The 57671-nt window shown below is 46.1% G+C and carries 51 protein-coding genes and 1 pseudogene (2 of these 52 only partly in view); 38 read left to right on the top strand and 14 right to left on the bottom strand.

The window, feature by feature from the left end:
- Window positions 1-1437, bottom strand: the 5' portion of a protein-coding gene (gene pta / locus J4N39_RS10020) for a phosphate acetyltransferase (RefSeq protein ID WP_252018726.1). The gene continues 714 nt to the left of window position 1, outside the view; only the first 1437 of its 2151 coding nucleotides appear in the window; the start codon lies at window positions 1435-1437; its stop codon lies beyond the left edge, outside the window.
- Window positions 1438-1541: 104 nt separating this feature from the next.
- Entirely contained in the window at window positions 1542-2738 is a 1197-nt protein-coding gene (locus tag J4N39_RS10015) for an acetate kinase (RefSeq protein ID WP_252018724.1), read from the bottom strand.
- A 346-nt stretch (window positions 2739-3084) separates the two neighbouring features.
- On the opposite strand from J4N39_RS10015, the gene yfbV reads away from it, so the two are divergent.
- The 6 genes from yfbV to J4N39_RS09985 all read left to right on the top strand — a co-directional run bounded on the left by yfbV (window position 3085) and on the right by J4N39_RS09985 (window position 10368).
- Window positions 3085-3537 (top strand): terminus macrodomain insulation protein YfbV, encoded by a 453-nt coding sequence (gene yfbV / locus J4N39_RS10010; protein WP_252018722.1) that lies wholly within the window; start codon window positions 3085-3087, stop codon window positions 3535-3537.
- A 471-nt stretch (window positions 3538-4008) separates the two neighbouring features.
- Entirely contained in the window at window positions 4009-4905 is an 897-nt protein-coding gene (locus tag J4N39_RS10005; RefSeq protein ID WP_503063921.1) for an ABC transporter substrate-binding protein, read from the top strand.
- Between the two features lie 190 nt (window positions 4906-5095).
- On the top strand, window positions 5096-6022 hold the full coding sequence (locus J4N39_RS10000) for an ABC transporter permease (RefSeq protein WP_252018718.1): 927 nt from the start codon (window positions 5096-5098) through the stop codon (window positions 6020-6022).
- Complete coding sequence (locus J4N39_RS09995) at window positions 6019-6813, top strand: ABC transporter ATP-binding protein (protein ID WP_252018716.1); 795 nt, start codon at window positions 6019-6021, stop codon at window positions 6811-6813. Before J4N39_RS10000 ends, J4N39_RS09995 begins: the two co-directional genes overlap by 4 nt.
- 110 nt (window positions 6814-6923) lie before the next feature.
- The gene (gene malZ, locus J4N39_RS09990) at window positions 6924-8780 is read left to right on the top strand and encodes a maltodextrin glucosidase (RefSeq protein WP_252018714.1); all 1857 of its coding nucleotides are present in this window, start codon (window positions 6924-6926) and stop codon (window positions 8778-8780) included.
- A gap of 130 nt (window positions 8781-8910) precedes the next feature.
- Complete coding sequence (locus tag J4N39_RS09985) at window positions 8911-10368, top strand: GGDEF domain-containing protein (protein ID WP_252018712.1); 1458 nt, start codon at window positions 8911-8913, stop codon at window positions 10366-10368.
- On the opposite strand, the gene dusC is transcribed toward J4N39_RS09985, so the two are convergent.
- A complete protein-coding gene (gene dusC, locus J4N39_RS09980) occupies window positions 10357-11313 on the bottom strand; it encodes a tRNA dihydrouridine(16) synthase DusC (protein ID WP_252018701.1) in 957 nt (318 codons plus the stop codon). The two genes, J4N39_RS09985 and dusC, sit on opposite strands and share 12 nt — an antisense overlap.
- A gap of 127 nt (window positions 11314-11440) precedes the next feature.
- Between dusC and J4N39_RS09975 the strand changes: the two genes are divergently transcribed.
- Window positions 11441-12046, top strand: a complete 606-nt coding sequence (locus J4N39_RS09975) for a YecA/YgfB family protein (RefSeq protein WP_252018698.1) — start codon at window positions 11441-11443, stop codon at window positions 12044-12046.
- 67 nt (window positions 12047-12113) lie between these two features.
- On the opposite strand, the gene dsbB is transcribed toward J4N39_RS09975, so the two are convergent.
- Both dsbB and nhaB read right to left on the bottom strand, forming a co-directional pair.
- Window positions 12114-12635, bottom strand: a complete 522-nt coding sequence (dsbB, locus tag J4N39_RS09970; protein WP_252018696.1) for a disulfide bond formation protein DsbB — start codon at window positions 12633-12635, stop codon at window positions 12114-12116.
- A 78-nt stretch (window positions 12636-12713) separates the two neighbouring features.
- The gene (gene nhaB / locus J4N39_RS09965; protein ID WP_252018694.1) at window positions 12714-14306 is read right to left on the bottom strand and encodes a Na(+)/H(+) antiporter NhaB; all 1593 of its coding nucleotides are present in this window, start codon (window positions 14304-14306) and stop codon (window positions 12714-12716) included.
- A 640-nt stretch (window positions 14307-14946) separates the two neighbouring features.
- Here nhaB and fadR point away from each other — a divergent pair.
- Window positions 14947-15786 carry a fatty acid metabolism transcriptional regulator FadR gene (fadR, locus tag J4N39_RS09960; protein ID WP_252023698.1) on the top strand — a complete coding sequence of 280 codons (840 nt, stop codon included), beginning with the start codon at window positions 14947-14949 and terminating at the stop codon, window positions 15784-15786.
- A gap of 204 nt (window positions 15787-15990) precedes the next feature.
- Here fadR and J4N39_RS09955 read toward each other — a convergent pair whose 3' ends face one another.
- Both J4N39_RS09955 and metG read right to left on the bottom strand, forming a co-directional pair.
- The gene (locus J4N39_RS09955) at window positions 15991-16797 is read right to left on the bottom strand and encodes a hypothetical protein (protein ID WP_252018692.1); all 807 of its coding nucleotides are present in this window, start codon (window positions 16795-16797) and stop codon (window positions 15991-15993) included.
- A gap of 242 nt (window positions 16798-17039) precedes the next feature.
- A complete protein-coding gene (metG, locus tag J4N39_RS09950) occupies window positions 17040-19100 on the bottom strand; it encodes a methionine--tRNA ligase (protein WP_252018690.1) in 2061 nt (686 codons plus the stop codon).
- Window positions 19101-19264: 164 nt separating this feature from the next.
- Here metG and apbC point away from each other — a divergent pair, with 164 nt between their 5' ends.
- The 6 genes and pseudogenes from apbC (at window position 19265) to J4N39_RS09920 (ending at window position 24873) form a co-directional block, all read left to right on the top strand.
- Complete coding sequence (apbC, locus tag J4N39_RS09945) at window positions 19265-20338, top strand: iron-sulfur cluster carrier protein ApbC (RefSeq protein ID WP_252018688.1); 1074 nt, start codon at window positions 19265-19267, stop codon at window positions 20336-20338.
- A 173-nt stretch (window positions 20339-20511) separates the two neighbouring features.
- Window positions 20512-21153: a uridine kinase gene (gene udk, locus J4N39_RS09940; protein WP_252018685.1), complete on the top strand. Its 642-nt coding sequence runs from the start codon at window positions 20512-20514 to the stop codon at window positions 21151-21153.
- Window positions 21154-21265: 112 nt separating this feature from the next.
- Entirely contained in the window at window positions 21266-23398 is a 2133-nt protein-coding gene (locus J4N39_RS09935; protein ID WP_252018683.1) for an AsmA family protein, read from the top strand.
- Between the two features lie 49 nt (window positions 23399-23447).
- The gene (locus J4N39_RS09930; RefSeq protein ID WP_252018681.1) at window positions 23448-24041 is read left to right on the top strand and encodes a DJ-1/PfpI family protein; all 594 of its coding nucleotides are present in this window, start codon (window positions 23448-23450) and stop codon (window positions 24039-24041) included.
- A pseudogene (locus J4N39_RS09925) lies at window positions 23956-24414 on the top strand (GNAT family N-acetyltransferase); the annotation flags it as partial. The gene J4N39_RS09930 and the pseudogene J4N39_RS09925, both read left to right, overlap by 86 nt.
- Window positions 24415-24507: 93 nt before the next feature.
- Complete coding sequence (locus tag J4N39_RS09920; RefSeq protein WP_252023696.1) at window positions 24508-24873, top strand: nuclear transport factor 2 family protein; 366 nt, start codon at window positions 24508-24510, stop codon at window positions 24871-24873.
- Between the two features lie 84 nt (window positions 24874-24957).
- On the opposite strand, the gene cobO is transcribed toward J4N39_RS09920, so the two are convergent.
- On the bottom strand, window positions 24958-25575 hold the full coding sequence (cobO, locus tag J4N39_RS09915) for a cob(I)yrinic acid a,c-diamide adenosyltransferase (RefSeq protein ID WP_252018679.1): 618 nt from the start codon (window positions 25573-25575) through the stop codon (window positions 24958-24960).
- 78 nt (window positions 25576-25653) lie between these two features.
- Here cobO and J4N39_RS09910 point away from each other — a divergent pair, with 78 nt between their 5' ends.
- Window positions 25654-26106: a low molecular weight protein-tyrosine-phosphatase gene (locus J4N39_RS09910; protein ID WP_252018677.1), complete on the top strand. Its 453-nt coding sequence runs from the start codon at window positions 25654-25656 to the stop codon at window positions 26104-26106.
- A gap of 59 nt (window positions 26107-26165) precedes the next feature.
- Here the strand turns inward: J4N39_RS09910 and J4N39_RS09905 are convergent, their stop codons facing one another.
- Complete coding sequence (locus J4N39_RS09905) at window positions 26166-27725, bottom strand: SulP family inorganic anion transporter (protein ID WP_252018675.1); 1560 nt, start codon at window positions 27723-27725, stop codon at window positions 26166-26168.
- 349 nt (window positions 27726-28074) lie between these two features.
- Window positions 28075-31059, bottom strand: coding sequence for a ribonuclease E (gene rne, locus J4N39_RS09900; protein ID WP_252018673.1), 2985 nt, complete (start codon window positions 31057-31059; stop codon window positions 28075-28077).
- Window positions 31060-31680: 621 nt separating this feature from the next.
- Between rne and rluC the strand changes: the two genes are divergently transcribed.
- A complete protein-coding gene (gene rluC / locus J4N39_RS09895) occupies window positions 31681-32643 on the top strand; it encodes a 23S rRNA pseudouridine(955/2504/2580) synthase RluC (protein ID WP_252018671.1) in 963 nt (320 codons plus the stop codon).
- Between the two features lie 84 nt (window positions 32644-32727).
- Here the strand turns inward: rluC and J4N39_RS09890 are convergent, their stop codons facing one another.
- On the bottom strand, window positions 32728-33309 hold the full coding sequence (locus J4N39_RS09890) for a Maf family protein (RefSeq protein ID WP_252018669.1): 582 nt from the start codon (window positions 33307-33309) through the stop codon (window positions 32728-32730).
- Between the two features lie 140 nt (window positions 33310-33449).
- On the opposite strand from J4N39_RS09890, the gene yceD reads away from it, so the two are divergent.
- The 17 genes from yceD (at window position 33450) to J4N39_RS09805 (ending at window position 47796) form a co-directional block, all read left to right on the top strand.
- Window positions 33450-33977: a 23S rRNA accumulation protein YceD gene (yceD, locus tag J4N39_RS09885; RefSeq protein ID WP_252018667.1), complete on the top strand. Its 528-nt coding sequence runs from the start codon at window positions 33450-33452 to the stop codon at window positions 33975-33977.
- A gap of 33 nt (window positions 33978-34010) precedes the next feature.
- Window positions 34011-34181 carry a 50S ribosomal protein L32 gene (gene rpmF, locus J4N39_RS09880; protein WP_017051312.1) on the top strand — a complete coding sequence of 57 codons (171 nt, stop codon included), beginning with the start codon at window positions 34011-34013 and terminating at the stop codon, window positions 34179-34181.
- Between the two features lie 10 nt (window positions 34182-34191).
- Window positions 34192-35217 (top strand): phosphate acyltransferase PlsX, encoded by a 1026-nt coding sequence (gene plsX, locus J4N39_RS09875; RefSeq protein ID WP_252018665.1) that lies wholly within the window; start codon window positions 34192-34194, stop codon window positions 35215-35217.
- A gap of 5 nt (window positions 35218-35222) precedes the next feature.
- Entirely contained in the window at window positions 35223-36176 is a 954-nt protein-coding gene (locus J4N39_RS09870) for a beta-ketoacyl-ACP synthase III (RefSeq protein ID WP_252018662.1), read from the top strand.
- Between the two features lie 81 nt (window positions 36177-36257).
- Window positions 36258-37181: an ACP S-malonyltransferase gene (gene fabD, locus J4N39_RS09865; protein ID WP_252018660.1), complete on the top strand. Its 924-nt coding sequence runs from the start codon at window positions 36258-36260 to the stop codon at window positions 37179-37181.
- Window positions 37182-37202: 21 nt separating this feature from the next.
- A complete protein-coding gene (gene fabG, locus J4N39_RS09860; protein ID WP_252023694.1) occupies window positions 37203-37937 on the top strand; it encodes a 3-oxoacyl-ACP reductase FabG in 735 nt (244 codons plus the stop codon).
- A 168-nt stretch (window positions 37938-38105) separates the two neighbouring features.
- Window positions 38106-38339, top strand: a complete 234-nt coding sequence (acpP, locus tag J4N39_RS09855; RefSeq protein ID WP_004406112.1) for an acyl carrier protein — start codon at window positions 38106-38108, stop codon at window positions 38337-38339.
- A gap of 90 nt (window positions 38340-38429) precedes the next feature.
- A complete protein-coding gene (gene fabF, locus J4N39_RS09850; protein ID WP_252018657.1) occupies window positions 38430-39674 on the top strand; it encodes a beta-ketoacyl-ACP synthase II in 1245 nt (414 codons plus the stop codon).
- Between the two features lie 68 nt (window positions 39675-39742).
- The gene (gene pabC, locus J4N39_RS09845) at window positions 39743-40552 is read left to right on the top strand and encodes an aminodeoxychorismate lyase (RefSeq protein WP_252018655.1); all 810 of its coding nucleotides are present in this window, start codon (window positions 39743-39745) and stop codon (window positions 40550-40552) included.
- The gene (mltG, locus tag J4N39_RS09840; protein ID WP_252018653.1) at window positions 40546-41562 is read left to right on the top strand and encodes an endolytic transglycosylase MltG; all 1017 of its coding nucleotides are present in this window, start codon (window positions 40546-40548) and stop codon (window positions 41560-41562) included. The genes pabC and mltG overlap by 7 nt, the downstream gene beginning before the upstream one ends.
- Window positions 41559-42194, top strand: coding sequence for a dTMP kinase (gene tmk, locus J4N39_RS09835; RefSeq protein WP_252018651.1), 636 nt, complete (start codon window positions 41559-41561; stop codon window positions 42192-42194). Before mltG ends, tmk begins: the two co-directional genes overlap by 4 nt.
- A 5-nt stretch (window positions 42195-42199) precedes the next feature.
- The gene (holB, locus tag J4N39_RS09830; RefSeq protein ID WP_252018649.1) at window positions 42200-43156 is read left to right on the top strand and encodes a DNA polymerase III subunit delta'; all 957 of its coding nucleotides are present in this window, start codon (window positions 42200-42202) and stop codon (window positions 43154-43156) included.
- A complete protein-coding gene (locus tag J4N39_RS09825) occupies window positions 43146-43913 on the top strand; it encodes a TatD family hydrolase (protein WP_252018647.1) in 768 nt (255 codons plus the stop codon). Before holB ends, J4N39_RS09825 begins: the two co-directional genes overlap by 11 nt.
- 489 nt (window positions 43914-44402) lie before the next feature.
- The gene (gene ptsG, locus J4N39_RS09820; protein WP_252018645.1) at window positions 44403-45836 is read left to right on the top strand and encodes a PTS glucose transporter subunit IIBC; all 1434 of its coding nucleotides are present in this window, start codon (window positions 44403-44405) and stop codon (window positions 45834-45836) included.
- Window positions 45837-45986: 150 nt separating this feature from the next.
- Window positions 45987-46394 (top strand): hypothetical protein, encoded by a 408-nt coding sequence (locus tag J4N39_RS09815; RefSeq protein WP_252018643.1) that lies wholly within the window; start codon window positions 45987-45989, stop codon window positions 46392-46394.
- A 142-nt stretch (window positions 46395-46536) separates the two neighbouring features.
- Window positions 46537-46629, top strand: coding sequence for a cytochrome bd-I oxidase subunit CydH (gene cydH / locus J4N39_RS09810; RefSeq protein ID WP_252018641.1), 93 nt, complete (start codon window positions 46537-46539; stop codon window positions 46627-46629).
- Window positions 46630-46641: 12 nt separating this feature from the next.
- Window positions 46642-47796: a patatin-like phospholipase family protein gene (locus J4N39_RS09805; RefSeq protein ID WP_252018639.1), complete on the top strand. Its 1155-nt coding sequence runs from the start codon at window positions 46642-46644 to the stop codon at window positions 47794-47796.
- A gap of 3 nt (window positions 47797-47799) precedes the next feature.
- Here J4N39_RS09805 and pyk read toward each other — a convergent pair whose 3' ends face one another.
- Window positions 47800-49245 carry a pyruvate kinase gene (pyk, locus tag J4N39_RS09800; RefSeq protein WP_252018637.1) on the bottom strand — a complete coding sequence of 482 codons (1446 nt, stop codon included), beginning with the start codon at window positions 49243-49245 and terminating at the stop codon, window positions 47800-47802.
- A 327-nt stretch (window positions 49246-49572) separates the two neighbouring features.
- On the opposite strand from pyk, the gene mlc reads away from it, so the two are divergent.
- Together mlc and J4N39_RS09790 are read left to right on the top strand one after the other, a co-directional pair.
- On the top strand, window positions 49573-50787 hold the full coding sequence (gene mlc / locus J4N39_RS09795) for a sugar metabolism global transcriptional regulator Mlc (protein ID WP_252018635.1): 1215 nt from the start codon (window positions 49573-49575) through the stop codon (window positions 50785-50787).
- 131 nt (window positions 50788-50918) lie between these two features.
- Window positions 50919-51860 carry a chemotaxis protein CheV gene (locus J4N39_RS09790; RefSeq protein WP_252018633.1) on the top strand — a complete coding sequence of 314 codons (942 nt, stop codon included), beginning with the start codon at window positions 50919-50921 and terminating at the stop codon, window positions 51858-51860.
- 51 nt (window positions 51861-51911) lie between these two features.
- On the opposite strand, the gene J4N39_RS09785 is transcribed toward J4N39_RS09790, so the two are convergent.
- Window positions 51912-52730, bottom strand: coding sequence for a YciK family oxidoreductase (locus tag J4N39_RS09785; protein WP_503062904.1), 819 nt, complete (start codon window positions 52728-52730; stop codon window positions 51912-51914).
- A 93-nt stretch (window positions 52731-52823) separates the two neighbouring features.
- Between J4N39_RS09785 and sohB the strand changes: the two genes are divergently transcribed.
- Window positions 52824-53879 (top strand): protease SohB, encoded by a 1056-nt coding sequence (gene sohB, locus J4N39_RS09780; RefSeq protein WP_252018631.1) that lies wholly within the window; start codon window positions 52824-52826, stop codon window positions 53877-53879.
- 86 nt (window positions 53880-53965) lie between these two features.
- On the opposite strand, the gene J4N39_RS09775 is transcribed toward sohB, so the two are convergent.
- Window positions 53966-55006, bottom strand: a complete 1041-nt coding sequence (locus J4N39_RS09775) for a polysaccharide lyase family 7 protein (protein ID WP_252018629.1) — start codon at window positions 55004-55006, stop codon at window positions 53966-53968.
- A 276-nt stretch (window positions 55007-55282) separates the two neighbouring features.
- Here J4N39_RS09775 and cmk point away from each other — a divergent pair, with 276 nt between their 5' ends.
- Complete coding sequence (cmk, locus tag J4N39_RS09770) at window positions 55283-55960, top strand: (d)CMP kinase (protein ID WP_252018627.1); 678 nt, start codon at window positions 55283-55285, stop codon at window positions 55958-55960.
- 102 nt (window positions 55961-56062) lie between these two features.
- Window positions 56063-57671 carry the 5' portion of a 30S ribosomal protein S1 gene (gene rpsA, locus J4N39_RS09765; RefSeq protein ID WP_252018625.1) on the top strand. 62 nt of this gene lie beyond the right edge of the window, so the window shows 1609 of its 1671 coding nt (coding positions 1-1609); it begins with the start codon at window positions 56063-56065; the stop codon falls past the right edge of the window.

Here is a 57671-nt window from a genome sequence, read left to right as displayed (position 1 = left end):
CATGCCTTTAGCGCCACGTAGTTCAACTAGGCGAGCTACGTAGTTCTCACGAACTGCATCAGCGTCGATGATCTCAACGCCAGCACCTAGCTCAACACCTTGCTGTGCAGCAACGCGTTGGATTTCTTCTGGGTTACCAAGAAGTACACAAGTTGCGATACCGCGCTCAGCACAGATAGCTGCTGCTTTAACAGTACGTGGCTCATCACCCTCAGGAAGAACAACACGCTTAGCCGCACGACGAGCAAATTCTGTTAGCTGGTAACGGAATGCTGGTGGGCTTAGGCGGCGAACACCTTCAGTGCCTTCAGTTAGAGAGTCAATCCATGGGCCATCAATGTGGCTAGCAACGTGATCGTTTACGAACTCGATACGCTCTTTATCGTCTGCAGGAACTTCGATTGAGAAGCTCTGTAGGTTAAGAGACGTCTGCCAAGTGTTACCTTGTGCTTTGAAGATTGGTAGGCCAGTGTCGAATGCTGGCTTACATAGATCCATGATTTCTGCTGGGATGTCGTAGCCACCAGTTAGAAGGATCGCACCGATCTCAACGCCGTTTTTCGCCGCAAGTGCAGCAGCAACGATTACGTCAGGACGGTCAGCCGAAGTTACTAGTAGTGAACCTGGCTTGAAGTGCTCGATCATGTGAGGAAGAGAGCGTGCACAGAAAGTGATGCTCTTAATACGGCGAGTTTCGATTTCGCCTTCGTTAATGATCTCAGCGTTTAGGTGCTTCGCCATGTCTACTGCACGAGTAGCAATTAGGTCGATGCTCCAAGGCACACAACCAAGAACGCGAATTGGAGAAGTGTTGAAGATTTCCATCACTTTCAGTTCGTTTTGCTTAGCGTTGTCTGCGTCGTCAAAGATTTCAGATAGGTCAGGGCGAGTACGGCCTGCTTCATCTACTGGTGCGTTCAGCTTGTTGATGATAACGCCAGAGATTTTTTTGTTCTTAGTGCCACCGAAGTTAGAACATGCAACCTCAATACGTTCTTTAAGCTGAGTTGGGTTGTCAGTGCCCGGAGTCGCTACTAGCACGATTTCAGCGCCAAGCGTTTTTGCAATTTCTGCGTTCACCTGGTTAGCGAATGGGTGCTTACGAGTTGGTACTAGACCTTCGATCAGTGTTACGTCCGCATCGTTGATTTGGTTGTAACGCTCAACAACAGTCTCAAGCAGTACGTCCATTTTGTCAGTACCGATAAGAGTCTCAGTTTCTGACATTGGCATTGGTTCAGCAAGTTTGATGTCGCTGCTCTGGCCGATGATAGTAGACGTTAGGTCTGGTTGGTCGTTACCGCTACGAGGTTGTGCGATTGGCTTGTAGAACGATACTTTAACGCCCTTACGCTCCATAGCGCGTAGGACACCCATGCTTGCGCTTGTTAGGCCAACGCCTGCGCTAGTAGGGATAAGCATAATAGTACGGGACATGTGAGGAGTTCCTTGACTATCTAAAGACGGCCCAAGTTGTTGTTATAGTGGACTTGAGCGATGCATAAAAAACTGGCTAACCTAGGTTAGCCAGTTTTTATCAATTAAAGACCTGCTAGTTCTGCAGTGTCTTCAGCGATTACTAGCTCTTCGTTAGTAGAGATAACCATCGCTGGGATACGGCTGTCAGCAGTAGTGATAGTGCCTTCGCCGCCGAAACGTGCTTTAAGGTTCGCTTCGCCATCAACTTCGATGCCGAATACGCCTAGACGGTTAAGAACCATCTCACGGATTGGGCCAGAGTTCTCACCGATACCGCCAGTGAATACGATAGCGTCTAGACGACCTTCTAGAGTTGCAGTGTAACCAGCAACGTACTTAGCTAGACGGTGACAGAACACGTCCATTGCGCGAGTTGCTTCTTCTTTCTCACCGTAGTTGTCTTCAACGAAACGACAGTCAGAAGTCACTTCAGTAAGACCTGCAAGACCAGACTCTTTAGTTAGCATGTTGTTGATTTTCTCAACAGAGTAGCCTAGAGCGTCGTGCATGTGGAAGATGATCGCAGGATCGATGTCACCACAACGAGTACCCATTACTAGACCTTCAAGAGGAGTAAGACCCATAGAAGTGTCTACAGATTTACCGTTCTTGATTGCACATACAGATGCGCCGTTACCTAGGTGACAGTTGATGATGTTTAGTTCTTCAACTGGCTTCTCAAGGATGTTTGCACACTCACGAGTGATGAATAGGTGAGAAGTACCGTGCATGCCGTAACGACGGATGCCGTGCTCTTTGTACAGGCTGTACGGTAGAGCGTATAGGTAAGACTCTTGAGGCATAGTCTGGTGGAAAGCCGTGTCGAATACAGCAACGTTCTTAAGTGCTGGGAATGCTTTCTGTGCAGCTTTGATACCGATGATGTGAGCTGGGTTGTGAAGAGGTGCTAGAGTTGCACAGTCTTCGATACCTTGTAGTACGTCATCAGTGATAAGAGCAGACTTAGTGAACTTCTCGCCGCCGTGTACAACACGGTGACCGATAGCTGCTAGGTTTTCAGCTAGTTCTGGCTTAGATGCGATGATAGATTCTACCATGAACGCTAGAGCTTCTTCGTGAGCTGCGCCTTCACCAAGTTGTGCTTCGTGCTTGCCATCAAGTTTCCACTTGATACGTGCTTCAGGAAGGTGCAGACATTCTGCAAGACCTGTTAGGTGCTCGTCACCGTTTTCTGCATCAACGATTGCGAACTTAAGAGAAGAACTACCGCAGTTCAAAACTAAAACTAGCTTAGACATGAGTGATTACCTGTTAGTGGTCTAATCTATCCAAGTGATAGATCAGTTATTAATAAATACCAATCACAGAACAGGCGGAATATTGCTACTCCGCCTATCCTGACAAAAATGTACTTCCATATATAGAGGCATACCTTATATGACAAAGGTATGTTTGCTGTCCTAGCAAGTTGGCTCAATAAGTTGCTTAAATTGTAAATAAGAGCAACAATGAGATTGAGGCTTTGCTAATGATAGCGATAATGGCTCAATATAACAAAAAATTGCGTAAGCATTTTAACTAGAATCAATTTTTTTGCAGCTTTTTTTTAATCGTTGCGTATTTATTTTAGTGAGAGAGGTCGATATGAATGATAAAGTCGGTTTGATTCACAGCCTGAAAGATGGGCAGAAATACATGGATAACTGGCCGATGCGTAAGGAGCTTGCTCCTCTCTTTCCCGAGCAACGGATCATCAAGGCCACCAAGTTCGGTATCAAAGTGATGCCAGCGGTGGCAGCTATCAGCGTTCTGATGCAAATGTCTTTCAACAACTACCAAGCCATGCCACAGGCGATTGTCGTTGCACTATTCGCAATCAGTCTTCCTTTACAAGGGATGTGGTGGTTAGGCAACCGCTCAAACACCCAACTGCCACCCGCACTTGCTGGATGGTATCGAGAATTGCATTCAAAAATTTTGGAGTCGGGCGGCGCTTTAGAACCAATCAAAGCCAAGCCGAGATATAAAGAGTTAGCTCGCATCTTGAATCGAGCATTCAGACAGCTCGACAAGTCAGCCCTAGAGCGCTGGTTCTGATTAAAAACCCAAACCACTGATTCGAAGATGCCACACTGAGTTGTGGCATTTTTTTGCGCTTAATTTGGCCTCGAAAGGTCAACACGCCCTAATGTCAACCCTGCTTGGGGAAATAACCCTTATCAAATTTGTGTGCTTTTTAAACAATATAAACAGTCGATAGTTCTGTAAGAGATTGTTCGTCAATTGTTCAAATTGTTGGTTTTGTGCGCTACCTATCACTTATCCGTTGTTTTGTTATTTTGCTGTTACACACTGCTTCACTTTTAATCGTCTGGCTGGTAAAAAAGTGTACAAGTGCGTAAATCTATGCGTACAAATCGAGAATAATAAAATGCTGAGGGTTAAGCATTTTTCCCTTAAAACAGGTCTCAGCACCATTTGCTGAATCAAGGAGTCAAGATGAAAGCAAACCGTATTCTAATCGCCGCATGTCTTGCTGGCGCTGCACTAATTTCCTCTCCGGCTGTGATGGCTAAAGTTGCCAAAGTCGCGGTTTCTCAAATTGTTGAACACCCTGCATTGGACGCAACTCGTCAAGGTCTCCTTGATGGGCTAAAAGCGAAAGGCTACGAAGAGGGTAAAAACTTAGAATTCGATTATAAGACGGCGCAAGGCAACCCAGCGATTGCGGTGCAGATTGCACGTCAATTTGTTGGTGAAAATCCAGATGTTCTGGTCGGCATCGCCACACCTACAGCGCAGGCATTGGTATCAGCAACTCGTAATATTCCAGTGGTCTTTACGGCGGTTACCGATCCAGTGGGCGCTAAACTGGTTAAGAAACTAGAAAAACCGGGCAAGAATGTCACTGGTCTGTCGGATCTTTCTCCGGTTGAGCAGCATGTTGAACTGATCAAAGAGCTGATGCCATCGGTGAAATCGATTGGCGTAGTTTACAACCCGGGTGAAGCGAATGCGGTTAGCTTGATGGAGCTACTAAAAGCGTCGACTGAGAAACACGGTATCGAGCTAGTTGAAGCTACGGCGCTGAAAAGTGCTGACGTGCAAACGGCGACTCAAGCGATCTCTGCGAAATCAGACATCATTTACGCACTGATCGATAACACAGTCGCAAGTGCCATTGAAGGTATGATCGTGGCAGCTAACCAAGCGAAAACGCCAGTATTTGGCGCTGCAACTTCTTATGTAGAGCGTGGTGCGATAGCAAGCCTTGGTTTTGACTACTACCAGATTGGTGTACAGACCGCAGATTACGTAGCGGCAGTGCTTGAAGGTACCGATCCTGGCTCACTAGATGTGAAAGTGGCTAAAGGTTCTGATCTTGTAGTGAATGCAACTGCGGCTAAGAAGCTTGGTTTTGAAATTCCATCATCAGTAATGGACCGTGCTACTAGTGTTAAGTAGCTTTCAATGTGTGGAGTTCTGCTCTCCCCCTTTCTAAGGGGGAGTTGGAGGGGGTTCTGCGCAGAGGTTAAGTCAAATGATAAACTGAAAGTCAGCTCAGAACCCCTCCTAACCTCCCCTTAGAAAGGGGAGGAACTAGAACTCCACACGCTATAAGTCCTTCCCCAAAAAAGCAGAAAAAGGAGTTGTTATGTCTGCTTTCGCCTTCTTTGGCGCATTAGAAATTGGCCTTATTTATGGCCTCGTAGCGTTAGGTGTCTACCTAACGTTTCGTGTTTTAGATTTCCCCGACCTGAGTGTTGACGGAAGTTTCCCTATGGGGGCCGCCGTGGCTGCGACGGCGATTGTTGCTGGCATTAACCCATGGATAGCTACGATGTTGGCTATTTTGGCGGGGGCTGCGACTGGCTGGGTGACGGCTTTTTTGAGTGTTCGTTGTGGCATACTGCATTTGCTCGCCTCGATTCTCACTATGATCGCCGCTTTCTCGGTGAACATCCGCATCATGGGGCGTCCTAATATGGCGCTGCTCGGGGAGGATACTATCTTGACCCCGTTTGAAGCTTTAGGTGACTCCATGTATATCCGCCCATTGGTGGTGGCGGTACTGGTGCTGATCTCAGCGATTTTCATTGTGCGCTTACTTAACAGTGATTTTGGATTGGGCATGCGAGCGACAGGTGTGAATGCACGCATGGTGGCAGCGCAGGGCGCAAGCACGGCTTTCTATACCTACTTCTGTTTGGCGCTGTCGAACGGTTTTGTTGGTTTTGCTGGTGCACTGTTTGCTCAAACTAACAGCTTTGCGGATGTCACCTCGGGTGTTGGTACTATTGTTGTCGGTCTTGCGGCAGTCATACTCGGCCAAACCTTGATCCCAGGGCGCAAGATCTGGGTGGCCGTGGTTGCGGTTATTCTCGGCTCTGTACTCTATCGCCTTGCTGTCGCTTTTGCCTTAAGTTCAGGCATGTTTGGTCTACAAGCATCAGATCTTAACTTGGTCACGGCGGTTCTCGTGGCACTTGCATTAGTTGCTCCGAAAATGAAAGGGCGTTTGAAAGCCAAGCAAGGTTTAAAAGCGTCAAAAGCCAAAGCATCAAATAAGGAGGTCGCATGATCCATTTAGAAGATATTCAAGTGACCTTCAATGCTGGCACTATCCTAGAAAACCGAGCACTTAGAGGTGTTGACCTTACGGTTCCTGAGCATCAGTTTTTGACAGTGATAGGCTCTAATGGTGCAGGTAAATCTACACTGCTTGGTGCGGTAACAGGTGAAACTCCAATGGCGGGCGGCAAGGTGCTTATCGACGATACCGATATGACCCAATGGAGTGTAGACAAGCGTGCGTCACAGTGTGCGCGAGTCTTTCAAGACCCATTGGCAGGCACTTGTGGTGATTTGACCATAGAAGAGAACATGGCATTGGCCTATATGCGTGGTAAAAAACGTGGTTGGAGCCTGTCTCTTTCAAGTAAACGTCGTGAGTTGTTCCAAGAGCGGATAAGTATTCTAGGGCTGGGCTTAGAAGACCGACTCGGCGATAGCATTGGCTTGCTATCTGGTGGTCAACGCCAAGCGGTGAGTTTGGTGATGGCAACCTTATCAGACAGTAAGTTATTGCTACTAGATGAACACACCGCCGCACTCGACCCACGAATGGCGGCATTTATTATCGATTTGACCAAAAAGATCGTTCAGGAGTTTAATCTGACCGTCATGATGGTGACTCACTCAATGAAAGATGCATTAGCTTGCGGTGATCGAACTGTCATGTTGCACCAAGGAGAAATCGTACTGGATGTGGCAGGTGATGAACGTGCCAATATGCAAGTGCCCGATCTACTTGAGATGTTTTCCAAAGTGCGTGGAGAAGAACTGGCTGACGACAGTTTATTACTTAACTAGCTTTATCGTCCTACGCCCCAAAACTCACCCATCCCTCTTGCTCGCAAGGGGGATTTTTTTTGCTTAAACCTTTTCTAGACTGGAGAAAACCCTACAAGAGAATAACAACTATGAACACCCCATTCCTATTTCACTCGCAAGCGAGCGATGGACTGATACTCGACAAAGGTATCTTGACCGTTACCTTGAAAACTGAACAACTAGACGACTATAAAGTTCAACTTCGTCACGAACCAGATAATGAAGAAGAACTGGTTGATATGACACTGGTTCAAAGGGAGGGGCGTTTATGTTTATGGCAAGCCAGTTTCCCCATCAACCCTGATCGAGACATCACTCACTACGTATTCAAGGTGACTGGTAATAAGCAGCAGTTTTGGCTTGATGACCGGGGTGTTAGCCGTCGTATGCCGGGCAAAGAGTATCACTTCAAGTTCAATGCCGTTCATCGCCCGCCAGCGTGGGTAAAAGAGCAAGTCTTCTATCAAGTGTTTCCTGAGCGTTTTTGCAATGGTGACCCATCGATCAGTGTTAAAGATGGTGAGTATTCACTCAAAGGCGGCACCAAACCCGTGGTGGCAAAAGTGTGGGGCGAGCCTGTCGGTGATCATACCAATACTGGTGGCTGTGAGTTTTATGGCGGTGACTTGCAAGGCGTATTAGACAAGCTGGACTATTTACAGTCGATCGGTGTCACGACCCTATACCTCAACCCAATTTTTGCCTCGTTAAGCAATCACAAGTATGACACTACGGATTACTTCAACGTTGACCCGCATTTTGGTGACAATGCTTTGTTTGCCACCTTGTGTGAACAAGTTCACCAACGGGGAATGATGATTGTGCTAGATGCGGTGTTTAACCACACCTCATCCGAGCACCCGTGGTTTGATAAGTCTGGTAATACTCATGATGGTGCCTTCCACAATACCAATTCACCTTATCGCAATTACTATTTCTTTGAAGGGGATAGCCAAAATTACACCGGTTGGAAAGGGGTTCAAAACCTCCCAGTGCTGAATTTTAACAACGATGAAGTGAAAGATTACATCTACAGAAGCGAAGATGCGGTGATTCGTCATTGGTTACGACCACCTTACAATGTCGATGGTTGGCGTTTTGATGTCATTCACATGCTAGGCGAAGGTGAAGGAGCTACCAACAACGCTCACTATGTGAAAGCCTTTCGTAATGCGACCAAGGAAGAGAACCCTCAGGCTTATGTGCTTGGCGAGCACTTCTTCGAAGCGAGTCAATGGCTTCAAGGGGAGCAAGAAGATGGTGCGATGAACTATTACGGCTTTGCCCACCCGATGCGAGCTCTGTTTGCTAAACAAGATATCGCTTACGATCCAATTGATATCGACGTGGTTGAGTTCGTGGATTGGCTCATGGAAGCCAAAGCCAAAGTGCCATTTGAAAATCAGCTCAGCCAACTCAACCAATTGGACAGCCACGATACCGCTAGGCTGCTAACCTTGCTGCAAGGTGACGAAGCTTTGATGAAAGTTGCGTCCGTATTGCTGTTTAGCTACTTGGGCGTCCCGTGTTTGTATTACGGAACAGAAGTGGGTTTGGAAGGTGGACAGGACCCTGATAATCGTCGCTGTTTCCCGTGGGATCTGGTGGGCAAAACGTCGTGGCAGCCCTTCTTTACCTCTTTGGCTAAATTGAGAAACGAATCCCTCTCGCTTCAATCTGGGTCCTTGGTCACCTTGCACTTAGATGAGAGTGCTTGGGTATTTGCAAGACAAATTGGTGATGACGTCACCTTTATTGCTCTGAACTTAGATCAAGCTACGAAACCTCTAACCATACCGCTGTGGAAAGTTGGCTTTGAACAAGGTGAGCTGGTCTCAAAGCTGCACACTGTTACGGAAAGTGTTGATCGTAATGAAATCAGTGAGGGTGAGTGCAAAGTGGTTTTGGCCGCCAAAAGCGCCGTGATATTCAGTGTTGAGAGGTGATAATAATTCTTAATAGATTATTCGCATTGTCAGTCAATCCATTATAGAATTCTTCCACTTAGGTCCAGATCGTCATTGCGTTCTGGACTTTTTTGCTTAAAGACAATGAGAGTCAAGTCCAGATTTAATCATGCTAACAGCTTCCTATTTCAATTCTCGAGTGACCTTTGTGATCCCAACCTTACTGGCGTTGATTAGTTTGGCAGTTATCACCACGGTGTACTGGTTTCGAGCAAAAGATCACGTCTTTGATGAATTTCATCGAGTAGAACAAGCATTAGTTAGGGCGGCGAAAGTCGTCTCTGCATTAGATTATAATCTGAGCAATCAGTTGGCGGCTAGAACGGAGCTTAACTTCGCCCATCGATTTGAGTTAAGCGAAGGCCTGTGTAGCATAGAGCCGACAGAGGCTTATGTGCGGGTAAAAGAGAAGCAAGATAATATTCCTGCCATCAATATCGATTACTTGATCAAATCTGAAGCGAAGTTTTGCTTGGAAGCTGATAATAGCCGAGAAATTGGCGAGAAGCTCTCGCTTGCACCACTGCTTTCTTTTCTCAACGATATCGACCCAAATATTGCACGAACTCGTTACATCGATAGAGCGGGTTATGTCGTCTCTTCTCCAGGCGGGTACGCTCGCCAACTCAATAAGTCCCAGTTTGATATGCAGATGCAAAGTCCCTATTGGTTTACGACGACCCAGTTTCGTACCCTGATCGACTTAGAAGGGCCGAGTCATTCTGATGTTTTGGGAGAGCAAGTGTTGAGTTTGGTGACGGCCGTTTATCGAGGTGGAGAGCATCAGGGGATATTGTCTATCGACCTTAACCTATTTGAGCTGCTTGGGCAGGTAAGTTTACTCCATCGAGAAGTCGGTCTGCGGGAACATCGTGCGTTAGACAAGCAAACAAGCATAATTTGGCGCAGGGATATCAAAATTGATGGCCTGATGACCAACCATGAGTTGTACTACTCCTTAGATTGGGAGCGAGAGTTTCACTATTACTTTGAGCAAGAGAAATACGGACTATTGCTGATATTTGTCATGTACCTGATGGTGATTTTGTTCTTGAAGTCAGTGAACTCGAAGCTAGAAAAAGATCATTTTCAGAAGATGGCTTACTTAGACCCACTGACAGGGATACTCAACCGACGTGGTTTGGAAAAGGCGTGGCAGGAACGTCCACGAACTCAACATATCGGTGTAATGCTGATTGATATTGATAACTTCAAGCTTATCAACGACAGCATGGGGCATGATTGTGGTGATGAAGTCATTCGTTTTGTTGCAAAAAACTTGCTGGAAAACATCAACCCGGAGTCTGTCGTGGCACGATTTGGCGGCGAAGAGTTCGTTGTGATCCTTAACGCCCCCACTCGCAAACAGCTTAACCAGTTAGCGACCGATATTCATGCACAAGTGACAAAACAGTCCTATCAAGTGATTGAGCAGGGTTTCACCACTTCTGGCGGGATCAGTGTTGCTGCAGATGCACTTGATGCGGATTTGGAAAAGTTATTAAAGGCGGCAGATAATCGACTCTACCGCGCGAAGAATAATGGCAAGGACCAACTAGTTTGGTAACAGTAGTTCGTCATGAGCACGCTGCAAGCGCTCGACGATAGGTGCTGCTTTATTGAAGGTGCGGATCTCGCGAAACAGCTCCATTGCTTGTGGGTAATGGTTTCTTAGGTAAGCAAACCATTGCTTGACACGATTGGGGTAGTACAACCCTTTATCCCCTTTAATCTCGTATTGAGAGTACCTTACCAGTAGAGCGACGACTTCATGCCAAGGCATGGCAGGGGCGTTGTGCTTAACCATGTTGCCAAGGTTTGGTACGTTGAATGCGCCTCGGCATACCATAAGAGAATTCACACCCGTTACTTGCATGCAGCGCTGGCCATCTTGATAGTTCCAGATTTCACCATTAGCGGTAAGCGGTATGTGGCAACGTTTGGCTACCTCTCCGATGTATTCCCACTTAATCTCACTGGCTTTGTAGCCACCAAGTTTGGTGCGTGCGTGTATGGTTAGACCGCTAGCTCCGGCTGACTCGACAGCGTCAACAATCTCGTAGCAATCTTCTGGGTTTTCCCAGCCTAATCGAATTTTAGCGGTGACGGGAATATGCTTTGGCACCGACTCTCTAACGCTAGCGATCAGCTGGTGGATCAGTTCAGGCTCTTTGAGCAGCACTGCGCCGCCGCGGCTTTTATTGACGTTTTTGGCTGGGCAACCGAAGTTCAGGTCGATGCCTTTGGTGCCGAGATCAACACAGCGATTGGCATTTTCGGCCAGCCAGTGTGGGTCTTGACCCAATAGTTGGATATGGACAGGCGTACCAGCACGAGTTTGACTACCTTGCTCGAGTTCGGGACAAAGGCGTGTAAATACGTGATCAGGCAAGAGTTGGTCGACAACTCGGACGAACTCAGTGACACACAGGTCGTAGTCATTGATCTCGCTGAGAAGTTCGCGCATCAAGTGGTCAAGTACGCCCTCCATCGGGCCCAAAACTAACTGCATATTACATCGCCTCAAAAATTCGAGGCGGAATTGTAGAGCGGATGGGCAAAAATGTCACGTTATGCATTTTGCATGGTTGTGGTAAAGTAGCGCCCAATTATCCGACGTTAAAGATAAAGCAGACACTATGTATCAGATCCTTACTTCTCAAGAACAGTGGTCCTTTGAAAGTGCAGAATTTTTGGAAGGTGCAGTTCTTGCTGCCAACTTTGCCGCTAAGCCTTTGAAAGTTGAAACTTGGCTAGAGCCAATGGCTCAGTCAATGGACAAAGAGTTGATTCAAGCGGTTGAGCAGCAAATCCATGCTCAGTATGCAGCACTGAAAACAGGGGATTACTCGTTGCTGGCACTAGTGGGTGAAGACCGAGATAAGTTGGCTGATCTTGCTGAGGGCTTTATGCAAGTCTGGCCGACTATTGAGGAGCAGTGGCAAGAGTTCTCTATTAGCGATGGTACTCTTCGCATGCTTCAGGCGCTGCTGACAACCTTTATGCTGTCAATCGATCAAGAGCAAACTCATGAGCAGATGCGTCAAGCAGGGATGGAAGAGTTACCACAGCTTGAAGACCTCGTGGGTCAGATTGATTTGATGGTCAATGAAGTGGCGTTAGCGGGCGATGAGCTGATGAGCGGCGCACAAGCTCAAAGTGTTAACCCGTACAAAGATATTGGTCGCAATGACCCTTGCCCATGTGAGAGCGGTAAGAAATTTAAGCAGTGTTGTGGCAAATAAAGCCGACTTCGAGCGCTAAGGAATGTTCCAACACAAAGGTTGGAACATTCTAGGTCAAGACGCTTAGTTATTTAGCTGGCTTTGAAAACTGTGCCAACACAAACGGTACTAACGCCACTAGCATGCCCGCAAAGATAACCACTAGCCATTGTGGCATTGATAGCCCAATAAATTCCCAAACTACCTTGCTACAGTCTCCGTAAGCGTTGAATACGTTTGGCATCCACTTGTGCAGTGGTGCCCAATCAGGGAAGGAGACAAAAATATCACAGGTTTTAAATGGTGATGGATTGAACTGATAGTCTACATGTTCTAGAGACAACATTAGTCCACGATAGGCACTAAAGCCCCAACCTGCAAAACCCGCCCAACGAAGAATTGGATTACTTGGTTTGGCTAAACCAACCAAGGCCGCAATACCAACGCCAGCCATCGCAACTCGTTCATAAATACACATGACACAAGGCGCTAGCATCATTACGTGTTGAAAATACAAAGCGGTCAACTCAAGTGCTGCAATGGCCAAAAATAGCGCAAACCAAGACCATCGCGAGGTTGAAAACTGTTTTAGTGGGTACAAGAAATGCAAAATGGTTACCTATTAAAAAGAAAAGCCCTGATTACTCAGAGCTTTTTAACTTGAATTAGTTCTCTATTCAATCACTTTTTAGTGACCGTGAGCCGATGTTGCGGCCTCGATAACTTTATCAGAGTGATGTACTAACCAGCCCATGTCGTAGAACATGGCGGTCATTGGTTCGAGTAGGAATGCGATACCAAATAGACCAACAGTCGCCAATACCACGGTATATGGCAGAGCCATAATTACCATGCGACCGTAAGATAGACGAATCAATGGCGCAAGCGCTGAGGTTAATAAGAATAGGAATGCGGCTTGACCATTTGGAGTGGCAACAGACGGCAGGTTAGTACCTGTATTGATTGCTACCGCAAGTAGGTCGAATTGGTCGCGATTAATCACACCTTCAGTCAGTGCCAACTTCACTTCGTTGATGTAAACCGTACCAACAAATACGTTGTCCGACACCATTGAAAGCAGGCCGTTGGCGATGTAGAACATGATCATTTGCTGATCACCTTCAAGGCTCAATACCGCATCGATCACAGGCTTAAACAAGTGTTGGTCGATAATTACAGCAACAACAGCAAAGAACACCGCCAATAGGGCTGTAAATGGTAGGGCTTCTTCAAATGCCTTACCTAGTGAGTGTTCTTCGATAACGCCAGTAAATGCCGTCGCCAAAATAATCACCGAAAGACCGATCAGGCCAACCGCTGCAAGGTGCAAAGCTAGGCCGACGATTAGCCAAACTGCAATCACGGCTTGAATAACAAGCTTAGCGACGTCTTGCTTAGTACGGCGCTTCTTCTCTTCTTGGTCGTAATCTTCAAGGATTTTTCGAACACTGGCAGGTAGCTCAGCACCGTAACCACAAATCTTAGTTTTCTCGACGAGAACGGTGGTGATCAAACCACAGAACAGCACGGGTAGGGTGACTGGCAACATACGAAGAATGAACTCGCCAAACATCCAGTGTGCTTGGTCAGCAATGATTAGGTTTTGAGGTTCACCTACCATAGTCATTACACCACCAAGTGCTGTACCTACACCTGCGTGCATAAGCAGAGAACGCAAGAATGCGCGGTAATCTTCAAGGTCTTCACGAGTTACTTCGTTTAAGTGGTCATCACTGGTGTGGTCGTGGTTGGCGTTAGAGCCTTTGCCTGAAACTACTTTGTGGTAAATAGCATAGAAGCCAACAGCAACGCTGATCACAACAGCGATTACAGTCAGTGCGTCAAGGAAAGCAGAAAGAAAAGCGGCTGCTGCACAGAAAGCAACAGATAGCATCGCTTTAGAGCGTACACCTAGCAGTATTTTAGTGAAGATAAACAGTAAAAGCTGTTTCATGAAGTAGATACCAGCGACCATAAAGATCAGTAGTAGTAATACTTCGATATTGGCAACAAGTTCATGTTTGACTTGGTCTGGAGAGGTCATTCCAATCGCAACGGCTTCGATGGCAAGCAGACCACCAGGTTGCAAAGGGTAACATTTTAGGGCCATTGCTAGGGTGAAGATAAACTCAATAACGAGTAACCAACCTGCAGCAAAAGGGCTGACAAAGAAAAAAACGATTGGGTTGATAATTAGGAAAGCAATAATAGCGACTTTATACCAGTCAGGGGCTTTCCCTAGAAAGTTCTTAATGAACGCACTTCCGAGAGTTTTCGGCATGATTTAGCTCTTTTTTGTAAAAATTGACACTACGAGTGTGTCTACTTCCCTGTTTAGAGAAATCTAAAGTTTTCTCCAAACTGTCTAACAAACAAAAAAGGACATAGAATGGCAACGAATCAGATCAACAATGAATTGACATGCCATGTTCTTCCCTGAGCAGACAAGCACTCCTTAATTCGACCGCAACTCTACTCCTACCTAACATATAGTCAATAGCTAAATGTTATTGCTTCGATGAAAGTTTGAAATAGACGATAGTTTGCAGTCGTAACTGATGAATAAAAATACACGAGATTACATTTTGTTACATATGGTAGCGTTTTGAAAACTATTCTGTAATGCTATGTTTTTAATAATTTATTTTTGAAATTTTCCGGTTAAATTTTGAAAATTGTATTACTTATACCGTAATAATTAACCAAAGGAGCGTATGAAATCTTAGGTTGTTCAAATGTTGCGAAAGTTGAAAAGTGCGACATAATTCACGTTGGACTCAAAACTGTCATATAACCACTTAATTACAAAGATTAATTTGTTTGTTGTTGATAATCTTGTGAGGCGAGATTTCCGCAATTGGCTTTTCAGTGGTATGATGAGTGCAATTTTGTATATCGAAACCCAACGGGTCATAGAATTCATGGTTATAAAGGCAAAAAGCCCAGCAGGTTTTGCTGAGAAATATATTATTGAGAGCATTTGGAAAGGGCGTTTCCCACCGGGCTCAATTCTACCTGCGGAGCGAGAGCTTTCAGAACTTATTGGTGTGACGCGTACTACACTGCGTGAAGTACTGCAGCGTTTGGCGCGTGATGGTTGGTTGACGATCCAACACGGTAAGCCAACCAAAGTAAACCAGTTTATGGAGACTTCTGGCCTGCATATTCTTGATACGCTAATGACGCTTGATGCCGAAAACGCAACCAGCATTGTTGAAGATTTGCTTGCGGCACGAACCAATATCAGTCCGATCTTTATGCGCTATGCATTTAAGTCTAATCAAGATGTATCACTGAAGACCATTGATGGTGTGCTGGAATCATGTGAGCAACTGCTAGCAGCTGAAAGCTGGGATGCTTTTGTTGAAGCGTCTCCTTATAAAGAGAAGATCAAACAGAACGTAAAAGATGATAGCGAGAAAGATGAATCCAAGCGTCAAGCTGCTTTGATCGCTAAGACGTTTAACTTTTACGATTACATGTTGTTCCAGCGTCTCGCTTTCCACTCTGGAAATCAAATCTACGGTCTGATTTTCAATGGCGTGAAAAAGCTTTATGACCGAGTGGGTAGTTACTACTTCTCTAGCGATGAAGCTCGCCAGTTGGCGCTTCAGTTCTACCGTGATCTACGTGAAGTGTGTGCTAACGGCCAGCGTGATGCTCTACCAGTACTTATCCGTCAGTACGGTATTGAAAGTGGTCAGATTTGGAATCAACTAAAAACCACGCTACCACAAGACTTTACGGAAGATGATTCCTAATCAGTATTGATTTCTATTTGAATGAGCCCGCTTTTAAGCGGGCTTATTTTTTACCAGTGATACCAATGCTACTGATTATGTGATTTTGTAAAGCGCTGGACAGATTTTCTCTAGCAAGGAAGAAATCTTATGCCTAGCAAGGACTAGGGATATGATTTCTGACGCCGCTAGAGGAAATATGGACAAGCTAGACTGATCAGATAATTAGTGGCATTGGTATGAATACTGTGGTTCTGGGAGAGGTTGGTACAAGCTCTCACAGACGTTGTTAACCACGTTGTCGTAGTGGTGGAAGAGCTCAGCAGAAATGTCACTGGCAAGATCGTAGCGACGTTCATCACTGATGTTTGCGTCAGTGCAATGGTCAAGCTGGCTTTGAATTGAGGTGTGTGTTGGTCTTTCTATCGGTGCTCCAGATAGAATATTAAGCTTGGTCAAGCGACGGCCAAGCATGTCTGCGGTGCGGAGCAGTTTCCCGACATCTTTATTGGCAATGGCAATGCGAAATTGGGTTAAGGTGTCCATGCCATCAATCACCATGTGCCAACTCTTTTGATACACCTCTTCTTCCGAACTGCCAGTTTGTATGATCCAAGTAATGACCAACTCGTCGATAAGATACATAGAGTGTCGCACCACCTTACCATGCGCTACTTGGTTACGTTCAATGCTCATGGTTTGCCACTCTTGAAGTAGCTCTTCCACATGTTGGGCGTAGATTCGAAACAGCTGGCGGTTTTCTTTTAAGGCATTACGGCACATTTCATCGAGCTGAATACGAATATTGGACTCAATATGCTTCATTTTTTTGAGTTGCGAATGGCTACCAATATTGTCTTGTCGTTTGATCTGATGACTAATCGCTCGGTGCTCGCGGCAAAAAACGATTAAATTACGTAGTTGATTCAGCTGGTGGTATTTGCGCTGATTGATATTTGCCTGATTGCTAGAGGATCGGTATAGAAGCCATAAACACGCCAATAATATGGCGATACTGATAAGTACAAACATAGCCTTCTCCTTTAGTACAACATCTGAGTGACCAATATCTTCCTGCAGGTTCAGTGCCAACCAAGAAAGCCTTAAATTTCAATAAATTAAGACATGTTACTACCCCTAAAGTGTTATCTTCTGGTGCGTTATGCACCAACAAGATGCAAAAAAGCCACTTATGTCTCCATAAGTGGCTTTAAATTCCGATTACCGATTACCGATTACCGATTACCGATTACCGATTACCGATTACCGAATTCTTACATCACACGCATACCCGGCTGTGCACCTTCGTGTGGCTCAAGGATCCAAAGATCGCTACCACCAGGGCCTGCGGCTAGGATCATGCCTTCAGACATACCGAACTTCATCTTACGAGGTTTTAGGTTCGCTACCATTACCGTTAGCTTGCCCTCTAGCTCTTCAGGCTTGTATGCCGACTTAATACCCGAGAATACCTGACGAGTTTCACCGCCGATATCTAGTTGGAACTTAAGCAGCTTGTTGGCCTTTGGCACTTCCTCACAAGAGATGATGCGAGCGATACGCATATCAACGGCTGCGAATGCATCGAATTCAATCTCTTCTGCGATTGGATCTTTATCCAGCTCGGTTTGGCTTGCCTTGTTCTTCTCTTCTTCCGCTTTTGCTTTTGCTGCCATTTCAGCTTCTGCATCGGCTTTAGAAGCTTCAACCATCGCTTCGACTTTCTTAGGATCGATACGATTAAATAGCGCCTTGAACTTAGTGATCTCTTGGTCAACTAGAGGCTTCGCTACACCTTCCCAAGTAAGCTCTTCGTTTAGGAAGGCTTCAGTGCGCTCAGCAAGTGCTGGCATTACTGGTTTTAGGTAAGCCATAAGAACACGGAACAGGTTGATACCGACAGAACAGATATCTTGTAGCTCTTGGTCTTTGCCTTCTTCTTTCGCAACAACCCACGGTGCTTTTTCATCAACGTATTGGTTAGCTTTGTCTGCAAGTGCTGTGATCTCACGGATAGCACGGCCAAACTCACGAGTTTCGTAAAGCTCTGCAATGCGATCAGCCGCTGCGACAAACTCGTTGTAGAGCTCAGGTTCAGCAAAGTTAGCTGATAGCTTACCTTCGAAGCGCTTAGTGATGAAACCTGCGTTACGAGATGCAAGGTTAACGATCTTGTTAACTACGTCAGAGTTTACACGCTGAGTGAAGTCTTCAAGGTTAAGGTCAAGATCATCGATACGGCTGTTTAGCTTAGCTGCGTAGTAGTAACGCAGACATTCAGGATCTAGGTGATCTAGGTAAGTCGCTGCCTTGATGAAGGTGCCTTTTGACTTAGACATCTTAGCGCCGTTTACGGTTACGTAGCCGTGCACAAACACGTTGTTTGGCTTACGGAAACCTGCGCCTTCTAGCATTGCTGGCCAGAATAGGCTGTGGAAGTAAACGATGTCTTTACCAATGAAGTGGTATAGCTCAGTTGTGCTGTCTTTCTTCCAGTACTCATCAAAGTCTAGATCGTCACGTTTTGCACATAGGTTCTTGAATGAAGCCATGTAGCCAACGGGTGCATCTAGCCATACGTAGAAGAATTTATTTTCTTCACCTGGGATCTCAAAACCGAAGTAAGGCGCATCGCGAGAGATATCCCACTGCTGCAGGCCAGATTCGAACCACTCTTGCATCTTGTTTGCAGTTTCAGATTGAAGCGAGCCAGAGCGAGTCCACTCTTGCAGCATGCTTTCAAACTGAGGCAGGTCAAAGAAGAAGTGCTCAGAATCTTTCATTACTGGAGTTGCGCCAGAAACTGCAGATTTCGGGTTGATCAGTTCTGTTGGGCTGTAGGTCTCACCACAGTTATCACAGTTGTCACCGTACTGGTCTTCAGACTTACACTTCGGGCAAGTGCCTTTTACAAAACGGTCTGGCAGGAACATCTCTTTTTCTGGGTCAAACAACTGAGAGATAGTGCGGCTTGAAATAAAGCCATTCTTTTTCAGCTCTAGGTAGATGTGTGACGCTAGCTCACGGTTCTCTTCTGAGTGTGTGCTGTGGTAATTATCAAAGCTGATATCGAAGCCTGAGAAGTCTTTTTGATGCTCTTCGCTCACAGCTGCGATCATCTCTTCTGGCGTAATACCCATCTGTTGTGCTTTAAGCATGATTGGAGTGCCGTGAGCATCGTCTGCACAAACAAAGTTTACTGTGTTGCCACGTAGGCGCTGGTATCGAACCCAAATATCCGCTTGGATATGCTCAAGCATATGACCAAGGTGGATAGAACCGTTAGCGTACGGAAGGGCACAAGTGACGAGCAATTTTCTTGGATCAGTTGCCATACTTATAATTCGCTTTACTAGATAGGTATTAAAAACTTAGCCGTCAATACTACCGCATGAAGGTAAGGACTCCAAGGGAGTGCAGGGCTTTTATCCCTTTTTATTTTGGGGTTCTGATTGAGAAAACCAAGTGTTAGGATCAAGTGATTGGCCTTGGAGGGTATATGCAGCAATTTGAGTCAAAACAAGATATTTGTCAGTGGTTAAATCAGTTCACTCACTCGCAACTGATTGAACAGTGGGCGTCAACCCCCGGTGTTGTGTCGGTGCTTGCCTCTGGTGTGGTGAAAATTGAATTTCCTTTTGTTGCACTTGAGCTTGAAACTAGCTTGTCGGCATGGTTAGAAAGTCAGTTTGTTCAAGGTGTTGCTCGGTTTGAGTATCAAATTGACCATGATATCGCATCTATGCAAACCACGGTGGCAGCGACGGTCGCTGGAGTGAAAAACATCATTGCTGTGACCTCTGCAAAAGGTGGGGTAGGCAAGTCAACAACCTCGGTGAACCTTGCGCTGGCGTTAAGCGCCCTCGGTACGAAAGTTGGCATATTAGATGCTGACATTTATGGCCCGTCCATTCCATTGATGCTTGGTAGTCAAGATCAAACTCCGCAAGTGTTCGAAGATCGCTGGATGCAACCAGTTGAAGCCCATGGAGTAGTCACCAACTCAGTGGGCTATCTGGTTGACAAAAATGAGGCGGCAATTTGGCGTGGCCCAATGGCGTCTAAAGCACTTTCTCAGTTACTCAATGAGACCCGCTGGCCCGACTTAGATTATCTAGTTATAGATATGCCTCCGGGCACGGGCGATATTCAATTGACTCTGTCACAACAGATCCCGGTCACGACGGCAGCGGTTGTGTCAACGCCTCAAGACTTGGCATTGGCAGATGCAAGAAAAGGGGCTGCGATGCTACAAAAAGTGGATGTGCCAGTAGCAGGGGTTATCGAAAATATGAGCTATCACATTTGCTCTAACTGTGGCCATCATGAAGCAATATTTGGTAGTGGCGGCGCCGTTGAGATGGCAAAAGAGTATGGCTTGCCGTTGTTGGCTCAACTGCCACTTCACATCCAGGTAAGAGAAGATATTGATGCCGGTAAGCCAACGGTAGTGGCAAGGCCTGATAGCGAACATACTCAGCTTTATCTCAATTTAGCCTCTCAAATCTCTAGTCAAATTTTCTGGCAAGGCAAAGCCAAGCCAAAACAGATCGATATCATGGCGGTTGAGTAAACGTTTGCGCTAATCACAAGCAGTTTCTCATTCATGATTTGAATAAGAAACTGCTTAAGCTTTCAACTGTTGAACGTATTTGGGCCATACTTTACTAGTATCGGACTCGGGATAACCCTATAATTGAGCGGTTTATCTATTTCTAGCCACCACATAGTCTCAGGGCACTTAACATGTCTAATAATAATCAATGCGTCATCGTAGGAATTGCTGGCGCTTCTGCTTCTGGAAAGAGCCTAATCGCAAGCACTATCTACAACGAGCTACGCGCTAAAGTTGGAGATGATCACATTGGTGTGATCACCGAAGATTGTTACTACAACGATCAAAGTGACTTGAGCATGGAAGAGCGTGTAAAAACGAACTACGACCACCCAAATGCACTGGACCACGATTTACTGTGTGAACACCTAGAGCAGTTAATGAAAGGGGAAGCAGTAGAAGTTCCAGAGTACAGCTACAGCGAGCACACGCGTACCGATACCACCACCACTCTAACACCGAAAAAGGTGATCATTTTAGAAGGTATCTTGCTGCTAACTGATCCGCGTCTTCGTGATTTAATGCACGCAACCATCTTTATGGATACTCCATTAGATATCTGTCTGCTTCGTCGTGTTAAGCGTGACGTAGAAGAGCGCGGCCGTACTATGGACTCAGTGCTAAAACAGTACCAAGAGACGGTTCGCCCGATGTTTATGCAGTTTATCGAACCATCAAAACAGTACGCAGACATCATTGTTCCACGTGGTGGTAAAAACCGTATTGCAATCGATGTGTTAAAAGCGCACATCGCTAAATTGCTTAAAGCGTAAGTCAATCGCTTGGTAATTAAAAATTTAATCGTATGAAAAGTGGCGCTATATGCGCCACTTTTGCTATAAGTATCTGATTAATACTTAGATAGATTGCTTAAAGGACTTAATCATGAAAAAGCTGCTGTGGATAGTCGGTTCACTATTTGCTTTGGTGCTGGTGGCTATTGTTGCCTTGGTGCTCTTCATTAATCCAAATCAATTTAAACCTCTGATTGTTGACCAAGCCAAACAGCAGACTGGCTTAGAGTTGGTTATTGATGGGGATATCGGCTGGCAGTTTTTCCCAACGCTTGGGTTTAACTTAGGCCAAACTCAACTCAAGAACCCCCAAGGCTTCAGCTCTGAAAACATGTTGAGTGTTGAGCAAGTAGCGCTATCGGTAGAAGTTTCTCCGCTGTTTGACCAGCAGTTAGTGATAGGCGAAGTGATTTTAGATGGTGCTCAATTTGCTCTTGAGACTCGTAAAGATGGTACGAGCAACCTTGATGCATTAACTCAAGCTCAGGCTGAGCAGCCTTCGGAGCCTGCACAAACAGCGCAGCAATCACCCCAGCAAGAGAGCAGTAGTGAAACTAGCAGTTCGAGCGACGCATGGTCGATCTCCCTTGCGGGCATTAAAGTAAGCAACGCTAAGCTTTCGGTATTAGATAATCAAGCGGGTAGCGAGACGACACTGTATGACATGAACTTCACTTTGTCTGAGTTTGCGTTTGAAAAGTGGGCAGCGGCGCAGTTTGATACTAAAGGCAAGCTGACGTCTCAAGGTGCTACGCAGCAATTTAGTGCTCAAGGTAAGGCAGAATTCAAACTACTGGCAGCGCTCAGCGGTTACGAGTTACGCAATGTAGAGTTTGATGCAACTTATCAAGATGCTACCAACACGATTGAAAAGGCAAAAGTTGCCTTGGCGAGTCTAAACTTTGATGCGCCGAATCAGCTCGAATTTGAGCTTAACGGTGTGGTATCTGATTTGACTTTGCAGGCTAAAGCCAGCACTCAATTGACTATCGACAAAGCATTTAGCTTAGCCAAACTGACGGATTTAGTATTGGATGCCAACTTACAAGGTGATGCGCTGCCGCAATCGCCGATGAAAGTGGACATGGCGTCCGCACTAAGCTTTGACTTAACCAAACAGCACTTAGCTTTCAATCTTGAGAAGTTGACGGCGAACAGGTTGGAGTTTGACGGCAAAGCGGATGTGACGCTAGGGGATATCCCGAAAGTTCGTTTTAATCTGCATAGTCCTAACATCGATTTGGATGAGTTCTTGGGGCTTAATCAAAGCAGCACTCAAACGGCGAGTACCAACGAGCCATCACAAGGTGGCGAGACACAAACAGCACCTGTCGCTGAAGTGGAGCCGGATCTTAGTGCACTAAAAGGTCTAGACGTCAAAGGTGCTATCGTTATCGATAAGTTTAAGGCGGCGAATGCAAAAGTGGCTGCGGTAACGACAGAGTTTAGCGTTAATCGAGGTGTTGCGACTTTGAACAAGTTCAGTGCTTCGCTCTATGAAGGCACGATTGCCGCTAGCGGTAAATTGGATGCTCGTAAGTCACCTGCAACGTATAGCGTTAAGAAGAAAATCAAAGGCGTGCAAGTACACCCACTGCTGGTAGATGTTGCTGAGTTTGATATGGTAGATGGCACAGGCAACATTGACGTTGATGTCAAAGGTCAGTCTCTAAAACCAACAGAGCTTAAGAAGAACCTGGCGGGCAAAGTGGTGATTAACTTCGCTGACGGTGCAGTTCATGGGGTGAATGTCGCTCAAGTGCTACGCAACGGTTATGCGCGAGTTACTGGTCAGCCGGTTGAAGAGTCCCAAGAAGCGAAGAAAACCGATTTCAGCGCTATGTCCGCCACCATGAACTTGTCGAAAGGGGTAATGAAAACCAACGATCTTAAGTTGGAATCACCACTGCTTCGCATTAGCGGTTCAGGTCAAGCGAACTATGTAGCGGAAACCGTCGATATGCTGATTCGAACCTCAGTCGTTGGCTCGTTGGAAGGCCAAGGTGGTAAGAGTATTGATGACCTTAAGGATTTGACCATACCTGTGCAGATCAGCGGCAGTTGGGCTGCACCAGAGTTCAAGCCTGTATTTGACGACATTCTTAAGCAAAAAGCCAAGCAAGAAGCAGAGCGTGGCCTTAAACGCGTTATTGGTGACAAGCTAGGAAATGACGAAAAGACTAAAGAAATTGCCGATCAATTACTGAAAGGCCTATTTAACTAATGGTAATGGCGCTCAACATGAGCGCCATTTTTTCACGGCAAGGATTGCTATGAATATTGGAATATTTATCTACCCAGACGCAGAAGTGCTCGATTTTAGTGGCCCTTTTGAAGTGTTCTCGACCGCGGGTCGATTTCTTACTAACCCTCCCCAAGTTTTCTTCATCGCCGAAAGCACTCAGCCTGTGGTTGCTCGTGGCGGTATGCAAGTGCTTCCTCATTATGATATTGCCAATCACCCAAAACTGGATCTGCTGGTTGTGGTGGGGGGTGTACATACCGAAATGCTAAACAATATCCCTGTGATCGAATGGTTGGCGCAAGTACGTGCAACTCAACTGGTATCGATCTGTACGGGGGCATTTTTGCTGGCTAAAGCAAAACGTTATCAAAACATGCAGGTGACAACGCATTGGGAAGACCAAGTGGATCTGGCGAACATGTTCCCAGACCTTGAAGTGCTTCCTGACCTACGCTGGGTCAATGGCGAGTTTGGCTACTCTTCCGGTGGGATATCGGCCGGGATTGATCTTAGCTTGCACTTGGTTGAAAAGTATTATGGTGCTTCGATTGCGAAAAGCACCGCACTTCAAATGGAATATCGTTGGCAGCAAGATCCAAAGGAAAATAGTAATGAGCAGTAACGTGTGGCGAGAGGCAAAAGCTGTCGATCTCGATGACATCAACCGATTAATCATGGCGTCAAAGGCGAGTTGGGACTACCCACAAGAGTGGCTCGATATGTGGCAGCCTCAACTGACTATTACCGAACAAGATTTAGAACGACTCCATTTTTGGTTGCTGGAACAAGGTGATGAGCTATTGGCCTGCTATTCTTGGACGCTCACCGAAGAGACTCAGGCAGAACTTGAAGACTGCTGGGTAGCTCCTTCGCGCAAGAGACAAGGCTTTGGTCGTCAGATATGGGAACACCTTACAGAGCAATTGAAAGCGCATCAGATCGAGCTAATCACTATTATTGCTGATACCAGTGCCAAAGGCTTCTACCTAAATTTAGGCTGCCACCAAGTGAGTTGGTATGACTCCACGCCAGCAGGAAGAAGGCTGCCAATATTCATTTACCCAGTCAGTGGTGTACTTGATGCCAAGATGACTGTTGATGCGTATTGGCAGGCTATGCAAAGCAATGATTTCGAGTTGGCCTCATCTTGGCTCTCCGATACGGTTGAGATTGATTGGCCACTGACGAACGAGCGTATTTGTGGCAAACGCAATTTCATTGAAATCAATCAACAATACCCAGCGCAAGGATTGTGGAGCTTTCGAATCGAACGAATGGTTGTTCAAGGCGATGAGGTGGTGACGGATGTGGCCATCAGTGATGGGGTAAGAAAAGATCGAGCGGTCACCTTTCATCGAGTTCAGTCTGGGAAGATCGTGCACCAAACAGAGTATTGGCCGGAGAACTATGCCGCGGCTGAGTGGCGAAGTGACTGGGTGGTCCCGATTCGCTAGTGGACTCGTCTATGCTCTTAGGTGTAGGTTTAATAAAGAAAAGCTGGCATTAACGCCAGCTTTCGTCATTTTCAATGGAGAGAATTACCAGTCCACACCTTTAAGTGCTTTCACACCATTTTCAAAAGCGTGCTTAACATTACGAACTTCAGATACGGTATCAGCCAACTCAGTAATTTCTCGGTGAGCACCGCGTCCGGTGATGATCACGGACTGCATCTTTGGTCTATTTTTGAGTGCTTCTAACACTTCCGCAAGCTCAATATAGCCATAGCTCACCATGTAGGTGAGCTCATCAAATAACACCACATCGATGGATTCGTCTTGCAGCATACGTTTACACTCTTGCCAAACTTGTTGCGCTGCATCGGTATCGGCTTGCTTGTTTTGAGTCTCCCAAGTAAATCCTGTCGCCATCACCTGAAATTCAACCCCTAGCTTTTCCAGTAGGTTACGTTCACCGTTATCCCAGGTGCCTTTGATAAACTGAGCGACAGAACACTTTAAGCCATGTCCAACCGCTCGGCAGACAGTACCGAAACCCGAGGTGGACTTGCCCTTACCGTTACCTGTGATGACAAGAAGTAAGCCTTTGACTTCTTGCGCCTGAGCGATTTTCTCGTCGACCTTTTCTTTGACTTTTTGTTGGCGAGCCTTGTGGCGGTCTTGCTGTGTTTTATTTGAATCGTGATCGGCTGACACGGGAATCCCTTTTATTCTTGATTTGATAGCATTTATGATAGCTGAAACAGTGTCTGGTAAAAACCATAAGGAATTCAGGTGAAAAAGGTATTAGTGGTTTGTTTAGGTAACATTTGCCGCTCGCCAACTGCAGAAGCAGTTCTCCGAGCGAAAGTTGCTCAAGCGGGGGCCGATATCCGTGTCGATTCTGCAGGAACAGGGGCTTACCACGTAGGGGAAAGGCCAGACAGCCGCTCAAGAGCGGCAGGGGAGAAGCGTGGCTATAGTTTTAAAGGCATTTATGCTAGACAAGTAGAGAGTCAGGACTTTGAGCAGTTTGATTTGGTTTTGGCCGCAGATAGAAGCAACTTAGACGATCTTTTACGCCAATGCCCTGACCATTTGGCTCATAAGGTGAAACTGTTTTTAAGTTTTGGTGAAGGGGTGACGGAGGAAATTCCCGATCCTTATTATGGTGGTGATAAAGGGTTCGAGCTGGTATTAGACCTGATTGAAGACGCCAGCCAAGGTGTTATCGAAGCCCTAAAATAGATAAAACCCAAGTGCGTCAACACTTGGGTTTTTTATCAGTACTATTCAATCACATTGAGTTAGCCAGCGAGAATATCCGTTGCAACTTTGTAGCTCGGATCTTCTTTTACGTTGATTTCAACTAGGCTACCTGCTTTGTGCAGTAGCGCACGGCAGTCTTGGCTCAAGTGACGTAGATGAAGTGTTTTACCTACCGCACTATAGCGCTCAGCTAGCGTTTCAATCGCCTCAATTGCTGAGTGGTCAGTCACACGCGATTTCGCAAAATCAACAATCACATCTTGCGGATCATTTGCAGCGTCAAACAGCTCTAGGAAGTTAGCGGCTGAACCGAAGAATACTGGGCCATTGATGTGGTACTCTTTTGAGCCTTCTTCGTTGATGTGGCTGCTTGCGTAGATGTGCTTGGCGTGTTCCCAAGCAAACATAAGCGCAGAAGCGATAACACCGACCATAACTGCAACCGCAAGGTCCGTAAATACGGTGACTACCGTCACCAGCACGATAACAAAGAAATCTTGCTTAGGTACACGACGTGCAAGTTTGAAGGTTGCCCATTCAAACGTACCGATAACTACCATGAACATTACGCCAACCAGTGCAGCCAGTGGGATCATCTCGATTAGGCTTGATGCAAATAAGATAAATACCAGTAGCATTACTGCAGCAACGATGCCCGATAGTCGACCACGACCGCCTGAGTTTACGTTGATCATTGACTGACCGATCATCGCACAACCACCCATTGCACCAAACATTGAACATGTCACGTTGGCGAAACCCTGGCCGACACACTCGCGGTTGGATTGACCACGGGTATTCGTCATTTCATCAACAACGGTCAGAGTTAGCAGTGATTCAATCAAACCAATCGCTGCAAGAATAATAGCGTAAGGCAAGATAACTTGTAGTGTCTCTAGGGTGACTGGCACGCTTGGAATCGAGAAGGTTGGCAGGCTACCTGCAAGTGTTGCAGCTTCGTCACCAGACATGGCGCGCAGGAAGTCTACAACGGTACGAGTATCAAGACCAAGCACCTGAACCAGTAGGGTTACCGTTACGATAGCAACCAGTGATGACGGTACCGCAGTGGTGAACTTAGGTAAGAAGTGAATGATACCCATTGTCAGCGCTACAAGGCCCAGCATGAGCAGCATTTGGTCTTGCGGCAACCAAGTCAATGCACCACTTAGATCAGGGGCTTTAAATTGACCGAGCTGAGCTAAGAAGATCACAATCGCCAAGCCGTTAACAAAGCCGATCATTACTGGGTGCGGCACCATGCGGATAAATTTACCCAGCTTGAAGATACCGGCGGCGATCTGTAGAAGGCCTGCAAGTAAAACTGCGGCGAACAGGTATTGAATACCGTGGCTAAGTACAAGGCTTGTCATGACAACTGCCATTGCGCCAGTCGCACCCGAAATCATGCCTGGGCGACCACCAAAAATTGAGGTGATTAGGCCAACAATGAAAGCTGCGTATAGGCCAACCATAGGGTCTACACCAGCAACGAAAGCAAAAGCGACCGCTTCTGGCACCAAAGCAAGTGCAACAGTAAGGCCTGACAGAACGTCATTTTTTACTGAGTGATTAGAAAACTGTGGAAATTCGAACATTGTTCTCAGTCAATAAGTTAATAGATGGATGTATCGATGCATTGGCTGAGTAAACTGTTTTAGATAAGTGCGCAATGCTCGGCAAAGTAACCTCTTGGTTACTCATATACAAGAGTCAGCATAAACTCGCTATTATTCAAATTTATGAATAATAGAATCCATTCATGAGATGATTCCTTGTAAGTATTGTTATGCAGTCAATAAGATGCAAGCTGGCGCATGCTACCTAAAAGTGTGAAGAAGTTCAATCTTCTTTCAGGGCTGCGCAACAAACTTGGGGTAATTATTGGTGAACAACAAAAAAGCCGCATCATCTGATGCGGCTTTGTATTTAAGGGTAAGCGATAACTTAGCTTAGTGTGCTCGACATCGCTGAACCTGCTTGAGAGCGTGCTGATTGACTACCAGCACCGATTGGTTGCATGCGCTCTTCACGGAACGGCGCTGCAATCACTTCGATCTCTTTAAACTGGTTAGTACCAGGTGCACTAGCCATAGCTGCTGATGCGTGGCCTTTGTATGAAGGCTTAGCTTGCGGCGCTTCTTGAGCAGCCACTGGTGCTTGCTCTTCTGCTACAGGCTGTGCTTCAACAGTAGGCGTTTGTTCAGGTTGAGCTTCAACAGTCTCTGTTGCTTCCACTGGCGCTGAGACAACTTGAACTGATTCTGCTTGCTCAAGTTCTGGCACTTCAACCACGGCGTCTACAACCGCTTCAGCAACCGCTTCAACGAAAGTTTCGTTAACCACTGGTGCTTGCGCTTCTTCACGACGCACGATCACTTTGCCCATCGCCATTTCAGGACAAGCAAAACCGCTTAGAATCGGTGTTACTTCTACTGCGACTTCTTCTTTCACCTCATGCTGCTTCTTAGGTTTAGCGGCTTTAGGTTTCGGAAGGTCGTACTTAGGCATTACTTTACCCATTGCCATCTCTGGAGAGGCAACACCACCTTTACGTAGGCGGAACGGGTTAGGGCGACGGTCACGACCGCGGCGACGACGTTGACCATTCGCACGTAGGTGACGTGGAGAACGGCGACTACGACGTTGCTGCTGTTCTTCACCTTCTGCTTTGGCTACTTGTTCAACCGGTGCTTGAGCCGTTTCTAGCTCCTGCTTAACTTCGGCGTCTTTCTTCGCTTGTTGGTCTTTAACACGTACTTGCTTGTTCAGCTTACGGCGTTGACGACGTTCTTTAACTTGCTCAGCCTTCTTCTCAGACTTCGCTGGCTTGTCTGTGGTTTGTGCGTCTTGAGCAAGTTGCTTACCTTTTTCCATTAGTTTGGAATTGGTTTGGTCTTGCTTCTCCGCTTGGTCTTTCGACTTACGGTTTTGACGACGCTTGTCGTTACGGTTTTGTGAGCTTTCAGCTGCCTTGTTACGCTTGTTCTCTACTTGGCTCTCATCGTTACGACGTTCGTCATTACGACGACGATCATTACGGTCGTTGCGTTGAGTTTTATTACGGTTGTTAGAACGGCGGCGGTTGTCACGCTGATCTTTACGGTCGCGGCGTTGACGATCGTTGCGGCGTGGCTTCGCTTCTTGCTCTTTTTTCTCTTCTTCTTTCTTCGCTTCTTCACCAGAACCGAATAGGAAGCTGCCTAATGCCTTAAAGAATCGACCAATAATGCCTGGTTGAGATGCTTGTGCAACTTCAGGTGCTTTCGCTTCTTTCACTGGTGCTGGTGCAGCTTTTGGCGCAGGGGCTGGAGCATTCTGCGCTGGTGCAGCAAACCCTTGCAGAGCAGGCTCTTCAAGTTTCTTAGGTTTGATATCTGTTTCTGGCACTTCTTTCGCTTCAGCTTCTTTCATAGCGTCTAGCTTCTTAGGAAGTAGGTATGAAAGAAGATCTTGCTCTTCACCGTCACGAACACGGATCACTTCAAAATGAGGTGTTTCCATGTCTGAGTTAGGAACGATAGTTAGCTTAACGCCTTGAGCTTTCTCAATGTGGTTGATAGAGCGACGCTTTTCGTTAAGCAGGTAAGAAGCGATAGAGACAGGAACCACAGCAAGTACTTGCGAGGTATTGTCTTTTAGCGCTTCTTCTTCGATAAGACGAAGCACTGATAGCGCTAGAGATTCATTGTCACGTACAACACCTGTACCGCTACAGCGAGGACAGATATGGTGGCTTGCTTCCGCTAGAGAAGGGCTCAAACGCTGACGAGACATCTCAAGAAGACCAAAGCGAGAGATACGGCCGATCTGCACACGTGCACGGTCCATACGCACTGCTTCGCGTAGGCGGTTTTCTACTTCACGCTGGTGACGAACTGGCGTCATATCGATGAAGTCGATAACCACTAGACCACCTAGGTCACGAAGGCGCAATTGACGTGCAATTTCGTCCGCCGCTTCAAGGTTAGTGTTGAGTGCTGTCTCTTCAATATCACCGCCCTTAGTTGCACGAGCAGAGTTGATATCGATAGAGGTCAATGCTTCTGTTGGGTCGATAACAATTGAGCCACCTGAAGGCAGGCGAACTTCACGCTGGAACGCAGATTCGATCTGGCTTTCGATTTGGTAGTGGCTAAATAGTGGCACTTCACCGTCGTATTTTTTAACACGGTTGATGAAGTCAGGACGCACCAATTGGATGTGCTGTTTAGCACGATCAAATATGGTGTTGCTATCGATTAGGATTTCACCGATATCACGACGCAAGTAGTCACGAATTGCGCGAACAATAACGTTACTTTCTTGGTGGATAAGGAACGGAGCAGGATTAGAGTCAGACGCTTCTTTGATTGCACTCCAATGGTTTAGAAGTACATTCAAGTCCCACTCTAGCTCTTCAGCGCTTTTACCAACACCGGCAGTACGAACGATTAGGCCCATACCTTGTGGCAGTTCAAGCGTGCTAAGTGCAGCTTTTAGTTGAGTACGCTCATCACCTTCGATACGGCGAGAAATACCACCAGCACGAGGATTGTTAGGCATCAGAACAAGGTAGCTACCTGCTAGAGAAATAAAGGTGGTCAGTGCCGCACCTTTGTTGCCACGTTCTTCTTTTTCTACCTGAATGATCACCTCTTGGCCTTCTTTCAGCACTTCTTTAATGCTTGGGCGGCCTTGATAGGTGTAACCTTCAGGGAAGTAGTCTTTGGCAATTTCTTTAAGAGGCAGGAAACCGTGGCGTTCTGCACCGTAATCTACGAAAGCTGCTTCCAAGCTTGGTTCGATACGGGTGATACGTCCTTTGTAGATATTCGCTTTCTTCGACTCATGGCCTGGACTTTCGATATCTAGATCGAAAAGTCGCTGGCCGTCGACCAAAGCGACACGCAACTCTTCTTTTTGAGTCGCGTTGATTAACATTCTTTTCATTTTGAATAAATCTCGTTGTCTTTATCGTTATTTTCTTTTTCAACTGTCGCCTAGCAACTTGCCCAGATGTCAGATCCCATGGTTTTACAATTGCAACCGTCGCGGCTGGAAGGGATGCTCGCGGACACTCAGTAGTCACATCACCTTAATGACGTGACCCGCATTTTTTAGCGGTAAAACTCTTCTTGGGTAAGGTGAGTAGAGCGACATTTGATACTTCTGCCTGTATGTCTTACGCCAATTGCGGCATAGAGGTTGAGAAGTCTTCTACTCATATTGCTAGTGTTGGTCACTCAATGATTAATGTACAAAAATTAAACAATTGAGCGATTACAGCAGTGAACTATAGCAGTGCTATGAAAACACGGCAATCAGCATTATCGATTTGTGGTGAAAAAAGCACGGTTTGCGCAAGTTATTATCGCTTGCAAAGCCTGTAAAAACGTAGCCTGGACAAATTGCACCATCAAGTTGGTTGAAAAATAGCCCACTATTTATTCACAGCTTTTTCTAGAGGGGATTTATTGCAGTTTTATTGGTCAAAATTCACCGATTTTCTAAGGATAATTTAACAATAAATGGCGTTGGAGACGATTTGCTATCGGTGGTAGAATGCCGCCCATGAACGAGATCAAAACCCAAGTAAAGTTCGTTGATATCGATGATGATATGGCGGGCCAGCGCATTGATAACTTCTTGCGCAATCAACTTAAAGAAGTGCCTAAAAGCATGATTTACCGAATCTTACGTAAAGGTGAGGTTCGTGTGAACAAAAAGCGCGTTAAGGCGGAATACAAGCTCCAAGCAGGAGACGTTGTTCGTGTGCCACCAGTGAAAGTGAGTGGTGAAGAAGCACCTGCACCAGTGAGTACCAAATTAAACAAGGTCGCTGCGCTGGAAAGTGCCATCATCTACGAAGATGATCATATGCTGATCTTGAACAAGCCATCAGGTACTGCGGTACACGGTGGCAGTGGTTTGAAGTTTGGTGCTATTGAAGCGCTAAGAGCTTTGCGTCCTGATGCACGCTTTCTAGAACTGGTGCATCGCATTGACCGAGACACATCAGGCATCTTGTTGGTTGCTAAGAAGCGCTCTGCATTGCGCCATCTGCAAGCGCAGTTCCGAGAGAAAACCGTTCAGAAGTACTACTTCTGTCTAGTGATGGGGCAGTGGAAGAACAGCTGTAAAGTGGTAAACGCACCACTGCTTAAGAATGAAGTGAACTCGATTGTGCGAGTGAACCCAAAAGGCAAACCATCCGAGACTCGTTTTAAGGTTTTAGAGAAGTTTGAGCAAGCTACCTTGCTTCAAGCAAGTCCAATTACTGGCCGAACTCACCAGATCCGTGTCCATACTCAATACACAGGGCACCCAATTGGTTGGGATGATCGTTATGGTGATCGTCGCTTTGATGCTTACAGTGGTCAGTTTGGCTTAGACCGTTTATTCCTGCATGCAGCGAACATTAAGTTTGTTCACCCAGGCACGGAAAAGAAGATGGATATCTCTGCTCCGATGGAGGCTAGGCTTGAGAAGGTGTTAAAGGGCCTTAGAGAAGCTGAACGCTCTGCACAAAAATAGCGGACGCTCCGCTAAGGGTGAACGGACGCCCTGCTAACGGCTTAAGAGGAAAGTGTGTGTAACTTTCCTCTTATTTTATTTGCGCTATATAGGTTGAACACCTTCCAACGCCAACAAATCAATCAAACTAATCAGCGGTAACCCCACTAACGCATTTGGGTCTTTACCTTCTAAGCGCTCAAACAAGGCGATGCCTAAACCTTCGCTTTTGAAGCTGCCAGCACACCAAAGAGGTTGTTCCTTTTTCACGTAATTTCGCACCATTTCTTCGCTCAATTGACGAAAATGCACTGTAAACGTGTCTAACGTCGTGTGGCACTGCTTGGTATGGGAATTATAAAGTGCGACACCTGTGTAAAAGGTAATTGCCTTACCACTTTGAGACATTAATTGCTCTATGGCTTTGTCCTCAGTATGAGGTTTGCCAATGATTTGACCATCGATGACACACACTTGATCAGAGCCTATGACAAGGCTGGGGTAGTCTAGCTGGCACGAGCGAGCTTTATCTTGAGCCAGTCGTAATACTAATTCAGTCGCAGTTTCGTTAGGGTGCGGTGTCTCATCGCAATCAGGAGATGCAGTGGTAAATGGAAGTTCAATTTTTTCTAAAAGTTGTTTGCGAAACGGGGATGTAGACGCTAACACCAACGGCAGCTTAGCCATGATCAATTCTCGAATAGCTGAGGGATTTTCATTAGGATAAACCAAACTATGTGGCTTCAGACAGGTAAGGCGAAAAAAAGCCAAGTTTTTTGTTATTTTGCTTTGACTAAAGCGGCATAGATCGATAATATTCGCGCCCTATGCAAAAGGTAAAAATACCGCGTACAGTTGATCCAGGTAAAGCGGCACAGAAAAGATTGGATTACGATGGCATCATCCAAACCAGTCTATTCCACCGCCTGGCTGAGACGACTGAAGGCGTGAAACGCGACGCTGACGTTGTAGTGTCATTTGCGTTAGATGAACAACGACTCACTGTTATCTCTGGTAAAGCTAACATTGAAGTCGATTTGGAATGTCAACGCTGTAATGAGGTATTCACACATCTGTGTGAAGTCGAGTTCACTTGCACTCCTTACTATAGTGAGAAGAGCGAAGAGGAAGCACCAGAAGAGTACGATTTGGTAGATCTGAACGAGTATGGTGAGTTAGACCTTATTAAGTTAGTTGAAGACGAGTTCATTCTAAACTTACCGCAAGTAGCAATGCACGACGAAGCGGACTGTAGCGTTGATTCAAGAAATATGGTGTTTGGTGATCTTCCTGACATTGAGCCAGAAGAAGAGAAGCCGAATCCCTTCGACGTTTTAAAGAATCTAAAGCGATAAGCTTTAGGTTTATCTAACATAGGAGTAGGGTCAATGGCCGTACAAAAGAGCAAGAAATCACGTTCAATGCGTGGCATGCGTCGTTCACACGATGCACTAACTACAGCTGCACTATCTGTAGACGCAACTTCAGGTGAAACTCACCTACGTCACAACGTGACTGCTGACGGTTACTACCGTGGCAAAAAGGTTATCAACAAGTAAGGTTGACCCTTTGCAAAATATTACCGTTGCACTTGATGCAATGGGCGGGGATTTCGGTCCCCGCGTAACAGTGCCTGCCGCCGTGCAGGCACTGTCGCATTTCCCAGAGCTAAAAGTGATCTTAATAGGTGATCGAGATTCGATCACAACTCAACTGTCCCGTCTAGGATACATTCCCAACACTCGTCTGAGCATTAAGCACAGTGAGCGGACAATCTCTAACAGCGAAAAACCCTCTTCAGCCTTAAGAAACAGTTCTGGTAGCTCGATGCGCTTAGCACTGGATTGCGTGGCAGATGGTTTGGCCGATGCCTGTGTCAGTGGTGGTAACACCGGAGCACTGATGGCGTTATCCCGATTTCGTTTAAAACTGCTTCCCGGTATCGAACGTCCTGCGTTAGTGTCGGCACTTCCAACCGTGTCTGGTAACAAAACTTGGATGTTAGACCTAGGGGCTAACGTCTCTTGTGATGCGGACACTCTGTTTCAATTTGCCGTGATGGGCAGCGCACTGGCTGAGCAACATCTTGAAGCGACGCCAAGAGTTGCACTACTCAATATCGGCGAAGAAGACATCAAGGGCAACGATCTGGTTAAGCGTTGCGCAGAGTTACTTAGCAGCTCAGATGCCGTCAATTATGTGGGTTACGTAGAAGGCGACCAATTGCTGCATGACGCGGCAGATGTCGTCGTTTGCGATGGTTTTGTCGGCAATGTTTGCCTGAAAACCACCGAAGGTGTTGCGCATCTTTTCCTCGATAAGTTGAAAAAATCACTCAAGAACCAAGGTTTTAAAGCCTGGTTGGCACAAAAACTCTTTTCGGGATTACTTAATGAGCTAAAATCCCTGAACCCCGACCAGTATAACGGTGCAAGTTTGCTAGGATTGCGCGGCATCGTCATTAAAAGTCATGGAAGTGCTGACGTATCTGCTGTGGTTAACGCCATTGGTGAAGCAGTACACGAGGTCAAACGACAGGTCCCAGACCGAATTAGTGATCGTTTAGAAGCGGTTTTACTCGAGAGGCATTATTAGTCTTCATGTATAGCAAAATTTTAGGAACAGGCAGCTACCTGCCAGCTCAAGTGCGTTCGAACGCAGATCTAGAGGAAATGGTAGATACTACGGATGAGTGGATTGTCACTCGTACGGGTATTAAAGAACGTCGCATTGCGTCTGAGAATGAAACAGTCGCAGAAATGGCTTATCAAGCATCAATCAAAGCGCTAGAGATGGCGGAGCTTGATAAAAATGACATTGATTTAATTATTGTCGCAACCACAAGTAACACGCACACTTTCCCATCGGCGGCGTGTCAGGTTCAAGCCAAGCTTGAAATCAAAGGTTGTCCGGCATTTGATATTGCAGCGGCATGTTCTGGTTTTGTCTACGCACTCTCTGTTGCTGATCAGCATATCAAGACAGGTATGGCGAAAAACGTGCTGGTGATCGGTTCTGATGCACTATCACACGCTTGTGACCCAGAAGACCGCTCGACCATTATTCTATTTGGTGATGCTGCGGGTGCAGTAGTGATTGGCCAAAGCGAAGAGCCGGGCATTATTTCTTCGCACTTGCACGCTGATGGACAGTTTGGTGACCTGCTCAACCTTCCAGTACCAAGCCGTCTTGAAGAAGAAGCGAAGACTTGGTTGCAAATGGCAGGCAATGAAGTATTTAAGGTCGCAGTGACTCAGCTATCTCGCTTAGTGAAAGATACTTTAGCGGCCAATAACATGGATAAGTCTGAGCTAGATTGGTTGGTGCCACACCAAGCCAACATGCGCATTATTGCTGCCACGGCGAAAAAACTGTCTATGTCCCTCGATCAGGTAGTGATTACACTCGATCGTCACGGAAATACGTCGGCAGCAACGGTACCGACCGCACTTGATGAAGCAGTACGTGACGGGCGCATCCAACGTGGTCATCTGTGCTTGTTAGAGGCATTTGGTGGTGGTTTCACTTGGGGTTCGGCGCTAGTTCGCTTCTAATCGCAAATTTTACTAATTTATTCGTCAAGTTGTCATAACTTGGCGATAATCTTTTATTCGCATTGCTTTAAGGAAAAATCGATGAGCAAGTTTGCAGTAGTATTCCCAGGCCAAGGCTCTCAAGCTGTTGGTATGCTCGCTGAACTGGGCGAGCAATTTGACGTTGTTAAAAACACATTTGCTGAAGCATCAGACGCACTAGGTTACGACCTATGGGCACTGGTTCAAGACGGTCCTGCTGAAGACCTAAACCAAACCTTCCGCACTCAGCCAGCACTGCTAGCATCATCAGTTGCTATTTGGCGTGTATGGCAAGAACTTGGTCAGGAACTTCCAGAGGTAGTTGCAGGTCATAGTTTGGGCGAGTACTCAGCACTAGTATGTGCTGGTGTGATTGATTTCAAACAGGCTATCAAGCTAGTTGAACTGCGTGGCAAGCTGATGCAAGAAGCAGTTCCTGCAGGTGTTGGTGCAATGTACGCAATCATTGGTCTTGCCGATGACGCAATTGCTAAAGCGTGTGAAGAAGCGGCGCAAGGCGAAGTTGTTTCACCTGTAAACTACAACTCTCCAGGTCAGGTTGTTATCGCTGGTAACAAAGCTGCGGTTGAGCGTGCTGGCGCACTATGTAAAGAAGCAGGCGCTAAGCGTGCTCTACCTTTGCCTGTTTCTGTGCCATCTCACTGTGCACTGATGAAGCCAGCTGCCGATAAGCTTGCAGAAACTCTTGAAGGTATTGAGTTCAATGCTCCGCAGATCCCGGTGATTAACAACGTAGACGTTATCGCTGAAACAGATCCTGCAAAAATCAAAGATGCGCTTGTTCGTCAGCTTTACAGCCCAGTACGTTGGACTGAAGGCGTAACGCAAATGCACGAGCAGGGTGTCGAAAAGTTACTAGAATTTGGCCCAGGTAAAGTACTGACTGGTCTAACTAAACGAATCGTAAAAGCACTTAGCGCAGCGGCAGTTAATGATACTGCTTCGTTGGAAGCGGCTAAGTAATATAGGAAATTAACGAAAATGATGAATCTTGAAGGCAAGATTGCACTGGTTACTGGCGCAAGTCGTGGTATCGGTCGTGCAATCGCTGAAACCTTGGTTGAGCGTGGTGCAACCGTTATCGGTACTGCAACCAGCGAAAATGGTGCGGCAGCGATCAGCGAATACCTTGGTGAAAACGGCAAGGGCATGGCATTAAATGTGACCGACCCTGCATCTATTGAGTCTACTCTAAAAGCAATCAACGATGAGTTTGGTGCTTTAGATATTCTGGTTAATAATGCAGGCATTACTCGCGATAACCTTCTGATGCGAATGAAAGAAGACGAGTGGACAGACATCATGGATACTAACCTGACGTCTATCTTCCGCCTGTCTAAAGCAGTACTACGTGGCATGATGAAGAAGCGTTGCGGACGTATCGTAAACGTAGGTTCTGTTGTCGGTACTATGGGTAATGCAGGTCAAGCGAACTACGCAGCAGCAAAAGCGGGTGTGATTGGCTTTACTAAGTCTATGGCACGCGAAGTTGCTTCTCGTGGCGTTACTGTTAACACAGTGGCACCAGGTTTCATCGAAACCGATATGACCAAAGCGCTAAATGATGAACAACGTGCAGCAACATTGGCACAAGTACCAGCGGGTCGTTTGGGAGATCCACGCGAAATCGCTGCAACTGTAGCATTTTTAGTATCTCCAGAAGCGGCTTACATCACAGGTGAGACACTTCATGTGAATGGTGGTATGTACATGGTCTAAAATCTGCATTAACCTTTTATGCATGATTTAGGTCAAAAATGTACCGAATTTCGGTTAAATTCGCAGAATTTGTGGTTTGACCAGCAAGCATGGTCTTGCAACTTTAGAAAGTTTCAATAAACTACGGAAAACATCGCATAAAGCGAACTCTGTAAAGGAAAAGAAAAAATGAGCAACATTGAAGAACGCGTAAAAAAAATCATCGTTGAACAGCTAGGTGTAGACGAAGCAGAAGTTAAAAACGAAGCTTCTTTCGTTGACGATCTAGGTGCTGATTCTCTAGACACTGTTGAACTAGTAATGGCTCTAGAAGAAGAATTCGACACTGAGATCCCAGACGAAGAAGCTGAGAAGATCACTACAGTTCAAGCTGCAATTGACTACGTGAACAGCGCTCAGTAATTTGCACTTCCAGGCGGTCATCTAGACCGCCTGAGTTTTTTATAGCATCCTTTCATCATTTCTAGTCTAACAATCCCGGAGTATAAGATCGTGTCCAAACGTCGTGTAGTTGTCACCGGCATGGGGATGTTGTCTCCTCTAGGCAACTCAGTTGAATCATCCTGGAACGCTCTGCTAGCAGGGCAAAGCGGTATCTCGAATATCGAACATTTTGATACCACAGAATTCTCGACTCGTTTCGCAGGTCAAGTAAAAGACTTTAACTGCGAAGAGTACATGTCTAAAAAAGACGCCCGTAAAATGGATTTGTTCATCCAGTACGGTATCGCTGCGGGTATTCAAGCCCTAGACGACTCAGGTCTTACTATCAATGAAGAAAACGGCCCACGTGTTGGTGTGGCGATTGGTTCTGGTATTGGTGGTTTAGGTCTGATTGAAGCAGGCCATACTGCGCTGACCGAAAAAGGTCCGCGTAAAATCAGTCCTTTCTTCGTACCTTCAACCATCGTAAACATGATCGCAGGTCACCTATCGATCATGAAAGGTCTACGTGGCCCAAACATCGCTATTTCTACAGCATGTACTACAGGTCTTCACAACATTGGCCACGCAGCACGTATGATTGCATACGGTGATGCAGAAGCTATGGTTGCTGGTGGTGCAGAGAAAGCGTCTACACCGCTAGGTATGGGTGGTTTTGGTGCGGCGAAAGCGTTGTCTACCAACAACGAGAACCCACAAGGCGCATCTCGCCCTTGGGATAAAGACCGTGATGGCTTTGTTCTAGGTGACGGTGCTGGCATGATGGTACTGGAAGAGTACGAACATGCGAAAGCACGTGGCGCTAAGATCTACTGTGAGCTCGTTGGCTTTGGTATGAGTGGTGATGCGTACCACATGACTTCTCCAAGCACTGACGGTTCAGGTGGTGCTCTGGCGATGGAAGCGGCGATGCGTGATGCAGGCGTGACTGGCGAGCAAATCGGTTACGTAAACGCTCATGGTACTTCAACACCTGCTGGTGACATTGCGGAGCTGAAAGGTATCCGTCGTGCACTAGGTGAAGAGGGCATCAAAACGGCATTGGTTTCTTCAACCAAATCAATGACTGGACACCTTTTAGGTGCGGCGGGTTCTGTAGAAGCTATCATCACTGCTATGAGTCTTGTTGATCAGAAAGTTCCACCAACGATCAACCTAGAGAATCCAGACGAAGGCACTGAAGATTTTGATCTTGTGCCAAACACCATGCGTGAAGTTGAGATAGAATACGCCATCTGTAACTCTTTCGGTTTTGGTGGTACTAACGGTTCACTTCTATTTAAGAAGATTTAATCTTTAGGTATTGTCATCAAGCGGCTTAATGCATAGCATTAAGCCGCTTTTTCATTTTTTGGAGCCCTATGTTTCTCGTCAATGGAGTGGCTAGCGACCACGTTTCTATATCTAATCGTAGTTTTCAATACGGTGATGGCTGTTTTAGTACCATTTTGGTCCGTGAAGGTAAGCCCCAGTTGTGGGATTTTCATCGTCAACGTATGAGTGCATGCCTTAAAGTGCTTCGAATTGACGAGCCGGAATGGACACAAGTATTGACTTGGATTGAACAACTGGCGCAATCAATGACACTTGGTGGGATAAAGGTGCATGTTTGCCGTGGTGCAGGTAGTCGCGGTTACGGAATTGACGGCGCTGGCGAGACTCAAGTGACGGTTAACGATTTCGCTTACCCTAATCACTATCAACGCTGGCAACAAGTGGGCGTCGCCCTAGGAGTGAGCCGTGTTAAACTGGGTCACCAACCGATACTGGCGGGTCACAAACATAATAACCGCCTTGAGCAAGTGCTAATTAAAGCCGATGCGCAAGATCAAGGTGAACTCGATACGGTAGTCCTCGATATCGATGAGCGAGTGATCGAAACCAGTATTGCCAATCTTTTCTGGGTGAATGCCCAAGGTCAAGTATGTACCCCTGACTTACGTAGCTGTGGAGTAGCAGGGGTCATGCGACGCCAAGTTCTGACTCTTTTAAAGCAAATGGGTGTTGAAGTGAAAGTGGATCACTTTATGCTCGGCGATCTCATGCAGGCTAAGACGGTTTGGATGACCAACTCCTTGATGGAGATAGTTCCTATTTCTTCCATTGATGGCTATCGCTTTGCGATAGACGCAATAACACGCCAACTTCAGGAGAAACTTTCGACGTGTTAAAAAAACTCTTTATTGCCATTGTGTTGATGGCTGTTGTCGCCGCTGGCGGTGTTTTCTATGCCAAGCAGCAAGTTGAGGTTTATGTTAATCAGCCAGTGAGCATTGATGAGCCGACACTGATCACCGTGAAGTCAGGTACCAGCTTTCACGGCTTACTCAATCAGTTTGAGCAAGAAAACTGGATTAAACCGACGGATTTTCGCCGTATAGTGGCTCGCCTTCACCCTGAGTTGGTGAAAGTAAAAGCGGGCACATTTATGATGCCAGAAGGCAAAACTTTGGCTCAGATGCTTCATCTTCTTGCCGAAGGTAAAGAGCACCAGTTTGCGATCACCTTTGTTGAGGGAAGCCGTTTTTCCGAGTGGCGAGAACAACTGGCTCAAACGGAACATATCGAGCATGCCACTGCTGATATGAGTGAAGAAGAGATTGCTAAAGCTCTAGGTTCGAAACACAGTAAACTAGAAGGATTATTTCTGGCTGAGACCTATCACTATACTGCTGGTACCAGCGACTTAGACATCTATCAGCGAGCATTCGATAAGCTTGCGCAAACGTTAGAAAATGCTTGGGATGAGCGCCAGAAAGATCTTCCGCTAAAAAACAGTTACGAAGCACTGATCCTGGCTTCCATTATTGAGAAAGAAACGGCGATTGATGAAGAGCGAGAGCGAGTCTCCTCGGTATTCGTCAATCGCTTAAATCGAGGCATGCGTTTACAGACTGACCCAACCGTTATTTACGGTATGGGTGATGCCTATGACGGCAACATTCGCAAAAAAGATTTGCGTACGCCCACGCCGTACAACACATATACAATAAAAGGACTGCCGCCGACACCAATTGCAATGGCAGGACCTGCGTCTATCATTGCATCGGTGAACCCTGAGAAAAGCAACTATCTTTATTTTGTTGCGAGCGGCCACGGTGGTCACGTATTTTCAAAGTCTCTTGCAGAGCATAACCGCGCTGTTCGAGCCTATTTAAAAGTATTAAGAAGTAAAAAATGAGCCAAGCCAAATTTATCGTAATCGAAGGCCTTGAGGGTGCAGGTAAAAGTAGCGCCATTAGTAATATCTTGGAGACATTACGTCAGCATGGTATCGACGCCATCACTCAAACTCGCGAACCGGGTGGAACAGCACTGGCTGAAAAAATGCGAGCTTTGGTTAAAGAGTCTCACGATGGTGAAGAGCTGCAAGACATCTCTGAACTGATGCTGATGTATGCCGCTCGAGTTCAGTTGGTAGAAACAGTGATTAAGCCAGCGCTTGCACAAGGTCAATGGGTGGTAGGTGATCGTCATGACCTTTCATCACAAGCCTACCAAGGCGGTGGTCGACAAATTCCGGCTCAAACCATGCAGTCGTTAAAAGACTTAGCGCTTGGTGACTTTACCCCAGATCTGACTATCTATTTAGATATCGACCCACGTTTGGGCCTAGAAAGGGCGCGAGGCCGTGGCGAGCTAGACCGTATCGAACAGATGGATATCAGCTTCTTTGATCGAGCACGCCAGCGTTACCTTGAGCTGACACAAAATGATGACAATGCGATCATCATTGACGCTTCTCAAACGATCGATAAAGTATCAGCGGATATCTGCTCTGGGTTATCTCAGTGGCTTGAGCTGCAAGGTTAATCGATATGGCATTAACCTATCCGTGGCTTACACCGCTGGCAGATTCGTGGAAGCAGGTACTTAGCAATAACCGAATGACTGGGGCGCTGTTGCTTGAGTCAAGCAAAGGGCTCGGTGTTGAGCAGTTGGTGGAGCATTTCACTCAAGCGCTCGCCTGCAACAGTAGTGACGGTGAAGCGTGCGGCTTTTGCCACAATTGTGAACTTGCTAAAGCCAAGGTGCATCCAGATATTCACTGGATGCAGCCAGAGAAAGTAGGCAAAGCGATCACCGTTGATCAGATCCGGCAGTGTAATCGCTGGGCGCAGGAGTCCTCCCAGTTAGGGGGAAAACGTTTGATCATAATCTCTCCTGCGGAAGCGATGAATGAGTCCGCTTCTAATGCTTTATTAAAGACGTTAGAAGAGCCTGCACAAGATTGTATTTTCCTGTTGGTGACTCAAAACAAACCAGCACTACTAGCAACGATTGTGAGTCGTTGTCAGTGCTGGCGTGTAGAAGTTCCATCGACTCAAGAGTGTTTGAGTTGGCTAAAGACGCAAGACCTTCATAAGGTGAGTGATGACGCCATTGTGTTAAATCATGGTGCTCCCCTTGAGGTATTTGAGTTCTATCAGTCTGGCAAAGACAAGCAGTATCAGCAGTTGATTGCAGCGATACAGCGCTATTTAGAGTCACCATTGGCAGACCCCGCTCCGGTGTGGAAGTTACTTAAGGAGTCAACACTTGAGCAGCTGCAATGGTTAAGCTACCTGCTGTTAAAACTGCAAAAACACCACTTTGGTTTGGTTGACGCAGAGCTTCAAGGGCTCGCTAGCTCGCTAAGCTATAATAGTGCCTATCAGGCGATGGTCAGCCTCAATGAGCTAGTGGCGCAGTTAACTCAGTTCCCAGGGCTCAATCAAGAACTGCTGGTCCACGACTGGCTATTTAAATTACACGGTAAAAAAGATGTTTGTTGATTCACATTGTCACCTTGATAAGTTGGATTATCAGGACTTACACCAAGGGATTGAAGATGTTGTCGCAAAGGCCAAACAGGCGAACGTAGAAAAACTTTTATCTGTCGGTGTAACCTTAGACAGTTTCGAAAACATGATGGAGATGATTGCTCCTTTCGATAACGTTTTTGCGTCTTGTGGTGTGCATCCATTGGATGTAGAAAGCCCATTTGACCCTGAGCGTATGCGGACCTATGCCCAGCACCAAAAAGTGGTCGCTATCGGCGAAACCGGCTTAGATTTTCATTACAAACCAGAGACGAAAGCTCTACAGCTAAAATGTTTTGAAGCACAAGTTAGTATTGCTACTGAAGTAGATAAACCACTGATAATCCATACCCGCAATGCTCGTCCGGAAACACTGTCTATTTTACGTGAGGGGCAAGCAGAGAGATGCGGTGGGGTTATCCACTGTTTTACCGAAGATCTGGACTTTGCAAAAGCGGCAATGGATCTAGGCTTCTATATCTCGATTTCAGGCATAGTGACCTTCCGAGCCGCTACAGAGCTAAAAGAGGTGGTATCTGCACTGCCTTTAGATAGATTGCTGATTGAAACGGATTCGCCTTATTTAGCGCCAGTTCCTCATCGTGGTAAGGAGAATCAACCAGCGTATGTGGTAGAGGTTGCACAATACATTGCCCAATTGAAGGGGGTAGGGTTAGGCGAAGTGGCCAAACAGACCACTCTGAACTTCAATGAACTTTTTTTGCGTTAAAAATTGAATCAACTTCGAGACTGAATAAAAAATGAGAGCTTAGGCTCTCTTTTTTACATTTAAAGCTTTGGTTTTAATGTTTACTAATTATGTTGGCCAAATTAGGCGCAATTTCTGCTAAATGTAATTTTGTTACGTAAAATAACAAACTAGTTCTAGTTATTTACATAGGCAATTCTACGGAAAATACACTATGTGTTTAATTATCAATATCTTACTCTGATAATTGCTTAATCGGCTACTGTACGCTGTTGTGATCTAGAACTTGTTTTGAAACTAAATTTCACTACTGGCTAGGAATGGTGAGTTGAATCACGATATATTTTGAGGCGGAAAATATAATTCTTTTTAGGAATTAATTCCTTTGCAATCTGACATGTTTACTAAGCTTATACACGTGTATTGCACGAGCTATGGCGGGTAAGCAAGGCTACGGGGGTGTGCCGTCAGGTTGCAAGAAATACTAATAATCTTTCAGGAGCATATAATATGTTTAAGAACCTTTTTGCTAACCTGCAAAAAGTTGGTAAGTCACTGATGCTACCAGTATCAGTACTTCCAGTAGCAGGTATCCTACTTGGTGTTGGTGCTGCCGACCTAGGTTTCATCCCAGAAATCGTATCTAATCTAATGGAACAAGCTGGTGGCTCTGTATTTGGCCAGATGGCACTTCTATTTGCTGTTGGTGTAGCACTTGGCTTCACTAACAACGACGGTGTAGCAGGTCTTGCTGCAATCGTTGGTTACGGCATCATGACTGCAACACTAGGTGTTATGGCTGGTGTTATGGGCGTTGAAAAAATCGATACAGGTGTACTAGGTGGTATCCTTGTCGGTGGTGTTGCTGCTTGGGCATTCAACCGTTTCTTCAAAATCCAACTTCCAGAGTACCTGGGCTTCTTCGCTGGTAAGCGTGCTGTGCCAATCATCACAGGCTTTGCTGCGATCGGTCTTGGTCTTGTACTTTCTATCGTATGGCCTCCAATCGGTGGCGCTATCGCTTCGTTCTCTCACTGGGCTGCAAACCAAAACCCAGAGCTAGCGTTCGGTATCTACGGTATTGTTGAACGTTCTCTAATCCCATTCGGCCTACACCACGTTTGGAACGTACCATTCTTCTTCGAAGCAGGTTCTTGTGTGAACGCTGCTGGTGATGCTCAGACTGGTGTTCTAACTTGTTACCTAGTTGCTGATGAAGCATCTCGTGCTGCTGGTAATGGCTTCGGTCAACTAGCGGGTGGTTACATGTTCAAGATGTTCGGTCTACCTGCCGCTGCTATCGCTATCGCTCACTGTGCTAAGCCAGAAAACCGTGCGAAAGTTATGGGTATCATGGCATCTGCTGCATTAACTTCGTTCCTAACTGGTATCACTGAGCCAATCGAATTCTCATTCCTATTCGTTGCTCCTGTACTGTACGCAATCCACGCACTACTAGCGGGTTCTGCATTCGTTGTGACTAACATGTTCGGTATCGTACACGGTACATCGTTCTCACACGGTCTAATCGACTTCACTGTTCTGTCTGGTAACTCTCAGAACATCATGCTGATGGTTGGTTGTGGTCTTGTTTACGCAGCGATTTACTACTTCGTGTTCCGTGCAGTAATCACAGCAATGGACCTTAAGACTCCAGGTCGTGAAGACGAAACTGAAGAATCTGCTTCTGTAGCTTCTGGCTCTGAGCTAGCGGGCGAGCTTGTTGCAGCATTCGGTGGTAAGCAAAACATCACAGGTCTAGACGCTTGTATCACTCGTCTACGTGTATCTGTTGCTGAAACTGAAGCAGTTAACCAAGACAAGCTTAAGCAACTTGGTGCGGCAGGCGTGGTTGTAGTATCTGGTGGCGTTCAAGCTATCTTCGGTACTAAGTCTGACAACCTTAAAACAGACATGGATGAGTGGATCCGTAACAACGGTTAATCCCTACTAAACTCATTAATTCCCCTATAGTGAAAAAGAAGGCTTCGGCCTTCTTTTTTTATGGAATTGACAAACAACTGACGCAGGGGCTCTTTACTCAACTCGACGATTTTGCGAAAACACGCTTTTCTTTGAGCACAGGATAAGTTCATGCGTATCTCTACTTCACTTTTGGTGGCGGCTTTGGCTGCGACTCCCGCATTTGCCAACGACACTTCAAAGCCAGATTTGAAACTGGGTTTTGGCTATGACCAAGGCTTTAGTTTTCTGGGCCAATACGACAACAAATACAACTTTGCGATTGGCAATAATGGTGTTGCAGTAGATTACCTGTTTCACAATGAGATGATCGATCAGCAGACGGACCTTTCTTGGTACATTGGTGCTGGTGGCTGGATTGGCTGGCGAGAGGATGGTGGTGTTCGCACACCGATTGGCGTTAATTGGAAATTTGCTCAAGGTTGGGATGGCTACGCTCAATTGACTCCAGGCTGGAATATCTTAGGAGACAAAAAACTGGGTGTGGGTGCAGGGCTTGGTGTCCGTTTTAGTTTTTAACTAGTGTATTGAAATTAGGTGAGTTTTTGCTCACCTAATTTAGTTTGTGACCTTATAGGCAATATGGTTAATCACATCGACGGTGAACTTGATGAATGAAAACTTTACTGTTATTAATTTGTTAAGTAACAGGAGGTGTTGTATGGAATCTGATTTGAAAATGGCTCTGGGTATTGTTGGAGCGATCTTTACCGTGTTAGTCGCCTATGGTCTGATTGCGATCTGGGCAGGTTAAGCGACTGACTTCGTGGTCAATAACGGGCTCGTAACCGAACAATCCGCTCAACTTGATGATACTCGCTTTCGCCATTATTTGAGCGGAAAAACCAGCTTGGTCGCCCAAGGCGGCGGCCAACGTAGCATTTTTACGGCTGGTGTTTTAGATGCGTTTCTCTACGCTAACTTTGACCCTTTCCATTCCTTTTATGGCACTTCTGCTGGTGCACTGAACCTTACCGCTTACCTTTGCCGTCAAGCAGAACTTGGCAAAGCATTTCTTCTCGACCTCACGACGCAAAAGGAGTTCTTTCATACCTTAAGTTATATCCGTCGTAAGCAACCGATGGGGCTTGATTGGGCACTAGAGAAAGTGTGCCATTACCCTTATAAACTCGATTTAGACATGGGGCAACGGGTATTGGGGGATAGAGAAGCATACGCTTCTGTCACCGATGTAGTGCACCTCAGAGACCAATATCTACCCATCTTTACACCGCATTGGAAAGAGGTGTTGACTGCGACCTGTGCGATCCCTCGGCTCTATGATAAGCCTGTGTCAATAGATGGAATCGAGTATTACGATGGTGGCATATCGGCATCAGTGCCTGCACAACAAGCTTGGCGTCAGGAAGCACGCTTAATCGTAGTCATTAGAACAGAATCCATTGGTGAAAATTTGCCTCAGGATGTGGCACCCAGTGAGCAAACCCCGACATTACCCGTTTGGCTAAGAGAGCCCGTGTCCACGATTCAAGAGAAATGGGATCTGCAAGTCGAACGTTGGAAGCAAGAGTGGACAGGTTTTTTAAAAGGGCAGTTTGAAAAGTCACTTCCGAAGCAAAAGCTCGCAAAATCTTTGTCGTTGGATGGGGGACGTTGGCTGTTTGGTTCTGGCGATGTTTACCGTCTGAGTCACCTGCTTGGCGAGCATTTTGACTCTGGGTTGGCCGATATGTTGATGGTGCACTACCAAACTTATGCTTTGACTCAGCAGTTCTTAAATAATCCGCCTGATGACTGCTTTGTGGTTCAAATCTGCCCGAAAACACCACTTCAGTCTACACCGCTGCTCAGTGAGCCTGAGGCACTTTTGCATGATTACCAGCTTGGGTTCGAAGCTGGTAATCAATTTGTCAAAGCGTTTCAATCACCACTTGAACAGAGGCAAAAGAGCGCCAGTTAGCGCTTATTGCACTTCAAGGATCCTCAAACAGTTCGTCGACCCCACTACGTCCATCACATCCCCTTGAGTGATAATGACCTTGTCACCCACATCGAGTAGTCCTGCTTCCTTCAGAGTTGAAATGGCTTCAAGTGCCGTAGGCAGGCCTGAATCGGCTTCTCGATTGAAATAAACGGGAGTTACCCCACGGTATAGGGCGCAGCGGTTAAGCGTCGCATCGTTGCGTGAGAGGGCAAATACTGGCAATCCTGAACTCAATCTAGACATCATCAAGGCTGTTCTGCCTGATTCAGTCAGCGCAATCATTCCTTGCACCCCTTCTAGGTGGTTGGCGGAATAGATGGTCGCCATGGCAATGGCTTCTTCTGCAGTGCTAAAGGTACGCTTTAGTCGGTAAGAGGAGACATTGAGCTCTGGCATCTTCTCAGCGCCCATACATACACTTGCCATCGACTTGACGGTGGCGACAGGGTGGGCACCTACGGCGGTTTCACCTGATAGCATTACCGCATCTGTTCCATCGAGAACCGCATTGGCAACGTCCATCACCTCGGCGCGCGTTGGTAGGGGGTTGACGATCATTGACTCCATCATTTGAGTGGCAGTGATGACTGTTTTATTTAAGCTGCGTGCGCGGCTAATTAGCTGTTTTTGCACACCGATGAGCTCAGGGTCACCAATCTCTACCCCAAGATCGCCCCTTGCAACCATAACCGCATCTGACGCCTCGATGATGTCATCCATATTTTCTTCAGTAGCAACGGTCTCAGCACGTTCTACTTTGGCGACAAGTTGAGTATTAAGGCCTGCATCAACGGCTAGACGTCTTGCATACCGCATGTCTTCACCGTTTCTAGGGAAAGATACGGCCAGATAATCGACTTTTATTTCAGCGGCGGTCAATATGTCTTGTTTATCTTTCTCCGTTAGGGCTGCGGCAGATAGCCCTCCACCTTTTTTATTGATGCCTTTGTTATTGGAAAGAAATCCACCCACTGTGACTTTAGTGTGGACTCGTGGCCCATCGACCTGAGTAACTTCAAGTTGAATTCGGCCATCATCTAGGAGCAAAATATCGTTCTTTGAGACATCTTTACACAATTCAGGGTAGTCAAGGCCGACGGAAGTTTGAGTGCCTTCGCCCTTGGCTAAGTCGGCGTCGAGCGTAAACTTGTCACCATGGTTAAGCATTACTTTGCCATCTTTGAAAGTCGAGACGCGAATTTTCGGTCCTTGCAAATCGCCAAGGATAGCGACATGGATGCCATGTTTTGCCGCAATATTTCTTACACGATTAGCTCGTTGTACGTGATCTTGAGGTTCTCCGTGGGAAAAGTTCATGCGTACAACGTTAATGCCCGCACTGATGATCTGTTCTAAAACGTCACCGTCATCGGTGGCAGGGCCTAGGGTTGCAACTATTTTGGTTCTTCTGAGGCGTTTGGACATCTTTCTCTCCGTTGAAATACACAATCAGCAAAGTATTGGGTGTGATAGACAAAAGTTTGCAAGATACGGTTATTAGCAGTGTAGTTTGAATTTGATATTTTTCTATGTGAAATAAGCGCGAAATCTAAGTGCTACTTAATTATAAAATGCCAGAATTCTTGTGAAGATCCGCTCATTTGAGTTTTATGCGTGATACTGGTCACGACGTTTAGCCTTGGCACTTCACAATTACTTCGCAAAGTAAAAAAATTAACTCTACCAACAGCTCACCAATTTTCTATTCCAATTTATTACAAAGGTGAGCACCTATTTTTGTCGGAGTTATTTATGTACATGGCTCAACCTGGCCATATCGATCACATTAAGCAAGTCAATGCCGGTCGTGTATATAAGCTTATTGATACCCTTGGGCCTATATCACGAATTGATTTGTCTAAGACCAGTGAGCTGGCACCTGCGAGTATTACCAAGATTACTCGTGAATTGATCGATGCCCACCTTATTCACGAAACGACGGTGCAAGAAGCCACCAGTCGTGGTCGTCCGGCAGTCGGTTTGCAAACCGATAATGAAGGTTGGCAGTTTCTATCAATGCGACTAGGGCGTGGTTATCTCACCATTGCACTGCATGAGCACGGGGGCTCTGTACTGGTCGAAACTAAAATTGATATTGAAGAAATAGAGCAAGACGATGTACTTACTCGTTTGTTGCATGAAATCGAAGAGTTCTTTCAATCCTACAGCAATATTCTAGACAGGGTGACCAGTATCGCCCTGACACTGCCTGGGTTAGTCGATTCACAAAAAGGGGTGGTGTTGCAAATGCCGCACTACAACGTCGATAACCTTGCGTTGGGCCCTGAGATATACAAGGCGACGGGTCTACCTGTGTTTATCGCCAACGATACTCGAGCTTGGGCATTGGCTGAGAAACTGTTTGGTAACTCGCAAGATACCGATAACTCTGTTCTGATTTCGATTCACCACGGCTTAGGTGCGGGTATTGTATTAGACGGGCATGTGTTGCAAGGGCGTCACGGTAACATTGGTGAATTAGGGCATATTCAAGTTGATCCTAATGGCTCTCTTTGTCATTGCGGTAATCGAGGCTGCTTGGAAACTGTCGCAAGTTCTCATGCGCTGCGAGAGATTGTAACTAAGCGAATCGAAGCGGGGGATAAAACCTCGATCCCTGTCAATAACGTTACCATTGAGGCCATCTGTGAAGCGGCAAATCAAGGGGATGCTTTGGCGGTTGAAGAAATTGAACGCCTAGCTAATCACCTGGGTACTGCTATCTCGATCGTTGTAAACCTATTTAACCCGAAGAAAGTGTTAATTGGTGGTGTGATCAATGAGGCCAAGTCAATCCTATTTCCTGCCATAAAAGCGTGCATTGAGAGCCAAACCTTGCCTGTATATCACCGAGATCTTCAATTAGTTGAAAGTCGATTCTATAATCAAGCGACAATGCCTGGCGCAGCGTTAATCAAACAAGCAATGTATGACGGTGAGCTTTTGATGAAGGTGATCGAAGGTTAATTTGGCCTTCCATTGTCCAGCTCAAAGCGAGTGTACATATCTATCTTTAATCAATTGCTTTGTATCTCAGATAGCGCAATTTGAGTGAATGCTGTACGCTGTATGTATAGATCTAATCGGTGAGAAGCAATATGTCCGGAGTTTTAAGTACTGTTGACCAAAGAACTAACCTAGTCGGTGAAAACCGCCTAGAGCTTTTGTTGTTTCAGCTCAATAGTAGTCAGATTTTTGCGGTAAACGTGTTTAAAGTGAAAGAAGTGCTCAAAGTACCGCCTCTCACTAAGCTCCCTGGAGCTCATCACAATATCACGGGTGTTGCGACGCTGCGTGGTGAACCTGTCCCTATCATTGACCTTCGCGCCGCTATTGGTTTTCGCTCGATGACAGACGGCGAAGAAGCTAACTTGATCATTACAGAATATAACCGCACCACTCAGGGCTTTTTAGTTGGGCAAGTAAAACATATCGTTAATACTGCTTGGACAGAAATCCAGCCACCACCAAAGACAGCTGGACGAGCAAACTACTTAACCGCTATAACCCAAATTACCGAAAATGATATGAACCGTATTGTTGAAATCATTGACGTAGAGAAGGTGTTGGCGGAAATCGTTGATTACGATACCTCGATTTCTGAAGGTGTATTGGATGATGATCTTGTCGGTGAAATGGTTGGACGCAAAATTTTGGTTGTCGATGACTCATCAACCGCAAGAAACCAGATTATTGGTACTCTAGGTCAATTGGGCATTGAGTTTGTAGAGTGTAACGATGGGCTTGAAGCGCTAAAATTGTTAAAGACATGGTGTGACGAAGGTAGAGACGTAGCAAGAGAATTGCTGATGATGATCACTGATGCGGAAATGCCAGAAATGGACGGTTATAAGCTAACCCACGAAGTGCGTAGCGATCCTCGCATGAAAGACCTTTTCGTTACCTTAAATACTTCGTTAAGTGGAAGCTTCAACGAAGCGATGGTGAAGAAAGTAGGCTGTGATCGTTTTATTTCCAAATTCCAGCCGGATTTGCTGGTAAAAACGACACAAGAACGTCTAAGAGAAATTCTGAGTTAAGTCGAACGGAAAGTAGGCAATAAAAAGGAGCGTAAAGCTCCTCTTTTAATGTTAGCGTTTTGGCTGAGCATCGATACACTGGCCGTGAACGGATTTCCCTTCCGGGGACATGAGGTACACGTAGAGCGGGATGATATCGAGAGGCGTCTTTAGCTGACCAGCATCTTCAGCAGGGAAGGCTTGGGCACGCATCTTAGTGCGAGTGCCACCTGGGTTAATCGCATTGACTCGAACACTGGAGTCTTCCAGCTCATCAGCAAGCACTTGCATCATTCCTTCGGTCGCAAACTTGGAAATAGCATAGCTGCCCCAAAAGGCTCGTCCGATATGACCTACCGTTGATGTAGTGAATATTAAACGTGCGTCTTCAGAGGCTTTTAGCAATGGTAGTACCGCTTGGGTAAGTAGCATCTGGGATTTAACGTTAACTTGCATTACATCATCGAAGCTCTCTTCATCGATTTGCTCAAACGGACTAATAACGCCAAGCAGCCCTGCATTGTGCAATACACCATCTAGGCGACCAAATTGGCCTTCAATGGTTTCTGCCATGTCGATGTAGTTCTGTTTGGTTGCCCCTTTTAGATCGAGCGGGATGATTGCAGGTTGAGGAGCGCCTAGCGCTTCAATTTTGTCATAGGTTTTTTCAAGTTTAGCGACGGTTTTCCCAAGCAAGATAACAGTTGCTCCTTGCTCGGCGTAGCTCAATGCTGCTTGTTTACCTATGCCGTCTCCAGCGCCTGTGACAAGAATGACTTTATCTTTTAAACCGTTTGGCGCAAATGAATACTCCACGTCTACCTTTCCTTTTGTTACTTGATACCCTTGCCCTGCAATGAACGGATTTGATTGAAATATCGCAGTGTTCATTGGTGGCTCGGGTAGAATCTACCGACAACAGTGTGGCATTTGTTATTGCAAGATGGTTACAATACACCAATTCGTCTTTTAGGGGATAAACCATTGGAATTTTTATTAGAATACGGACTGTTTTTAGCTAAGATCGTCACAGTCTTGGCAGCAATTGCTGTACTGATTGTCGTCGTCAAAGAATCTAAAGCCTCGGCAACCAAAGGTGAACTTGAAGTAGTAAACCTGACTGAAAAGCATCAAGAGCAAGTTGAAGCGCTAGAGACGCATTTGTTTGATGAAGCTTACTTAAAACTTCGCCATAAAGCGGAAAAGAAAGAGAACAAAGCCAAACATAAAGATGAAGAAAAGCAGGCAAAGAAGGCCGAGAAAGAAGGCAAGCTAGAGCCGACTCGTCAGCCTCATCTGTTTGTGCTTGATTTTAATGGCAGCATTGACGCCAGAGAAGTGACCTCATTACGTGAAGAAATCAGTGCGATTTTATCCGTAGCGCAAGAAGGCGATGAAGTATTACTGCGCTTAGAGTCTGGTGGCGGTATGGTTCACGGTTATGGTTTAGCATCGTCTCAGCTTGATCGCATCAAAGCGGCCAACTTGAAGTTGACAATTGCGGTAGACAAAGTAGCCGCGAGTGGTGGCTACATGATGGCATGTGTTGCTGATAAGATCGTTGCAGCGCCATTTTCTATCGTTGGCTCTATTGGCGTGATTGCTCAAATCCCTAACTTTAATAAGATACTTAAAAAGAATGACATCGAGTTTGAACAGCTCACTGCTGGAGAGTACAAACGCACCTTGACTATGTTTGGTGAGAACACGGATAAAGCTCGTGATAAATTCAAAGAAGAACTCGAAGAGACCCATGGCCTGTTTAAAGACTTCATCGCTGAGCGTCGTCCTGAGTTGGAACTGGAAAAAGTGGCAACGGGAGAACATTGGTTTGGTACTCAAGCGAAAGCGCTTGGCTTAGTGGATGAGATCTCGACCTCTGACGACTTGGTTCTAGCAGCTTGCAAAGAAAAGACCGTGCTCGCGATTCATTTTGTCAAGAAGAAGAAACTGTCAGACAAGTTATCTGGTGTTGCGGGTGATGCTGCGGAAAATGTGTTGATGAAACTAATCAATCGTGGCCAGCGTCCACTTGTCTAAGTCCGACTGGGTCAATAGATCATAATACTTGCTAACAAAATAGCCCTGCAATCGCAGGGCTATTTTTACGCTTTCAAGCTAACCAATTATTGGTTCAGTTCTAGCTGGTAGAAGCTTGCTTTCACGTAGTCACCTGCTTCCATGCCACGCCATTCACAGCCCGAGCTGCTCTTCTTGGTGTTACACTGGTTGTAAGCACCGGCTTTAAAGTACATCCAAGTGTTTCCGTAACCTTGGTCAACATCGTGGCCTTGGTATTTGCCTTTTTTCAGGTCAATGTCGTAAGTCTTGACGACCTCGTTCGCTTCACCTGGGTTTTTGGTAAAGGTTAGGTGCATGATGTCGCCTTTGACGTTCACGCTATAAGAGAAGATTTCACCTAGTTTGATGCCGTCTTGTGGGTCTTCTGACCCCTGGCGAAGGTTATGCTGACCAAATACATCATGACGGATATCTTGTCTTAGTTTTTTCCCATTTTCGTCTTTAGCATTTTGTAGGTCACGTGGTGGGTTTAGTTCGTAGTTCCATGCCAGTGAACCATACTCATGCTCTGGCAGTTTACGGTAAACGACTTTTAGTGGTTCGTTCTTCGCACCGTGGATCTGGCCGATCACAACACCAAATGCCCCATTTTTCTTGTAGTTGCCGCTAACACTGACTTGATCAACCGATAGCGTTGCTTTTAGTTCGCCACCAATAGCACCGTATTGAGATGCGTCAGGGTGTGATGCAATCACGAAGTTGTTTGCAGGTTCACCATAGTCAGTTGCAAGCATCGCACGCAATTCACTGCGGGTATTCTTACTATTCGGTGTGGTTGGTGCGTCGTTTGGTGCAACGAACACGACTGCGCCTGTCTCTTTATCGGTATAGAACCACTCAGGATGAACATAAGGCGTTTCAGTATTACTCAGCTCCTCTTTAGCGATCTCTAAAGTCTTGCCTTTGCGCGGACCTTCTGTAGTCAGTACCGGCAGGTTGATTTTCCAGTTAGACATATCAAAGTTTTGCGCTGGTGCTTTGGTTGGGTCTAGCTGAAATTTGGCAGACATGGCTTCTGGCGTTGCTGCAACAGCAGAGCCTGCGATAACACTTGTTGCAAGTAGAGTGAGATGAAACTTATTCATTTGTTATTGCCTCAGAGGGTAGGGTTAGTTTCATCTAATGCTACAATACTATTGTATTACTAAATTGTGACCGACGTTGTGCTACTAGAATTAGGTATTGGTCTCGATGATAGTTGTTGGCAAAAATGTGACTTGTCTTACAATTGATAAGCGTATGATGTTCAGTCTGATCCTTGCTAAATCAATGGCATCTTTAGGGTAATGGGTATATAATCCTGCGCCGTAAAATTAAGAACAACGCAGATGTTAACTGCGAAAATCAACGTGGAGTAAGACATGTCCTCAAGTACACCAGTAGTTACTGTTGATGGACCTAGCGGTGCAGGCAAAGGCACCCTTTGTATGTTGCTGGCGGAAAAATTAGGCTTTCATTTGCTAGACTCGGGCGCAATATACCGTGTGCTAGCGTTGGCTGCGATTCATCATGGAATTGATACTGAATCAGAAGAGGCATTAGTTCCAATCGCAACTCACCTTGATGTGCAGTTTATTGCTGAGGGTGAGTTAGTAAAAGTTATTCTCGAAGGTGAAGACGTTTCTAAAGAGCTTCGTAAAGAAACCACAGGCGAGGCTGCTTCTAAAATTGCTGCATTGCCACGAGTTCGCGAAGCGCTGCTGCGTCGTCAACGTTCGTTTTCAGCAGCACCTGGTTTGGTTGCTGACGGCCGCGATTTAGGTACGGTTGTATTCCCAACTGCCGAGGCGAAAATCTTCCTCGATGCGAGTGCGGAAGAAAGAGCTAACCGACGCTATAATCAGTTGCAACAAAAGGGTCATGATGTTAAATTTGATGACCTTTTGCGCGAGATACAGGACCGTGACTACCGAGATCGTAACCGACCGGTGGCTCCTTTGCGTCCTGCAGATGATGCGCTAGTGCTTGATTCAACAGAACTTTCTATTGAAGAAGTGGTTGAAAAAGCACTCAAATATATCGAATCTAAACTAGCGTAATTTACGTTAGTCGGAGCGTTGGTCGCAAGGATGATGACTGGCGAATTTATCAACCCCACGCGGTAGGATGCCCGTGGACGTTTAATTTATTGAAGATTAAAAATGACTGAATCTTTTGCTCAACTCTTTGAAGAGTTTCTAAACGAGACTGAATTCCAACAAGGTACTATCGTTAAGGGTACTGTAGTAGCTATCGAGAACGGTTTCGTTCTTGTTGACGCTGGTCTTAAGTCTGAGTCTGCTATCCCAGCAGAACAATTCAAGAACGCTGCTGGCGAGCTTGAAGTTGAAGTTGGTTCTGAAGTAGACGTTGCACTTGACGCTGTTGAAGACGGTTTCGGTGAAACTCAACTTTCTCGTGAGAAAGCGAAGCGTCACGAAGCTTGGATCGTACTTGAGAAAGCTTACGAAGAAGCTGAGACTGTTGTTGGTGTTATCAACGGTAAAGTTAAAGGCGGTTTCACTGTTGAACTAAACGGTATCCGTGCTTTCCTACCTGGTTCACTAGTAGACGTACGTCCTATCCGTGACACTGCTCACCTAGAAAACAAAGAGCTAGAGTTCAAAGTAATCAAGCTAGACCAGAAGCGCAACAACGTTGTTGTTTCTCGTCGTGCTGTTATCGAATCTGAAAACAGTGTTGAGCGTGATGAGCTTCTTGAAACTCTACAAGAAGGTACTGAAGTTAAAGGTATCGTTAAGAACCTTACTGACTACGGTGCATTCGTTGACCTTGGCGGTGTTGATGGTCTTCTACACATCACTGACATGGCTTGGAAGCGCGTTAAGCACCCTTCTGAGATCGTTAACGTTGGTGACGAGATCCAAGTTAAAGTTCTTAAGTTCGACCGTGAGCGTACTCGCGTATCACTAGGTCTTAAGCAACTAGGTGAAGATCCATGGGTAGCAATCGCTAAGCGTTACCCAGAAGGTCACAAGCTAACTGGTCGCGTTACTAACCTAACTGATTACGGCTGCTTCGTTGAAATCGAAGAAGGCGTTGAAGGTCTAGTACACGTTTCTGAAATGGATTGGACTAACAAGAACATCCACCCATCTAAAGTTGTTAATGTTGGCGACGAAGTTGAGGTTATGGTTCTTGAAATCGACGAAGAGCGTCGTCGTATTTCTCTTGGTCTTAAGCAATGTAAAGCTAACCCATGGCAGTCATTCGCTGAAGCACAAGCTAAAGGCGACAAAGTTACTGGTAAGATCAAGTCTATCACTGACTTCGGTATCTTCATCGGTCTTGACGGCGGCATCGACGGTCTAGTTCACCTATCTGACATTTCTTGGAATGTTGCTGGTGAAGAAGCGGTACGTGAGTACAAGAAAGGCGACGAAATCTCTGCTGTTGTACTTGCAGTTGACGCTGAGCGTGAGCGTATTTCTCTTGGCGTTAAGCAAATGGAAAACGACCCGTTCAACGCATACGTTGCTGACAACAAGAAAGGTACTCTAGTAAACGGTACTGTTGTTGCTGTTGACGCTAAAGGCGCAACTGTTGAGCTAATCGACGGTGTTGAAGGTTACATCCGTGCTTCTGAAGTATCACGTGACCGCGTTGAAGATGCATCTCTAATCCTAAGCGCTGGCGATAGCGTTGAAGCGAAGTTCACTGGCGTTGACCGTAAGAACCGCGTAATCAACCTATCTATCAAAGCTAAAGATGAAGCTGAAGAGCAAGAAGCAATGGCTACACTGAACAAAG

The organism is Vibrio sp. SCSIO 43136, from assembly GCF_023716565.1.
GTDB lineage: Bacteria > Pseudomonadota > Gammaproteobacteria > Enterobacterales > Vibrionaceae > Vibrio.
Note: the sequence above shows the minus strand (reverse complement) of the source record. Positions and strands in the feature narration are given on the sequence as shown.

Bases quoted from the DNA above. Each gene is read 5' to 3' on its own strand.
- J4N39_RS10015 (WP_252018724.1), bottom strand. From the start codon at position 2,738: ATGTCTAAGCTAGTTTTAGTTTTGAACTGCGGTAGTTCTTCTCTTAAG.
- yfbV (WP_252018722.1), top strand. From the start codon at position 3,085: ATGAATGATAAAGTCGGTTTGATTCACAGCCTGAAAGATGGGCAGAAA.
- J4N39_RS10005 (WP_503063921.1), top strand. From the start codon at position 4,009: ATGGCTAAAGTTGCCAAAGTCGCGGTTTCTCAAATTGTTGAACACCCT.
- J4N39_RS10000 (WP_252018718.1), top strand. From the start codon at position 5,096: ATGTCTGCTTTCGCCTTCTTTGGCGCATTAGAAATTGGCCTTATTTAT.
- J4N39_RS09995 (WP_252018716.1), top strand. From the start codon at position 6,019: ATGATCCATTTAGAAGATATTCAAGTGACCTTCAATGCTGGCACTATC.
- malZ (WP_252018714.1), top strand. From the start codon at position 6,924: ATGAACACCCCATTCCTATTTCACTCGCAAGCGAGCGATGGACTGATA.
- J4N39_RS09985 (WP_252018712.1), top strand. From the start codon at position 8,911: ATGCTAACAGCTTCCTATTTCAATTCTCGAGTGACCTTTGTGATCCCA.
- dusC (WP_252018701.1), bottom strand. From the start codon at position 11,313: ATGCAGTTAGTTTTGGGCCCGATGGAGGGCGTACTTGACCACTTGATG.
- J4N39_RS09975 (WP_252018698.1), top strand. From the start codon at position 11,441: ATGTATCAGATCCTTACTTCTCAAGAACAGTGGTCCTTTGAAAGTGCA.
- nhaB (WP_252018694.1), bottom strand. From the start codon at position 14,306: ATGCCGAAAACTCTCGGAAGTGCGTTCATTAAGAACTTTCTAGGGAAA.
- fadR (WP_252023698.1), top strand. From the start codon at position 14,947: ATGGTTATAAAGGCAAAAAGCCCAGCAGGTTTTGCTGAGAAATATATT.
- J4N39_RS09955 (WP_252018692.1), bottom strand. From the start codon at position 16,797: ATGTTTGTACTTATCAGTATCGCCATATTATTGGCGTGTTTATGGCTT.
- metG (WP_252018690.1), bottom strand. From the start codon at position 19,100: ATGGCAACTGATCCAAGAAAATTGCTCGTCACTTGTGCCCTTCCGTAC.
- apbC (WP_252018688.1), top strand. From the start codon at position 19,265: ATGCAGCAATTTGAGTCAAAACAAGATATTTGTCAGTGGTTAAATCAG.
- udk (WP_252018685.1), top strand. From the start codon at position 20,512: ATGTCTAATAATAATCAATGCGTCATCGTAGGAATTGCTGGCGCTTCT.
- J4N39_RS09935 (WP_252018683.1), top strand. From the start codon at position 21,266: ATGAAAAAGCTGCTGTGGATAGTCGGTTCACTATTTGCTTTGGTGCTG.
- J4N39_RS09930 (WP_252018681.1), top strand. From the start codon at position 23,448: ATGAATATTGGAATATTTATCTACCCAGACGCAGAAGTGCTCGATTTT.
- J4N39_RS09920 (WP_252023696.1), top strand. From the start codon at position 24,508: ATGACTGTTGATGCGTATTGGCAGGCTATGCAAAGCAATGATTTCGAG.
- J4N39_RS09905 (WP_252018675.1), bottom strand. From the start codon at position 27,725: ATGTTCGAATTTCCACAGTTTTCTAATCACTCAGTAAAAAATGACGTT.
- rne (WP_252018673.1), bottom strand. From the start codon at position 31,059: ATGAAAAGAATGTTAATCAACGCGACTCAAAAAGAAGAGTTGCGTGTC.
- rluC (WP_252018671.1), top strand. From the start codon at position 31,681: ATGAACGAGATCAAAACCCAAGTAAAGTTCGTTGATATCGATGATGAT.
- J4N39_RS09890 (WP_252018669.1), bottom strand. From the start codon at position 33,309: ATGGCTAAGCTGCCGTTGGTGTTAGCGTCTACATCCCCGTTTCGCAAA.
- yceD (WP_252018667.1), top strand. From the start codon at position 33,450: ATGCAAAAGGTAAAAATACCGCGTACAGTTGATCCAGGTAAAGCGGCA.
- rpmF (WP_017051312.1), top strand. From the start codon at position 34,011: ATGGCCGTACAAAAGAGCAAGAAATCACGTTCAATGCGTGGCATGCGT.
- J4N39_RS09870 (WP_252018662.1), top strand. From the start codon at position 35,223: ATGTATAGCAAAATTTTAGGAACAGGCAGCTACCTGCCAGCTCAAGTG.
- fabD (WP_252018660.1), top strand. From the start codon at position 36,258: ATGAGCAAGTTTGCAGTAGTATTCCCAGGCCAAGGCTCTCAAGCTGTT.
- fabG (WP_252023694.1), top strand. From the start codon at position 37,203: ATGAATCTTGAAGGCAAGATTGCACTGGTTACTGGCGCAAGTCGTGGT.
- acpP (WP_004406112.1), top strand. From the start codon at position 38,106: ATGAGCAACATTGAAGAACGCGTAAAAAAAATCATCGTTGAACAGCTA.
- pabC (WP_252018655.1), top strand. From the start codon at position 39,743: ATGTTTCTCGTCAATGGAGTGGCTAGCGACCACGTTTCTATATCTAAT.
- tmk (WP_252018651.1), top strand. From the start codon at position 41,559: ATGAGCCAAGCCAAATTTATCGTAATCGAAGGCCTTGAGGGTGCAGGT.
- holB (WP_252018649.1), top strand. From the start codon at position 42,200: ATGGCATTAACCTATCCGTGGCTTACACCGCTGGCAGATTCGTGGAAG.
- J4N39_RS09825 (WP_252018647.1), top strand. From the start codon at position 43,146: ATGTTTGTTGATTCACATTGTCACCTTGATAAGTTGGATTATCAGGAC.
- ptsG (WP_252018645.1), top strand. From the start codon at position 44,403: ATGTTTAAGAACCTTTTTGCTAACCTGCAAAAAGTTGGTAAGTCACTG.
- J4N39_RS09815 (WP_252018643.1), top strand. From the start codon at position 45,987: ATGCGTATCTCTACTTCACTTTTGGTGGCGGCTTTGGCTGCGACTCCC.
- cydH (WP_252018641.1), top strand. From the start codon at position 46,537: ATGGAATCTGATTTGAAAATGGCTCTGGGTATTGTTGGAGCGATCTTT.
- pyk (WP_252018637.1), bottom strand. From the start codon at position 49,245: ATGTCCAAACGCCTCAGAAGAACCAAAATAGTTGCAACCCTAGGCCCT.
- mlc (WP_252018635.1), top strand. From the start codon at position 49,573: ATGTACATGGCTCAACCTGGCCATATCGATCACATTAAGCAAGTCAAT.
- J4N39_RS09790 (WP_252018633.1), top strand. From the start codon at position 50,919: ATGTCCGGAGTTTTAAGTACTGTTGACCAAAGAACTAACCTAGTCGGT.
- J4N39_RS09785 (WP_503062904.1), bottom strand. From the start codon at position 52,730: ATGAACACTGCGATATTTCAATCAAATCCGTTCATTGCAGGGCAAGGG.
- J4N39_RS09775 (WP_252018629.1), bottom strand. From the start codon at position 55,006: ATGAATAAGTTTCATCTCACTCTACTTGCAACAAGTGTTATCGCAGGC.
- cmk (WP_252018627.1), top strand. From the start codon at position 55,283: ATGTCCTCAAGTACACCAGTAGTTACTGTTGATGGACCTAGCGGTGCA.